At 63.4% G+C, this 57,519-nt stretch carries 47 protein-coding genes and 2 pseudogenes (2 of these 49 cut by a window edge); 32 read left to right on the top strand and 17 right to left on the bottom strand.

The annotated features are described in order from the left end of the window. The 4 genes in view from NIBR502773_RS27005 to NIBR502773_RS26990 are tightly spaced (at most 17 nt apart) and all read left to right on the top strand, a layout consistent with a single transcriptional unit that may run on beyond the window. Nucleotides 1-971, top strand: partial view of an ABC transporter substrate-binding protein gene (locus tag NIBR502773_RS27005; RefSeq protein ID WP_027603596.1) — the 3' portion only. It extends 55 nt beyond the left edge of the window; 971 of the gene's 1,026 nt are visible here — the last part of the coding sequence; the start codon falls outside the window, past its left edge; the stop codon is at nucleotides 969-971. Continuing rightward, nucleotides 968-1,885, top strand: a complete 918-nt coding sequence (locus NIBR502773_RS27000) for an ABC transporter permease (RefSeq protein ID WP_065946543.1) — start codon at nucleotides 968-970, stop codon at nucleotides 1,883-1,885. Before NIBR502773_RS27005 ends, NIBR502773_RS27000 begins: the two co-directional genes overlap by 4 nt. A gap of 6 nt (nucleotides 1,886-1,891) precedes the next feature. After that, a complete protein-coding gene (locus NIBR502773_RS26995) occupies nucleotides 1,892-2,701 on the top strand; it encodes an ABC transporter permease (protein WP_010567348.1) in 810 nt (269 codons plus the stop codon). Between the two features lie 17 nt (nucleotides 2,702-2,718). Further along, nucleotides 2,719-3,873, top strand: coding sequence for an ABC transporter ATP-binding protein (locus NIBR502773_RS26990; protein ID WP_141157385.1), 1,155 nt, complete (start codon nucleotides 2,719-2,721; stop codon nucleotides 3,871-3,873). A 111-nt stretch (nucleotides 3,874-3,984) separates the two neighbouring features. On the opposite strand, the gene NIBR502773_RS26985 is transcribed toward NIBR502773_RS26990, so the two are convergent. Genes NIBR502773_RS26985 through NIBR502773_RS26975 form a run of 3 tightly spaced genes read right to left on the bottom strand, consistent with a single transcriptional unit; the run spans nucleotide 3,985 to nucleotide 6,400 of the window. Continuing rightward, the gene (locus NIBR502773_RS26985; protein WP_065926400.1) at nucleotides 3,985-4,725 is read right to left on the bottom strand and encodes a PAS domain-containing protein; all 741 of its coding nucleotides are present in this window, start codon (nucleotides 4,723-4,725) and stop codon (nucleotides 3,985-3,987) included. Further along, on the bottom strand, nucleotides 4,726-5,385 hold the full coding sequence (locus tag NIBR502773_RS26980) for a response regulator (RefSeq protein ID WP_115489050.1): 660 nt from the start codon (nucleotides 5,383-5,385) through the stop codon (nucleotides 4,726-4,728). After that, nucleotides 5,354-6,400: an ATP-binding protein gene (locus NIBR502773_RS26975; protein ID WP_141157881.1), complete on the bottom strand. Its 1,047-nt coding sequence runs from the start codon at nucleotides 6,398-6,400 to the stop codon at nucleotides 5,354-5,356. The genes NIBR502773_RS26980 and NIBR502773_RS26975 overlap by 32 nt, the downstream gene beginning before the upstream one ends. 249 nt (nucleotides 6,401-6,649) lie before the next feature. Here NIBR502773_RS26975 and NIBR502773_RS26970 point away from each other — a divergent pair, with 249 nt between their 5' ends. The 9 genes and pseudogenes from NIBR502773_RS26970 to NIBR502773_RS26930 all read left to right on the top strand — a co-directional run bounded on the left by NIBR502773_RS26970 (nucleotide 6,650) and on the right by NIBR502773_RS26930 (nucleotide 17,567). After that, entirely contained in the window at nucleotides 6,650-7,093 is a 444-nt protein-coding gene (locus NIBR502773_RS26970; RefSeq protein ID WP_141157384.1) for a dimethylamine monooxygenase subunit DmmA family protein, read from the top strand. Further along, on the top strand, nucleotides 7,090-8,019 hold the full coding sequence (locus NIBR502773_RS26965; RefSeq protein ID WP_141157383.1) for a PDR/VanB family oxidoreductase: 930 nt from the start codon (nucleotides 7,090-7,092) through the stop codon (nucleotides 8,017-8,019). The genes NIBR502773_RS26970 and NIBR502773_RS26965 overlap by 4 nt, the downstream gene beginning before the upstream one ends. 11 nt (nucleotides 8,020-8,030) lie before the next feature. After that, nucleotides 8,031-9,047 (top strand): DUF3445 domain-containing protein, encoded by a 1,017-nt coding sequence (locus NIBR502773_RS26960; protein WP_053139522.1) that lies wholly within the window; start codon nucleotides 8,031-8,033, stop codon nucleotides 9,045-9,047. 30 nt (nucleotides 9,048-9,077) lie between these two features. Then, complete coding sequence (locus NIBR502773_RS26955) at nucleotides 9,078-10,208, top strand: aminomethyltransferase family protein (protein WP_141157382.1); 1,131 nt, start codon at nucleotides 9,078-9,080, stop codon at nucleotides 10,206-10,208. 30 nt (nucleotides 10,209-10,238) lie between these two features. After that, nucleotides 10,239-11,105, top strand: coding sequence for a formyltetrahydrofolate deformylase (gene purU / locus NIBR502773_RS26950; RefSeq protein WP_065939724.1), 867 nt, complete (start codon nucleotides 10,239-10,241; stop codon nucleotides 11,103-11,105). 20 nt (nucleotides 11,106-11,125) lie between these two features. Then, on the top strand, nucleotides 11,126-12,493 hold the full coding sequence (locus NIBR502773_RS26945) for an NAD(P)-binding domain-containing protein (protein WP_141157381.1): 1,368 nt from the start codon (nucleotides 11,126-11,128) through the stop codon (nucleotides 12,491-12,493). A 2-nt stretch (nucleotides 12,494-12,495) separates the two neighbouring features. Next, a pseudogene (locus tag NIBR502773_RS26940) lies at nucleotides 12,496-14,804 on the top strand (DUF1989 domain-containing protein). Between the two features lie 74 nt (nucleotides 14,805-14,878). Next, nucleotides 14,879-16,558 (top strand): APC family permease, encoded by a 1,680-nt coding sequence (locus tag NIBR502773_RS26935; RefSeq protein ID WP_141157380.1) that lies wholly within the window; start codon nucleotides 14,879-14,881, stop codon nucleotides 16,556-16,558. Between the two features lie 16 nt (nucleotides 16,559-16,574). Next, nucleotides 16,575-17,567: a bifunctional 5,10-methylenetetrahydrofolate dehydrogenase/5,10-methenyltetrahydrofolate cyclohydrolase gene (locus tag NIBR502773_RS26930; protein WP_141157379.1), complete on the top strand. Its 993-nt coding sequence runs from the start codon at nucleotides 16,575-16,577 to the stop codon at nucleotides 17,565-17,567. Nucleotides 17,568-18,154: 587 nt separating this feature from the next. Here the strand turns inward: NIBR502773_RS26930 and NIBR502773_RS26925 are convergent. From NIBR502773_RS26925 to glnT, 5 genes are all read right to left on the bottom strand, one after another. Then, nucleotides 18,155-19,480: an ammonium transporter gene (locus tag NIBR502773_RS26925; protein ID WP_043205169.1), complete on the bottom strand. Its 1,326-nt coding sequence runs from the start codon at nucleotides 19,478-19,480 to the stop codon at nucleotides 18,155-18,157. Nucleotides 19,481-19,617: 137 nt separating this feature from the next. Further along, nucleotides 19,618-20,940 (bottom strand): FMN-binding glutamate synthase family protein, encoded by a 1,323-nt coding sequence (locus NIBR502773_RS26915; RefSeq protein WP_027603581.1) that lies wholly within the window; start codon nucleotides 20,938-20,940, stop codon nucleotides 19,618-19,620. A 14-nt stretch (nucleotides 20,941-20,954) separates the two neighbouring features. Next, entirely contained in the window at nucleotides 20,955-21,629 is a 675-nt protein-coding gene (locus NIBR502773_RS26910; protein ID WP_027603580.1) for a protein glxC, read from the bottom strand. A gap of 11 nt (nucleotides 21,630-21,640) precedes the next feature. Beyond that, nucleotides 21,641-22,546 carry a glutamine amidotransferase family protein gene (locus tag NIBR502773_RS26905; RefSeq protein ID WP_065925860.1) on the bottom strand — a complete coding sequence of 302 codons (906 nt, stop codon included), beginning with the start codon at nucleotides 22,544-22,546 and terminating at the stop codon, nucleotides 21,641-21,643. 22 nt (nucleotides 22,547-22,568) lie between these two features. Then, nucleotides 22,569-23,903: a type III glutamate--ammonia ligase gene (gene glnT / locus NIBR502773_RS26900; RefSeq protein WP_115489013.1), complete on the bottom strand. Its 1,335-nt coding sequence runs from the start codon at nucleotides 23,901-23,903 to the stop codon at nucleotides 22,569-22,571. Nucleotides 23,904-24,185: 282 nt separating this feature from the next. On the opposite strand from glnT, the gene NIBR502773_RS26895 reads away from it, so the two are divergent. The 7 genes from NIBR502773_RS26895 (at nucleotide 24,186) to NIBR502773_RS26865 (ending at nucleotide 31,898) form a co-directional block, all read left to right on the top strand. Then, nucleotides 24,186-24,785: a helix-turn-helix domain-containing protein gene (locus tag NIBR502773_RS26895; RefSeq protein ID WP_053139883.1), complete on the top strand. Its 600-nt coding sequence runs from the start codon at nucleotides 24,186-24,188 to the stop codon at nucleotides 24,783-24,785. Between the two features lie 344 nt (nucleotides 24,786-25,129). Further along, nucleotides 25,130-25,996 (top strand): formyltetrahydrofolate deformylase, encoded by an 867-nt coding sequence (gene purU, locus NIBR502773_RS26890; protein WP_027603576.1) that lies wholly within the window; start codon nucleotides 25,130-25,132, stop codon nucleotides 25,994-25,996. Beyond that, nucleotides 25,993-26,898: a bifunctional methylenetetrahydrofolate dehydrogenase/methenyltetrahydrofolate cyclohydrolase FolD gene (gene folD, locus NIBR502773_RS26885; RefSeq protein WP_115489015.1), complete on the top strand. Its 906-nt coding sequence runs from the start codon at nucleotides 25,993-25,995 to the stop codon at nucleotides 26,896-26,898. The genes purU (NIBR502773_RS26890) and folD overlap by 4 nt, the downstream gene beginning before the upstream one ends. Further along, a complete protein-coding gene (locus NIBR502773_RS26880; RefSeq protein WP_141157377.1) occupies nucleotides 26,880-28,121 on the top strand; it encodes an FAD-dependent oxidoreductase in 1,242 nt (413 codons plus the stop codon). The genes folD and NIBR502773_RS26880 overlap by 19 nt, the downstream gene beginning before the upstream one ends. Before the next feature lie 13 nt (nucleotides 28,122-28,134). After that, nucleotides 28,135-28,434, top strand: coding sequence for a sarcosine oxidase subunit delta (locus tag NIBR502773_RS26875; protein WP_027603573.1), 300 nt, complete (start codon nucleotides 28,135-28,137; stop codon nucleotides 28,432-28,434). Continuing rightward, the gene (locus tag NIBR502773_RS26870; RefSeq protein WP_141157376.1) at nucleotides 28,431-31,328 is read left to right on the top strand and encodes a 2Fe-2S iron-sulfur cluster-binding protein; all 2,898 of its coding nucleotides are present in this window, start codon (nucleotides 28,431-28,433) and stop codon (nucleotides 31,326-31,328) included. Before NIBR502773_RS26875 ends, NIBR502773_RS26870 begins: the two co-directional genes overlap by 4 nt. Before the next feature lie 3 nt (nucleotides 31,329-31,331). Continuing rightward, entirely contained in the window at nucleotides 31,332-31,898 is a 567-nt protein-coding gene (locus NIBR502773_RS26865; protein ID WP_065947956.1) for a sarcosine oxidase subunit gamma, read from the top strand. Here NIBR502773_RS26865 and NIBR502773_RS26860 read toward each other — a convergent pair. Beyond that, on the bottom strand, nucleotides 31,886-33,292 hold the full coding sequence (locus NIBR502773_RS26860) for a cytosine permease (protein WP_141157375.1): 1,407 nt from the start codon (nucleotides 33,290-33,292) through the stop codon (nucleotides 31,886-31,888). The two genes, NIBR502773_RS26865 and NIBR502773_RS26860, sit on opposite strands and share 13 nt — an antisense overlap. Before the next feature lie 322 nt (nucleotides 33,293-33,614). On the opposite strand from NIBR502773_RS26860, the gene NIBR502773_RS26855 reads away from it, so the two are divergent. Both NIBR502773_RS26855 and NIBR502773_RS26850 read left to right on the top strand, forming a co-directional pair. Next, nucleotides 33,615-34,100 carry a flavin reductase family protein gene (locus NIBR502773_RS26855; RefSeq protein WP_092359108.1) on the top strand — a complete coding sequence of 162 codons (486 nt, stop codon included), beginning with the start codon at nucleotides 33,615-33,617 and terminating at the stop codon, nucleotides 34,098-34,100. 194 nt (nucleotides 34,101-34,294) lie between these two features. Beyond that, the gene (locus NIBR502773_RS26850) at nucleotides 34,295-35,338 is read left to right on the top strand and encodes an LLM class flavin-dependent oxidoreductase (protein ID WP_092488280.1); all 1,044 of its coding nucleotides are present in this window, start codon (nucleotides 34,295-34,297) and stop codon (nucleotides 35,336-35,338) included. Between the two features lie 28 nt (nucleotides 35,339-35,366). Here the strand turns inward: NIBR502773_RS26850 and NIBR502773_RS26845 are convergent, their stop codons facing one another. Both NIBR502773_RS26845 and NIBR502773_RS26840 read right to left on the bottom strand, forming a co-directional pair. Then, the gene (locus tag NIBR502773_RS26845) at nucleotides 35,367-36,587 is read right to left on the bottom strand and encodes an MFS transporter (protein ID WP_141157374.1); all 1,221 of its coding nucleotides are present in this window, start codon (nucleotides 36,585-36,587) and stop codon (nucleotides 35,367-35,369) included. Beyond that, nucleotides 36,584-37,258: an RraA family protein gene (locus NIBR502773_RS26840; RefSeq protein ID WP_141157373.1), complete on the bottom strand. Its 675-nt coding sequence runs from the start codon at nucleotides 37,256-37,258 to the stop codon at nucleotides 36,584-36,586. Before NIBR502773_RS26840 ends, NIBR502773_RS26845 begins: the two co-directional genes overlap by 4 nt. 313 nt (nucleotides 37,259-37,571) lie before the next feature. Here NIBR502773_RS26840 and NIBR502773_RS26835 point away from each other — a divergent pair, with 313 nt between their 5' ends. From NIBR502773_RS26835 to NIBR502773_RS26815, 5 genes are all read left to right on the top strand, one after another. Then, nucleotides 37,572-38,549: a hydroxyacid dehydrogenase gene (locus NIBR502773_RS26835; protein ID WP_141157372.1), complete on the top strand. Its 978-nt coding sequence runs from the start codon at nucleotides 37,572-37,574 to the stop codon at nucleotides 38,547-38,549. An 82-nt stretch (nucleotides 38,550-38,631) separates the two neighbouring features. Then, nucleotides 38,632-39,957, top strand: a complete 1,326-nt coding sequence (locus NIBR502773_RS26830; protein ID WP_027603564.1) for an MFS transporter — start codon at nucleotides 38,632-38,634, stop codon at nucleotides 39,955-39,957. A 98-nt stretch (nucleotides 39,958-40,055) separates the two neighbouring features. Next, nucleotides 40,056-40,802, top strand: a complete 747-nt coding sequence (locus NIBR502773_RS26825; protein ID WP_027603563.1) for an IclR family transcriptional regulator — start codon at nucleotides 40,056-40,058, stop codon at nucleotides 40,800-40,802. Nucleotides 40,803-41,011: 209 nt separating this feature from the next. After that, nucleotides 41,012-43,420, top strand: a complete 2,409-nt coding sequence (locus NIBR502773_RS26820) for a glucose/quinate/shikimate family membrane-bound PQQ-dependent dehydrogenase (protein ID WP_141157371.1) — start codon at nucleotides 41,012-41,014, stop codon at nucleotides 43,418-43,420. A 54-nt stretch (nucleotides 43,421-43,474) separates the two neighbouring features. Continuing rightward, nucleotides 43,475-44,740 (top strand): carbohydrate porin, encoded by a 1,266-nt coding sequence (locus tag NIBR502773_RS26815; protein WP_141157370.1) that lies wholly within the window; start codon nucleotides 43,475-43,477, stop codon nucleotides 44,738-44,740. A 74-nt stretch (nucleotides 44,741-44,814) separates the two neighbouring features. Here NIBR502773_RS26815 and NIBR502773_RS26810 read toward each other — a convergent pair whose 3' ends face one another. After that, complete coding sequence (locus tag NIBR502773_RS26810; protein ID WP_141157369.1) at nucleotides 44,815-45,984, bottom strand: XylR family transcriptional regulator; 1,170 nt, start codon at nucleotides 45,982-45,984, stop codon at nucleotides 44,815-44,817. A gap of 139 nt (nucleotides 45,985-46,123) precedes the next feature. On the opposite strand from NIBR502773_RS26810, the gene xylA reads away from it, so the two are divergent. From xylA to NIBR502773_RS26785, 4 genes are all read left to right on the top strand, one after another. Continuing rightward, nucleotides 46,124-47,440: a xylose isomerase gene (xylA, locus tag NIBR502773_RS26800; protein ID WP_092359118.1), complete on the top strand. Its 1,317-nt coding sequence runs from the start codon at nucleotides 46,124-46,126 to the stop codon at nucleotides 47,438-47,440. A gap of 418 nt (nucleotides 47,441-47,858) precedes the next feature. Then, complete coding sequence (xylF, locus tag NIBR502773_RS26795; protein ID WP_141157367.1) at nucleotides 47,859-48,860, top strand: D-xylose ABC transporter substrate-binding protein; 1,002 nt, start codon at nucleotides 47,859-47,861, stop codon at nucleotides 48,858-48,860. Between the two features lie 5 nt (nucleotides 48,861-48,865). Next, on the top strand, nucleotides 48,866-50,410 hold the full coding sequence (xylG, locus tag NIBR502773_RS26790; RefSeq protein WP_141157366.1) for a D-xylose ABC transporter ATP-binding protein: 1,545 nt from the start codon (nucleotides 48,866-48,868) through the stop codon (nucleotides 50,408-50,410). Next, entirely contained in the window at nucleotides 50,411-51,547 is a 1,137-nt protein-coding gene (locus NIBR502773_RS26785; RefSeq protein WP_141157365.1) for a sugar ABC transporter permease, read from the top strand. 5 nt (nucleotides 51,548-51,552) lie between these two features. Here the strand turns inward: NIBR502773_RS26785 and soxR are convergent, their stop codons facing one another. Next, a complete protein-coding gene (gene soxR, locus NIBR502773_RS26780) occupies nucleotides 51,553-52,005 on the bottom strand; it encodes a redox-sensitive transcriptional activator SoxR (protein WP_141157364.1) in 453 nt (150 codons plus the stop codon). A gap of 88 nt (nucleotides 52,006-52,093) precedes the next feature. Here soxR and NIBR502773_RS26775 point away from each other — a divergent pair, with 88 nt between their 5' ends. Then, on the top strand, nucleotides 52,094-53,512 hold the full coding sequence (locus NIBR502773_RS26775; protein ID WP_065939701.1) for an MFS transporter: 1,419 nt from the start codon (nucleotides 52,094-52,096) through the stop codon (nucleotides 53,510-53,512). A gap of 73 nt (nucleotides 53,513-53,585) precedes the next feature. On the opposite strand, the gene NIBR502773_RS26770 is transcribed toward NIBR502773_RS26775, so the two are convergent. The 4 genes and pseudogenes from NIBR502773_RS26770 to NIBR502773_RS26760 all read right to left on the bottom strand — a co-directional run. Next, on the bottom strand, nucleotides 53,586-54,506 hold the full coding sequence (locus tag NIBR502773_RS26770) for a substrate-binding domain-containing protein (RefSeq protein ID WP_141157363.1): 921 nt from the start codon (nucleotides 54,504-54,506) through the stop codon (nucleotides 53,586-53,588). Nucleotides 54,507-54,523: 17 nt separating this feature from the next. Then, entirely contained in the window at nucleotides 54,524-55,228 is a 705-nt protein-coding gene (locus NIBR502773_RS31455; RefSeq protein WP_373682400.1) for a methyl-accepting chemotaxis protein, read from the bottom strand. A gap of 201 nt (nucleotides 55,229-55,429) precedes the next feature. Beyond that, nucleotides 55,430-55,801, bottom strand: a pseudogene (locus NIBR502773_RS31450) (methyl-accepting chemotaxis protein); the annotation flags it as partial. Between the two features lie 920 nt (nucleotides 55,802-56,721). Continuing rightward, on the bottom strand, nucleotides 56,722-57,519 hold the 3' portion of the coding sequence (locus tag NIBR502773_RS26760; RefSeq protein WP_141157361.1) for a glycoside hydrolase family 68 protein. The gene runs 453 nt beyond the window's last position; 798 of the gene's 1,251 nt are visible here — the last part of the coding sequence; its start codon lies beyond the right edge, outside the window; its stop codon occupies nucleotides 56,722-56,724.

Genomic DNA, 57,519 nt, shown 5'->3' with positions numbered 1-57,519 from the left:
CCACTCACGCGGCCATGGCGGCCGAAAGCGTCAATTTCGTGAGCTGGGGCGGTAGCACCCAGGATGCGCAGAAGCAGGCCTGGGCCGACCCGTTCAGCAAGGCCAGCGGCATTACCGTGGTCCAGGATGGCCCCACCGACTACGGCAAACTCAAGGCCATGGTCGAAAGCGGCAACGTGCAGTGGGACGTGGTGGATGTCGAGGCCGACTTTGCCTTGCGCGCCGCCGCCGAAGGCCTGCTCGAACCCCTCGACTTCTCGGTGATCCAGCGCGACAAGATCGACCCGCGCTTCGTCTCCGACCATGGCGTGGGCTCGTTCTTCTTCTCCTTCGTGCTCGGCTACAACGAAGGCAAGCTCGGCGCCGGCAAGCCCCAGGACTGGACCGCGCTATTCGACACCAAAACCTACCCCGGCAAACGCGCCCTCTACAAATGGCCAAGCCCCGGTGTGCTCGAACTGGCGCTGCTGGCCGACGGCGTCCCGGCCGACAAGCTCTACCCCCTGGACCTGGACCGCGCCTTCAAGAAACTCGACACCATCAAGAAAGACATCGTCTGGTGGGGCGGCGGTGCGCAGTCGCAACAGTTGCTGGCGTCCGGCGAAGTCAGCATGGGCCAGTTCTGGAACGGTCGCATCCACGCCCTGCAGGAAGACGGCGCGCCCGTGGGCGTGAGCTGGAAGCAGAACCTGGTCATGGCCGATATCCTCGTCGTGCCTAAAGGTTCGAAAAACAAAGCGGCTGCAATGAAGTTCCTCGCCAACGCCAGCAGCGCCAAGGGCCAGGCGGATTTCTCCAACCTGACCGCCTATGCGCCGGTGAACATCGACAGCGTGCAGCGCCTGGATTCGGTGCTCGCGCCGAACCTGCCGACCGCCTACGTCAAGGACCAGATCACCCTCGATTTCGCCTACTGGGCCAAGAACGGTCCGGCCATTGCGACACGGTGGAATGAATGGCTAGTCAAATGAAAATGACGGCAACCACACCGACCGGGAGCGCCCTCGGCGCTGCCGGTGCGGTTTCGCCCAAGGCCGGGGCGCCGTCCCTGGCACAGCGCTGGCGGGGCTCGAGCAACCTGATCCCGGCCCTGCTGTTCCTCGGCCTGTTCTTCCTGGCGCCGTTGATCGGCCTGCTGCTGCGCGGCGTGCTGGAGCCGGTGCCGGGCCTGGGCAACTATGAACAGCTGTTCGCCAACTCGGCCTATGCACGGGTGCTGCTCAACACCTTTTCGGTGGCGGGCCTGGTGACCCTGTTCAGCCTGCTGCTGGGCTTTCCGCTGGCCTGGGCGATCACCCTGGTGCCGCGCGGCTGGGGACGCTGGATCCTGAATATTGTGCTGCTGTCGATGTGGACCAGCCTGCTCGCCCGCACTTACTCCTGGCTGGTCTTGCTGCAAGCCTCCGGGGTGATCAACAAGGCGCTGATGGCCATGGGCATCATCGATGTGCCCCTGGAGATGGTGCATAACCTCACCGGCGTGGTGATCGGCATGAGCTACATCATGATCCCGTTCATCGTGCTGCCATTGCAGGCGACCATGCAGGCCATCGACCCGATGATCCTGCAGGCCGGCTCGATCTGCGGCGCGAGCCCGTGGACCAACTTCTTGCGCGTGTTCCTGCCGCTGTGCCGGCCGGGGTTGTTCTCCGGCGGCCTGATGGTGTTCGTGATGTCCCTCGGTTACTACGTCACCCCGGCGCTGCTCGGCGGTGCGCAGAACATGATGCTGCCCGAGTTCATCATCCAGCAGGTGCAATCGTTCCTCAATTGGGGCCTAGCCAGTGCCGGCGCCGCGTTGCTGATCTTCATCACCCTGGTGCTGTTCTACTTCTACCTGAAGCTTCAGCCGGAATCCCCGGTTGGCGCCAGCAACGCGAGGTAAGCCGTCATGCTCCTGACCCCCAATGCCATGAGCCGCAGGATGCGCTTGGGCCTCTACACCACCACCGGGTTGATCGGCCTGTTCCTGCTGCTGCCGATCGTGTTCATCGTGCTGCTGTCGTTCGGCTCGTCGCAATGGCTGGTGTTCCCGCCGCCGGGCTGGACGCTGAAATGGTACGGCCAGTTCTTCTCCAACGCCGACTGGATGAACGCGGCCATGGCCAGCCTCAAGGTGGCCGTGCTGACCACCGTATTCGCCGTCGCCCTCGGCCTGCCCACCGCCTTTGCCCTGGTGCGCGGGCGCTTCCCCGGCCGTGAATTGCTCTACGGCCTGTTCACCCTGCCAATGATCGTGCCGCTGGTGATCATCGCCGTGGCGGTGTACGCGCTGTTCCTGAAGCTTGGCTACACCGGCACGATGTTCGCCTTTGTGGTCAGCCATGTGATCGTGGCGCTGCCGTTCACCATCATCTCGATCATCAACTCGCTGAAACTGTTCGACCAGTCGATCGAAGACGCGGCGGTGATCTGCGGCGCCTCGCGGTTGCAGGCAGTGTTCAAGGTGACCTTTCCGGCGATTCGTCCGGGGATGGTCGCCGGTGCGCTGTTCGCCTTCCTGGTCTCGTGGGACGAAGTGGTGCTCAGCGTGATGATGGCCAGCCCGACCCTGCAAACCCTTCCCGTAAAAATGTGGACCACCCTGCGCCAGGACCTGACGCCTGTGATCGCCGTCGCGTCGACGCTGCTGATCGGCCTCTCGGTGCTGGTCATGGTGATTGCCGCCGCCGTTCGCCGGCGTACCGAAACCCGCGCTTGAGCGCCGAGGAGAAGAACATGAGTGCAGTGATCAACGATGTCGCGCAGAGCCATGGCCAACCCCTGGTCAGCCTGCGCAACCTGAACAAGCACTACGGCGAATTCGCTGCCGTGGACAACATCTCGCTGGACATCCAGGACGGCGAATTCCTCACCTTCCTCGGCTCCAGCGGCTCGGGCAAAAGCACCACGCTGTCGATGCTTGCCGGCTTCGAAACGCCAAGCAGCGGCGAGATCCTGGTCAGCGGCCAATCGCTGGTCAACGTACCGCCGCACAAGCGCGACATCGGCATGGTGTTCCAGCGTTACTCACTGTTCCCGCATTTGTCGGTGCGCGACAACATCGCCTTCCCCCTGGCGATTCGCAAACTGGCCAGCGCCGAACGCGACAAGCGCGTCGACGCCATGCTCAAGCTGGTGCAGTTGGAACAGTTCGCCCATCGCCGCCCTTCGCAATTGTCCGGCGGCCAACAGCAACGGGTCGCCATCGCCCGCGCGCTGGTGTACGAGCCACGCATCCTGTTGATGGACGAACCCCTCGGCGCCCTCGACAAGAAGTTGCGCGAAGACCTGCAGGACGAACTGCGCCAACTGCACCGGCGCCTGGGCATCACCATCGTCTACGTGACCCACGACCAGGAAGAAGCCATGCGCCTGTCCCAGCGCATCGCGATTTTCAGCCACGGCAAGATCGTCGGCCTGGGCAGCGGCTTCGACCTCTACCAGAACCCGCCGAACGCGTTCGTGGCGTCGTTCCTCGGCAACTCCAACTTCCTCAAGCTCAAGGCCCAGGGCAATGCCGTGGCGGCGTTCGAAGGCCAATCCGTGTCGATCCGCCTGACCAGCGGGTTGCACACCGAGCAGGAGGTGCTGCTGATGGTACGCCCGGAAAAAGCCCTGGCGCTGAGTGTCAAACAGGCCGCTGAGCAACCGTTGGCGGCGGGCTGGAATGAAGTGTCGGCGATTGTGGGTGAGGTGCTGTTCCTCGGCGAAAGCCAGACCTGCACAGTGAAAACCCTCGGCGGCACATCGATGACGGTCAAGGCGCTGTCCGCTGCGGGCATGCCGCTCAAGGCCGGCGACCCGGTGCGTGTGCGCTGGGCGACGGCGGATGCGTGTGTGTATACGGAGTGGACGGAGAGTGATCTGAACAAGGCCGCAGGCGCGCATTGAATCCCATGTGGGAGGGGGCGTGCCCGATAGCGTTGTGTCAGTTAAAGATGCATTCACTGACACGCCCTCATCGGGGCAAGCCCCCTCCCACATTTGAAGTGCGTTTATCCGTCAACTCTTGCGCTCGAAAATCGCCCCCTCGATCCCCAACACCTCACGGGTATCCGCATAAATCCCCACGCCCTTCTCCCACACATGCTTGATCGAGCGGTCGGCGCAGCGAATCCGGTAATTGAGCTCGAACGGCTCCTGCCGTGACAACGCATATTGCACCTCGCGCCACACATAGTCGGCATCCTGCGCCAGGATCAGGCTGTTGTAGGTGAACTCATGGTTGTCCACCAGGCGTTCGGCGGGGTAGCCGGTGAGTTGCAGGCAGCCGGCGCTGACGAATTCCATGGTCCAGTCGCGGTTGTTGCGGCCGCGATAGATCAGGCCCGGCATGCTGTCGAGCAAGCTCATGCTGCTGCGCTGGCTGGCCTGCCAGGCGATTTCGCGGCGCTTGTGGGCAGTAACGTCCCCGGCCACCAAATAGAAGCCTTGGGGGCCGCGCTTGAGGCTGATCTCGAACCAGCGCAGTTCGCCACTGGGGTGCACAAAGCGCAGGCGCTGGTTGAATGAGGTGTCGGGGCGGCGGCGCAGTTCATTCAGGGCCTGGCGCCATAGCGGGCGGTCTTCCTGGTGCACGTAGTCCATCAGGTTACGCTCCGCGCCCGGCGCGCCCATCAACTCGGCCCAGGCCAGGTTGAAGTGGGCGATCTGGCCGTTGTCGCGCAGTTGCAATAAGGCGGCGGGAAAGCAATCCATCAGGTCAATCGGCGGCGGCGCAAACGCTTCGGGGCTGTCCCTCATCTAGTGGCGCTCCTCGTGTTTCATCAAGGCACCGCTGTGCACCCAGGCCGCCAGTTCCAGGCGCGAATGCAGGCCGAGCTTCTGCAACAGGCTGCGCACGTAGATTTTCACCGTGCCGTCGCTGATCCCCAGTTCCCTGCCGATCTGTTTGTTACTCATGCCGGCGGCGATCAGCGCCAGGGTCTGGCCTTCGCGCTCGGTGAGGTTTTCGCTGCCCGCAGCTTCACACGCTTGCCTGGGCTCGGCCTGGTCGGCGAGCAAGGCAATCAGGCTCGAGTCCAGCACGATCGCGCCCTTGTGGCAGTTGCGCATATACGCCAGCAACGCATCCGGCTCGGTTTCCTTGAGCACATAACCGCTGGCACCCAGGCGCAAGGCCGTGAGCAACTCGGCGCGGTCCATGGAGGCGGTGAGCACCACCACCTGGCAATCCAGGCGCAACTGGCGCAGTTCATCCAGCACCTGCAAACCGCTGAGGCCGGGCATGTGCAAATCCAGCAGCACCTGTTGCGGCGTCAGGCTCACGGCCAGGTTGATGCCCTCGCGGCCGCTGGCCGCCTGCCCCACCACTTCGAAGTCGCCGCTGGCATCGAACAACTGCGCCAGGCCCTTGCGAAACAACGGGTGATCATCGATCAGTAATAAGGTCGTGCAGTCCATCGAGACTCCCCTGTGGCAGATCGTGGTGGCGACGCAGGCCAAGGTGCACGCGCACCCCGTGCGGGCGGATCGCTTCTATGCTCAGCCGTGCGCCGATGCTGGCGGCGCGCTCGCGGATAATCGCCAGGCCGAAATGGTTGTGCTCGTCGCAGGCCGGGATCAAGCCGATGCCATCGTCTTCCACCGACACCGAGGCGTCGCCGTCCTGGGTCTGGCGCAGTTCGATGCGCACGTGGCGCGCGTGGGAATGCCGCACCGCATTGGCCAGGGCCTCGCGAATGATCTGCAGGATCTGCAATTCGGTTTCCGGGCTCAGGGCGTCGTCGGCCAGGCGATTGTCGAGTTCGAAGACGATGATGCAGCGCCGCGAAAATTCCGCGACGGAGTCGGCCAGGGCCTGGCGCAGCGAGCGCCCGTCCATGGTCAGGCGCGCACTGGTGATCAGCTCGCGCACCTGGCGTTGCAGTTGGCTCAGGCCGGTGCACAGGTCCTGCAGTGCCGGCTCGCCCAGTTGCGACTGCAAGCCATGGGCCTGGAACGACAGGTAACCCAACTGCTGCGCCACCGAATCGTGCAGCTCACGGGCCAGGGCACCGTGGCGGGAGGTCGCCTGTTTGCGCTGCTGTTCACGGGTTTGACTGCGCAGGCGCACGCTCACACCTACCGCCTGCGCCGCCTCTTCCAGTAACTGGCGCCAACTGGCACCGGCGCGCCGGGGGGTGTCGAGCAGCAATGCGCCCTTTTCACCCTCGGGCAAGGCGCACACCAGACGGTGCACGCCCCGTTGCCGGCACGGTCCGCAGGCTTGGGGGGCGTCCGTCACGCTGGCGTCGCGCCAGGGGCAATGCGCGACCGCCTGGCAGCCGTCGACCCACCCTCGTCGCGTCGGGCCCAGGTCTTCGCCGCCGAGGATCAGGTTGAGCCTGGCAGGCGGCAGCAGTGCGTCGAAACGGTCCAGGAAACCCGACAAGGCACCGTCAGCGTGCAGGGGCAACCCGGCCAACAACCTGCGCACGCTGCGCGCCTGTTCGGGGCGCACAGGCCCCAACCAGAGCGGCCAGCCTTTTGGTCGTGTCAGCACTCTTCGATAACTCCCCGTCCGGTTGCGCTGCGTGGTCGAAAGGCCCAGCAACTTCCATGCCCCGAATGGCCGGCGCGCAAGGCTTATCTCCAAAGGCATAGCCCTTTTTCCAGATTGAGAAGATTTTCCCCATAGGAAAGTATCTCTCCCAACAGGAAACAAAACTCACCGTGGAGAGCCCCCATGACCCACACCCGCAGCCGCCCCATCGTGGTGATGCAATCAGCCGCCGCCAGCGCAGGGTTCATCAGCGAACTGCACATGCCCCTGCTGTTGAACGGCGAACACCCCGACTTTGCGCGGCGCCTGCAACAGGCGCTGGCCAGCGCCACCGTGGGCTGCCGGCTCTACCTGCTGGGCGACGAAGCCTTTATCTGGCGTGTGCACGGCGAGGCGCGTGCCGCGGGTATGGAAGAGGACGAGATCGACATGACCTGCATCCCCGGCCTGCGCCAGGTGTATTGCGCACACTGTGGCCTGACCCAGGCGGCCGGGCCGGAGCCGCTGTTGAACTGCATCGGCTGCCACGTCGGGCTGGAGGTCCGCACGCATTTTTCCCGGCGCCTGGGGGCTTATCTCGGCGTGTGCATCAACCCCGACCAGCCCTACGCGGGGTTCCAGCCATGAGCGCGGCCCTCAAGGTCCAGGTCAGCGCCGCACGCATGCTCACGCCGGTGGTGCGCGAATTCACCCTGACGCCCGCCACGGGCAGCCTGCCCGGCTTCTCGCCCGGCAGCCATGTGCAGGTGCACCTGCCGCTGGCCGAGGGCACGGTGCGCAATGCCTATTCACTCACCAGCGACCCGGCGCAGCCCCAGCACTACCGCATCGCCGTGCGCCTGCAAGACGCCTCGCGCGGTGGCTCGCAGTACCTGCACAGGCAGGTGCAGGTCGGCGACACCTTGCAGATTTCACCACCGGCCAATCTGTTCGCACCCCATGGCACCGCGCGCCTGCATATCCTCATCGCCGCCGGGATCGGGATCACGCCGTTCATGGCCTATATCGCCGCGATGGAACAACAGCAGGCCGACTTCGAACTGCATTACCTGTTCCGCCGGGGCCTCAGCGACGCCTATCTAGACGAGCTGCAACAGCGCCTCGGCCCGCGCCTGCACACCTACGACCGACGCCCGGATCTGGACCGGATCCTCGGCAACCGGCCGCTGGGCAGCCACGTCTACACCTGCGGTCCGCAGCCCTTGCTCGAGGCGGTTGAGCAACACGCTGCACGCCTCGGTTGGCCGAGCAGGCGTGTGCATTCGGAAGCCTTCAAGGGCGCACAACCCGGCCAGCCATTCGACTTGCACCTGCTGCGCAGCGGCCGACGCCTGCGGGTCGAGGCCGAGCAAAGCCTGCTCGAAGCCCTGGAACACGCCGGATTACAGGTGCCCAACCTGTGCCGTGGCGGGGTCTGCGGCCAGTGCATCACGCGCCACCAGGGCGGCGCCATCGAACACCGCGACAGCTTCCTCAGTCCGGCCGAGCAGGCCGACTTTCTGATGCCCTGCGTCTCGCGCGGCAGCGGCCCCTGCGTTTCGCTGGACCTATAGGAGTGAGTGCCATGCCCCTGCAAACGAGCCCCGTGCTGAGCTATCGCGACGATTTCAGCTTTCGCAACAGCCCGGCCGCGATCCGGCGTTTCCCCTTTCCCTTTATCGAGGACAGCTACCTGTACTCGGTAAACATCGAACCGGCCATCTCTCGCGACCCCGGCTCGATCTATGAGCACGCCTTCGACATCGACGAGCACTACCGCTCGGAAATGGCCGAGCGCGCCCTGGTGCTGGACAAGGACCCACGCCGCTACCTGGTGATGCCCCACATGCAAGTGGCGGCCTGGGATGCGCTGCAGATGATCATGGAACACCTGGCCGCCGACTACCCGCAGTCATTCAGCCTGACGCAAAACGGCGAGCGCTGGCAGTGGCGCAACCACCTGCTGGACATCGACCAGGCCTTCATCTTCGGCGATGCCACCAGCCTGCCCTGCGCGCCGCTGGAGTACATCGGCCGCCAGGTGCAGGGGGATTTCGCCCTGCTCGATCAGCGCGACGGCGACCTGTACATGGACGCCGGCCTGGTCACCAGTCCGGCCGACTGGTCGCTGGCGTTCGACGCCGGCATGAGTTTCAAGCAATGGCACGCACCGGTGCCCATGGCCCATCAGATGGGCGTGTTCGAACGGGCGCTGAAGTACCTGCTCAACCTGCAGGTCGGCCAGCCGGTACGGCGCTTGAACTGGACCCTGACCATCAACCCGCGCCTGGATTCGTCACCGGAAACCTTCCATGAATGGGGCGCCGATCGCGGCCGGATCACCGCGCAGAACGTCGGCCAGCAGGTGCACCTGCGGGTCGAGCTACAAGTGATGGCGCGCCTGCCGCGCAGCCACGCGGTGATGTTCAGCATCCGCACCTACCTGATCAGCCTGGACGAGCTGGTCACGCAACCCGGCTGGGGCTGTCGCCTGCACCGCGTGCTGCGCGACCTGCCCGACCCCATCGCCGACTACAAGGGCATGACCCGCTACCGCCATACGCTGGTCGAGTGGCTGAGCCAGTTCGACCCACAGGCCTGACGCCCCTTCTTCTACGACAAGGAACCTCACATGACCCACTCATGGCGTATTTCTGCATTGGCCGACCGGCACCGCGCCCTCGGCTCCCACCTCGAAGACTGGAACGGCATGGGCACTGCCTGGACCTACAGCAGTGACCTCGCCGACCACCACCAGGCGATCCGCACCCGCGCCGGCCTGATGGACGTGTCCGGCCTGAAAAAAGTCCATTACGTGGGCCCCCACGCCGAGAGCCTGTTGCAGTGGGCTACCACCCGCGACATCGCCAAGCTCTACCCCGGCAAATCGGTGTATGCCTCGATGCTCGATGAGGACGGCAAGTTCGTCGATGACTGCATCGTCTACCGCACCGGCCCCAACGCGTTCATGGTGGTGCATGGCGCCGGCACCGGGCATGAAATGCTCGTGCGCTCGGCCCAGGGCCGGCAAGTGGCGGTGCTGTTCGATGACGACCTGCACGACCTGTCGCTGCAAGGTCCGCTGGCGGTGGATTTCCTCGCCGAACACGTGCCCGGCATCCGCCAACTGGCGTACTTCCACCACCTGCAAACCCGCCTGTTCGACCGCCCGGTGATGATCTCGCGCACCGGCTACACCGGCGAACGTGGCTATGAGATTTTCTGCAAGGCCGCCGATGCGCCGTTCCTGTGGGACAGCATCCTCGAACAAGGCGCGAGCCTGGGGATCATTCCCTGCGCCTTCACCGCCCTGGACTGGCTGCGGGTGGAAAGCTCGCTGATGTTTTTCCCCTACGACAACTCGCAGATGTACCCCTTCGCCGACCAGAAGGCCGGCGACACCCTTTGGGAAATGGGCCTGGATTTCACTGTTTCACCTGGCAAGAACGCCTTCCGTGGCGCCGAAGAACACTTGCGCCTGCGCGGCCAGGAGCGCTTCAAGATCACCGGCGTGCTGCTTGAGGGCGTCCGCGCCGCCGAGGCCGGCGACACCGTGTGGCAGGGCAACCAGCAAGTCGGCGTGATCACCTGCGGCATGTATTCGCGCCTGAGCAAACGCTCGATGGCCATCGCGCGCATGAGCGTCGCCTGTTCCGAACCCGGTATTGCCTTGCAGATTCGCGGCAGCCTCGAGGCCAGCGCCAGCACCCACGCCCTGCCCTTCGACGACCCGCAAAAAACCAAGCGCACGGCCAAGGGCTGAGCCTTCCTTCACTGAATTCAGGAGCTTTCGATGGACGCCTCCCGCGAACATTACATCCTCAAGATCACCTGCCCGGCGGCGTCCGGGATCGTCGCCGCGATCAGCGCGTGCCTGGCCCAACAGCAGTGCTACATCAGCGAGCTGGCGCAGTTCGACGATGAGTTCACCGGGCAGTTTTTCATGCGCGCGGTGTTCCGTTTCAACACCGGCGTGAGCGGCGACATCGGCGCCCTGCGCAAAGGCCTCGGCGACCTGGCCGGTGGTTTCGACATGCACTGGCAGTTGTTCAGCTCACGCCAACCGACCCGCGTACTGCTGATGGTCAGCAAGTTCGACCACTGCCTCACCGACCTGCTCTACCGCCACCGCAAGGGCGAGATGGACATGCACATCACCGCCGTGGTCTCCAACCACCTGGACCTGCGAGCGATGGCCGAGCGCGAAGGCATCCGCTTCATCTACCTGCCGATCACCCAGGACACCAAGGCCGGCCAGGAAGCCGAGCTGATGCGCATCGTCGAAGACACCCAGACCGACCTGGTGGTGCTCGCGCGCTACATGCAGATCCTGTCCGACGGGCTGTGCCAGCAACTGTCGGGCCGGGCGATCAATATCCATCACTCGTTCCTCCCAGGGTTCAAGGGCGCCAAGCCCTACCACCAGGCCTATGACCGTGGCGTCAAGCTGATCGGCGCCACCGCCCACTACGTCACCAGCGACCTGGATGAAGGCCCGATCATCGAGCAGGAAATCCAGCGCGTCGACCATACCCACCTGCCCGACTCGCTGGTCGCTATCGGCCGTGACACCGAAACCGTGGCCCTTTCCAAAGCCCTGAAATACCACCTGGAACACCGGGTGTTCATCAACCAGGACAAGACAGTGATCTTTCGCTGAAACCTTCAGGAGGCACGCTCATGACCCTACGTGTTGCAATCATCGGTGCCGGCCCATGCGGCCTGGCGCAACTTCGCGCGTTCCAGTCGGCCCGCGACAAAGGCGCCGCCATCCCTGAGCTGGTGTGCTTCGAAAAACAGCAGGACTGGGGCGGCATGTGGAACTACACCTGGCGCACCGGCCTCGACGAGAACGGCGAGCCGGTGCACGGCAGCATGTACCGCTACCTGTGGTCCAACGGCCCCAAGGAATGCCTGGAGTTCGCCGACTATACCTTCGAAGAGCATTTCGGCCGGCCCATCGGTTCCTACCCGCCGCGTGAAGTGCTGTGGGACTACATCAAGGGCCGCGTGGAAAAGGCCGGCGTGCGCGACTACATCCGCTTCAACAATGTGGTGCGCCAAGTCACCTTCGACGAACAGAGCCAGCGCTTCACCCTCTACGCCCACGACTACACCAGCGACACCTTGACCTGCGAAACATTCGACTACGTGATCAACGCCTGCGGCCACTTCTCCACGCCCAAGGTGCCGTACTTCGAAGGCTTCGAACAGTTCGCCGGGCGCATCCTGCATGCCCACGATTTCCGCGAGGCGCTGGAGTTCAAGGACAAGGACCTGCTGATCGTCGGCAGCAGCTATTCGGCCGAGGACATCGGCTCGCAATGCTACAAATACGGCGCGCGCAGCATCACCAGTTGCTACCGCAGCGCGCCCATGGGCTATGCCTGGCCGGATACCTGGGAAGAAAAACCGCTGCTCCAGCGCCTGGAAAACAACCGCGCGTACTTTGTCGATGGCAGCAGCAAGCACATCGACGCGGTGATCCTGTGCACCGGCTACAAGCACCACTTCCCGTTCCTGCCCGATGAACTGAGCCTCAAGACCGACAACCGCCTGTGGCCGATGAACCTCTACAAGGGCGTGTTCTGGGAACCCAACCCCCGCCTGATCTACCTCGGCATGCAGGACCAGTGGTACTCCTTCAACATGTTCGACGCCCAGGCCTGGTATGCCCGCGATGTGATCCTCGGGCGCATTCAGTTGCCCGGCCACGCCGACATGGTCGCCGACAGCCAAGCGTGGCACGCACGGGAACAGGCCCTGGAAACCAACCAGCAGATGTTCGAGTACCAGGGCGCCTATATCCAGCAACTGGTGGACGCCACCGACTACCCGAATTTCGACATCGCCGCCGTCAACGAAACCTTCCTGCACTGGAAGCACGACAAGGCGGAAAACATCATGGGCTATCGCGACAAGTCCTATCGCTCGCTGATGACCGGCACCCAGTCGCCGCCGCACCACACGCCGTGGTTGCAGGCCCTGGATGACTCGATGGCGGCGTACCTGGGCGAGCCCGCGACCCCCATCAAGTCGGTCGGCTGATGATGAATGCACCCCGTGTTTCCCATCCCCGCGAACCCGGGCTGTTTGCCCGCGCGCCGAACCTGGAACGCTACCGTGTGGCCGCCGGCGGCGTGACCCTGGTCGACTTGCAGCCCGGCGACGGCCTGCAAGTGATCGACGTCGAAGGCCGGCAAACCTGCGCACTGCTGGCCCTCGACACCGGCGGCCGCAGCGCCCTGGCGAGCTGGGGCCTGAGCGGATCGACGGCGTGCAGCGTGCCTGGGCGTATCGGCCAGGCGCTCCAGCGGCGCGGCATCGATGCACAGGCCTTGCCGCTGGCGGCCTCGCTATGGGACGCCGACAGCCCGCCCGGCCACAGCCGGCAGTTTGTCGCCGAGGACGCGCTGCTGGTGATCGTCGCTGCCCTCGCCGAGGCCACCGCCGTCGACCGGCAATACCGGCCCAGCGAGCTGCGTCTGATCGTGACGCGGGCCAATCCGTCGCCGCTGCTGCTGCCGGCCCTGCCCGAGCCGTTGGGCGATGTACTCGACGAATTCACCCTGCGCGCGGGCACCGCCCACAGCTACACCGTCGCCAAAGGGCAGTACATCCAGGTGCTGGACGTCGCGGGCCGCCAGTGTTCGGACTTCGTCGCCCTCGACCGGCGCGCCCTGGATCGCGGCGTCGAGCTGGACCTGGACCAGACCGTCACGCGCACCCTGAACGGCAGCGCCTACCCCGCACCGGGGCTGTTCTCGAAGTTTTTCGACCGCCATATGCAACCGATGCTGGAGGTGGTGCAAGACACCGTCGGGCGCCACGATTCATTCGCCCTGGCCTGCGCGGCGCGCTACTACGAAACCCATGGCTATTTCGGGCACGACAACTGCAGCGACAACCTCAGCCGCGTCCTCGCCCCCATGGCGTACAGGCGCGCAACGGCTGGCCGGCGATCAATTTCTTCTTCAACACCGGTATCGATGCGCACCAGCAGATGACCCTGGATGAACCCTGGTCACGGCCCGGCGATTATGTGCTGCTGCGGGCCATGACCGACCTGCTGTGTGGCAGTACCTCGTGCCCGGATGACATTGACCCGGCCAATGGCTGGAACCCGACCGACATCCATGTCCGCATCTACAGCGAGAAGGAGCGTTTTTCCATCGCCATGAGCACTCGAACCACGGCGGATGCCGACCCGATCCTCACCCGTGAGTCCGCGTTTCACTCACGTACCCGCGCCCTCACCGGCAGCTTCACCGACTACCGCAATTGGTGGCTGCCGCTGCGCTACGACGGTTACGGCGTCACCGAGGAATACCTCGGCTGCCGCGAACGGGTGGCGGTGATGGACCTGACCGCCCTGCGCAAATTCGAAATCATCGGCCCCGATGCCGAAGCCCTGTTGCAGTACTGCCTGACCCGCGACATACGGCGCCTGGCGGTGGGCCAGGTGGTGTATTCGGCGATGTGCCACGCCCACGGCGGCATGCTCGACGACGGTACCCTGCTGCGCCTGGGCCCGGACAACTTCCGCTGGATCTGCGGCGAAGACTATGCCGGCGTGTGGTTGCGCGAGCAGGCACAGAAACTGGGCATGAAGGTGTGGGTCAAGTCCGCCAGCGAGCAGATTCACAACCTGGCGGTGCAGGGGCCGCTGAGTCGTGAGCTGCTCAAGCAGATGGTCTGGACCCCGCCCACGCAACCGAGTGTGGAAACCCTCGGCTGGTTTCGCTTCCTGGTCGGTCGGCTGGACGGTTTCGACGGCTGCCCGTTGATGATTTCGCGCACCGGCTACACCGGCGAACTGGGCTTTGAGGTGTGGTGCCAGCCCGAAGACGCCGAACGGGTCTGGGACCGCATCTGGCAACTCGGCCAACCCTTGGGCCTGGTGCCCCTGGGCCTGGAAGCCCTGGACCTGCTGCGCATCGAAGCCGGGCTGATTTTCGCCGGGTACGAGTTCAGCGACCAGACCGATCCGTTCGAGGCCGGTATCGGTTTCAGCGTGCCGCTCAAGAGCAAGACCGACGACTTTATCGGGCGTGACGCCCTGCTGCGGCGCAGTGCCCATCCCAGCCACAAGCTCGTTGGCCTGCACCTGAGCGGCAACGAGACCGCCCACCATGGCGACCCGGTGTACCAGGGCCGGGCCCAGGTCGGGGTGATCACCAGTGCCTGCCGGTCACCGCTGCTGGCCAGCAATATCGCACTGTGCCGGGTCGACGTGAGCTGCGCCGAGCCCGGCACTGAACTTGAGATTGGCAAAGTCGATGGCCTGCAGAAGCGCATCAGCGCCACGGTCAGCGCAGCGATTTTCTACGACCCGGACAAAAGCCGGGTGCGCAGCTGATCGTCCCGAAACGTGTGTGCCACCCCATTTTGACTGCCCCAACCTAACCGCTATTCAGACATGGGAATACGAAGATGGAAGCGACGACGTTCGAGGCTGTACCGCAGGCTGCCGGCTCGGTGGGCAGCCTGCACCGCAAGATCGACTGGCGCGGGGCCTTCTGGGTCGCCAGTGGCGTGCCCGCGCTGGTGTTGTTCTCCATCGGTGCGATCGCCGCCACGGTGGGCAAACCGGCATGGATCGTGTGGATCGTGTCGATCCTGTTCGGGTTTATCCAGGCCTTCACCTACGCCGAGATCGCCGGGCTGTTCCCGCACAAATCCGGCGGCGCCTCGGTGTACGGCGCGGTGGCCTGGGTGCGCTACAGCAAGCTGATCGCACCGGTGTCGGTGTGGTGCAACTGGCTGGCCTGGTCGCCGGTGCTGTCCATCGGTTCGGGGCTGGCGGCGGGGTATATCCTCACGGCGCTGTTTCCCGCCGATGCATTGATCAACACCTGGCAATTGACCCTGCTGGACCTCGGCTGGGTGAAGAGCGGTCTGTCGTTGCGCATCAACGCGACGTTCGCCATTGGTTTGTTGATTTTGCTCACGGTGTTTGCCGTGCAGCACGGCGGCATCCTGCGGTCGGCGCGCCTGACCCTGGTGCTCGGCGTCACCTCGTTGATTCCGCTGCTGCTGGTGGGCGTGGTGCCGTTGTTCACCGGGGATGCGACCCAGGCCAACTTCCTGCCGCTGTACCCCCTGGCCCATGACGCGGCCGGGCAAGTCATCGATGGGCCGTGGGATATGTCCGGCTGGTCACTGATGGCCGGTGGGCTGTTCATGGCGGCGTGGTCCACCTACGGCTTTGAAACGGCGGTGTGCTACACCCGTGAGTTCAAGGACCCCAAGCGTGACACCTTCAAGGCAATCTTCTACGCCGGCCTGCTGTGCATCCTGGTATTCACCCTGGTGCCGCTGGCGTTTCAAGGCAGCCTCGGGCTGGGGCAACTGGTGACCCCGGCGGTGCTTGACGCCAGCGGCGCGATTATTACACCGGCGGTGTACAGCGGCCTGCTCTCGCCCGCGATCTACAGCGGCATGGGCGTTGGCCAGGTGTTGGCCGACAGCATCGGCGGCGGCAAGGTGGTGGCCAATATCGTGCTGATCATGCTGGTGCTGGCGACGTTGCTGGCGATCATGACCTCGATGTCCGGTTCGTCGCGCACCCTGTACCAGGCCTCGGTGGATGGCTGGCTGCCCAAGTACCTGGGGCGCACCAACGAACATGGCGCGCCGACAGCGGCAATGTGGACCGACCTGTCGTTCAACCTGCTGCTGTTGCTGATGTCGGACTACGTGTTCGTACTTGCGGCGTCCAACGTCAGCTACATCATCTTCAACTTCCTCAACCTCAATGCCGGCTGGATCCACCGCCTGGACCGCCCCGACTGGGTGCGCCCGTACAAAGCCCCCACCGTGCTGCTGGCGGCCGGCGCCGTGCTGAGCTTCGTCAACCTGGCCTGCATGGGCCTGGGCGCGGACATCTGGGGCGCAGGCACGCTGGTCACCGGCCTGCTGTTGGCGCTGCTGATCCTGCCGGTGTTCTGCTACCGCCACTATGTACAGGACAAGGGCCGCTTCCCCGCCGCCATGCTCACCGACCTGTATATCCAGGCCGATGACGGCCAGCGCCGCGCCGGCTGGCTGCCCTATGCCACGCTGGTCGCCGGTGTGCTGGTGGTGTATGCCTGCCATCAACTGGTAGCCTGAGCCTTCTGGCCTGCCTATGGCTGAAGGATTCTTATCCCTCAGCGCCTTATTTCCCCAGACAACGGTGACGCTTTTGACCAGCTCTCTCCCCACGCCTGCCTGCGATATCGACGGCAAGGCCATCTCTGCCCAGGTGCTCGACGAGGTTCGCGAAGAGGTCCTGCTGCTAGCCTCGCAGCAAATCTACCCGGCCCTGGCGGTATTGCTGGTGGGCGATGACCCGGCCAGCCACGTCTACGTGCGCAATAAGCTGCTGCGGGCCAAGGAAGTCGGAATTCGCTCCCTGGAATACCGGCTGCCGGAGGATGCCAGCCAGACGCAGGTGCTCGACCTGCTTGCCCAGCTGAATACCGATGCGACGGTCAACGGCATCCTGGTGCAGTTGCCGCTGCCGGCGCATATCGACGAGGCGGCGGTGATCCACGCGATCGACCCGATCAAGGACGTGGATGGCTTCCACCGCGAAAACGTCGGTGGCCTGGTGCAAGGCATCGAAGTGCTCACGCCCTGCACGCCCAGCGGCTGCATGCGCCTGCTGCACGAAACCTGCGGCGACTTGAGCGGCTTGCACGCGGTGGTGATCGGGCGTTCGAACATTGTCGGCAAACCCATGGCAACCCTGCTGCTGCAGGCCAACTGCTCGGTCAGCGTGGTGCACTCGCACAGCATCGATGCACCGGCGCTGTGCCGTTTGGCCGACATCGTCGTCGCCGCCGTAGGCCGGCCGCAGTTGATCGATGCCAGTTGGCTCAAGCCCGGCGCAGTGGTCATTGATGTGGGGATCAACCGCATCACCACCGAGGCCGGCACACGGTTGGTGGGAGATGTGGACTATGCCAGCGCACGCACTGTGGCCAGCGCGATCACGCCGGTGCCCGGCGGTGTGGGACCGATGACGATTGCCTACCTGCTGAAGAACACCCTGGTGGCGAGCCAGCTGCAACGCAGCAAGGCAAATGCGGGAGGGGACTCGCCCCCGATGGCCGTGGCTCAGCTACAACCAAGCTGACTGACTGACCGCTGTCGGCGCATAGGTATCCACAACGCTAACCACGATGCGAAGCGAGCCGCTCTTGCTCTTGCTCTTGCTCTTGCTCTTGCTCTTGCTCTTGCTCTTGCTCTTGCTCTTGATCTTGATCTTGATCTCAGGCGCCCCGTTAACCACGCTGGCCGGAATCCGATAGTGATGTGGGGGGTAAACCGGCAGGGATGCCGGTTTAGCCGCCCCGCGCCATGGATGGCGCGTGGCGGCGGCCCCCTACATCACTGTCGGATTACGGGCACACCGAGCCTGGGCGAGGTGCCAAGTGGTGGGGCAAGAGCCCTTTGCTTACTTTGGGGCTTTTCCAAAGTGAGCCGCCGTAAGGGCGGAACCAATAGCCGCCTTTACCGCAGCAACGGATATGTACTCGATCTGATCCAACATCCTGGTCGGCTGTCAGGCCGCCATCGGGGGCAAGCCCCCTCCCACATTTTAGTCGCGGGGCATCAGTTGGATAGCCGTCGGCTGCTGATCCGTCACGGGAGCAAGCTCCCTCACCACAAATACAGTGCTCACTCTTGACTGACTGGCAAACAGTGTGAGCCGCATGAGCTTCAGTGGTTGTAGGCCCGCTCATTATGCTCGGCCAGATCCAGCCCCATCTCCTCCACCGACTCATGGGCACGCAAGCCAACCAGGGCATTGACCACCTTGAGGATGATCCAACTGATCACGAAGCAGTACACCGTGGTCAGCAGCACCCCCTTGAGCTGGGCAACCACCTGCCCGCCCATGGTCACACCTTCCACCAGGCCCCCCATGGACGGTACGCAGAACACACCGGTCAACACCGCGCCGATCATGCCGCCGATGCCGTGCAGGCCGAACACGTCGAGGCTGTCGTCGTAGCCAAAACGGCGCTTCAACACCGTCACGCTCAAGTAGCAGAACACCCCGCACAACAAGCCGATGGCCAACGCACCGCCGACGCCCACGTAGGCACACGCCGGGGTGATCCCCACCAGGCCGGCCAACGCGCCGCTGGCCAGGCCGAGGGCACTGGGCTTGCCGACCTTGAACCACTCGGTGAACATCCAGCCCAGGATCCCGGCGCAGGCGCCCAACTGAGTGTTGAGCATGACGATGCCCGAGGTGCCGCTGAGGCCGCCACCGGAGCCGATATTGAAGCCGAACCAGCCGACCCAGAGCATCGCCGCACCGGCCATGGTCAGGCTGAGGTTATGCGCCGGCATCGGCGTGTTCTGGTAGCCCTTGCGCTTGCCGAGGATCAGGCACGCGGCCAGCGCGGCCACACCGGCGTTGATGTGCACGGCGGTGCCGCCGGCAAAGTCGAGCACGCCCCAGTTATGCATCAAGGCCCCCGAACCGCCCCAGACCATATGCGCCACCGGGGCATAGACCAGGGTGAACCAGATGGCCATGAACAGCAGCGCCGCCGAGAACTTCATACGTTCGGCAAAGGCGCCGGCGATCAGGGCCGGGGTGATGATGGCGAAGGTCATCTGGAAGGTCACGAACACCCCTTCCGGAATATCCCCCACCAGGCTCTCCGGGGTCATGCCCGCCAGGAAGGCGCGGCTCAGGCCGCCGACAAAACTGTTGAAGGTCACCTGCCCTTCGACCATGCCGGTGGTGTCGACCACCATGCTGTAGCCGTAGATCACCCACAGCACGCCCACCAGGCCGGCAATGCCGAAGCACTGGGTGAACAGCGAAAGCATGTTTTTCGCACGGACCAGGCCCCCGTAGAACAACGCGAGCCCCGGCAAGCACATGAACAGCACCAGCACGGCGGCGGTGACCATCCAGGCGGTGCTGCCGGTGTTCAAGGTGGGTGCATCAGCGGCGTACGCCAAGGGTGCAAAGGCACCGGCCACTAATAAACCGAAGAGGGATTTGCCAAGAAGACGATTGACCATGTTCAAAGCTCCTGCAACAGAAGTGTGTAGGAGCGAGCTTGCTCGCGAAAAACGTCCAGGCAACGCGTTCATCCAGGGTGCCAGCGTTATCGTTGACGCTCTTCGCGAGCACGCTCGCGCCTACAGGGGGGGTAAACTCAATAACCGGAACCCGGCACCCAACTGGTCCCCGCCAGCGGCACCCGCGCCATGGCGGCCGATTCCACCGTCAGCGCCACCAGGTCCTCGGGGTCGAGGTTGTGCAGGTGCGACTTGCCGCACGCACGGGCCATGGTCTGCGCTTCCAGCACCATCACCCGCAGGTAGTTGGCCAACCGCCGCCCGCCTTCCACCGGGTCGAGGCGCTTGGACAGCTCCGGGTCCTGGGTGGTAATGCCGGCCGGGTCGCGGCCGTTCTGCCAGTCGTCATAGAAGCCGGCGGCCGAGCCGATCTTTTTCAGTTCCGCGTCCAGCCGTGGGTGGTTGTCGCCCAGGGCAATCAGCGCCGCCGTGCCGATGGCGACCGCATCCGCGCCCATCGCCATGGCCTTGGCCACATCGGCACCGTTGCGGATCCCGCCCGAGACGATCAACTGGACCTTGCGGTGCATGCCCATCTCTTGCAAAGCCTGTACCGCTTGCGGGATGGCCGACAAAATCGGGATGCCCACATGCTCGATAAACACTTCCTGGGTCGCGGCAGTCCCGCCTTGCATGCCGTCGAGCACGATCACATCGGCACCGGCCTTGACCGCCAGCTTCACGTCGTAATACGGCCGGCTCGCACCGATCTTCACGTAGATCGGTTTTTCCCAATCGGTGATTTCGCGCAGCTCGGCAATCTTGATTGCCAGGTCATCGGGGCCGGTCCAGTCCGGGTGGCGGCAGGCGCTGCGCTGGTCCACGCCGATCGGCAAGGTGCGCATCCCGGCCACACGCTCGGTGACTTTCATGCCGAGCAACATGCCGCCGCCGCCGGGCTTGGCGCCCTGGCCGAGGACGATTTCGATGGCATCGGCCTTGCGCAAATCATCCGGGTTCATGCCGTAGCGTGATGGCAGGTACTGATACACCAGGTGCTGGGACTGGCCGCGCTCTTCAGGGGTCATGCCGCCGTCACCGGTGGTGGTGCTGGTGCCGGCGATGGTCGCGCCACGGCCCAGGGCTTCCTTGGCGTTGGCCGACAACGCACCGAAGCTCATGCCGGCGATGGTCACCGGGATCTTCAGGTGGATCGGCTTCTTGGCGAAGCGGTTGCCGAGGATCACATCGGTGCCGCACTTCTCGCGATAGCCTTCCAGCGGATAGCGCGACACGCTGGCGCCGAGCAGCAGCAAGTCATCGAAGTGCGGCAGCTTGCGCTTGGTGCCGCCACCGCGAATGTCGTAGATGCCGGTTTCGGCGGCACGCTGGATTTCCTGGATGGTCAGGCGGTCGAAGGTGGCCGACTCGCGCAGGACCGGAGGGGTTTGTTCAGTCATGGTGAAGCTCCTGATCAGTACGCGGAGGCGTTATCGACTTTGAAGTTGTAGAGTTGACGGGCCGAGCCGTAGCGCTTGAAATCCGCCGCCTGGTGGGCGAAGCCGGCGCGGTCGAGCAGTTCCTGCAACTCTTGCAGGTGCTCGCTGCGCATCTCTTTTTCAACGCAGTCCGAGCCCAGGGACTCCACCGTGCCTTTCACGTAGATATGGGTTTCGTAGAGCGAATCCCCCAGCGCATCGCCGGCGTCGCCGCACACCACCAGGCGCCCGGCCTGGCCCATGAAGCAGCTCATATGGCCAATGCTGCCGCCGACGACGATGTCGATGCCCTTCATGGAAATCCCGCAACGCGCGCCCGCATCGCCCTCAATCACCAGCAAACCGCCATGGGCCGTGGCCCCGGCGGCCTGGGACGCGCTGCCTTTGACGCGCACCGAGCCGGACATCATGTTCTCGGCGCAGCCCACGCCGACATTGCCGTGCACGGTAATCGAGGCCTGCTGGTTCATGCCCGCGCAGTAGTAGCCGGCGTGGCCCTCGATATCGATGGACACGGCCTGGTTCACCCCTACCGCAAGGTTGTGCTTGCCGTTGGAATGGGTCACGCGCCACTCGTTGTCGATGGCCTGGGCGTGCAGCGCCTGGTTGAGGTCACGCACGGTGGCGGTGGAAAGATCGATGGTTTTCATGTGTGCGCTCCTTAAGCTGACGGGCGTTCCCAGATGTACAACGTGGCCGGTGCCGGCTCCCAGATCCGCGCGTTTTCGATGCCCGGCAGGCTCGACAGCGCCTGGTACTCGGAGGCCATGGCGACGTAGTCGTCGGTCTCGGCCAAGATCGCCGGCTTGCACGCAATCGGGTCGCGGATCACCGCAAAGCCGTTGCGCGTGCCGATGGCAAAGGTGAAGAAGCCGTCGAGGTCTTCCAGGGAATGGTCCAGCGCCTCTTTGAGCGAGTCGCCCTGTTGCAGGCGCCAGGTCAGGTAGCCGGCGGCGACTTCGGTGTCGTTGTCGGTTTCGAAGTGGATGCCTTCGCGCTTGAGTTCCTGGCGCAGGCGGAAGTGGTTCGACAGCGAGCCGTTGTGCACCAGGCACAGGTCGGCGCCGGTGGAGAACGGGTGGCTGCCTTCCATGGTCACCGCGCTTTCGGTGGCCATGCGCGTGTGGCCGATGATGTGGCTGCCCTGCATGTTTGCCAGGCCGAAGCGCTGGGAAATTTCCTGGGGCAGGCCCATGCCCTTGAGGATCTCGATGCTCTGCCCGGCGCTCATGATGCGCACGCTCGGCGCCAGTTCGGCCAGGGCCAGGCGCACCGGGGTTTCGTCGGCGTGGATCTTCAATACGGCGGCGCTGGCGTTCTGGAACCAATCCAGGGAACAGCCGAGGCGCCCTTCCAGCTCGCCCATCAAGCCTTTCCAGTCGAAGGCTTCGGTGGTGGCTTGCAGGGTCAGCTTGACCCAGCCATCGGCGACTTCATCGCCGTAGATGGCAAAACCGGCGCTGTCCGGGCCACGGTCGGTCATGGCTTGCAGCATGGGTTCAAACAGCTGGCCGAGCTGGGGTTCCAGCTGCGGATTCTTCAGGTACAGGCCTACGATTCCACACATAACAAGTCTCCGTCACACGGTGTCAGAAAAATTCGGTATAGCGCTGGATTTCCCAGTCGCTCACATGGCGGCTGTACTCCACCCACTCCATGCGCTTGAGCTTGATGAACTCGCCCACGATCTGCGGGCCGAGCATTTCGGCGAACAGCGCGTCGGCTTCCAGCGCGTCGCAGGCCTCCTTGAGGGATTGCGGCAGGGTCTTGATGCCGCGCTCGGCGATCTGCTCGAGGCTCAGGCTGTAGAGGTTTTCGTTGCAGACGTGGTCGATTTCCAGCTGGCGATCGATACCGTCCAGGCCCGCGGCGATGATCGCGGCGCTGACCAGGTAGGGGTTGCAGCCGGCATCCGGCAGGCGGAACTCCAGGCGGCCATACGGCACGCGCACCATGGCCGAGCGGTTGTTGGCGCCAAACGCAATAAAGGCCGGGGCCCAGGTGGCGCCGGACAACGAGTTGCCGACCACCAGGCGCTTGTAGGAGTTGACCGTGGGCGCGGCGAACGCACACAGCGCCGGGCCATGGGCGAGCAAGCCGGCGGCGAAGTGATAGGCGAGTGTCGACAGGCCCATGCCGCTCGGATCGCTGGCGTCATGGAACAGGTTTTTGTTCTCGGCGCTGCTGATCGACAGGTGAAAGTGCATGCCGTTGCCGGCGCGTTTCGGATCGGGCTTGGGCATGAAGGAGCAGATCATGCCCAGGTCATTGGCGATCTCGCCGGCGGCCATGCGGAAGAAGGTGAAACGGTCGGCGGAGGTCAGGGCGTCGCTGTAGGTGTAATTGATCTCGAACTGGCCGTTGGCGTCCTCGTGGTCGATTTGATAGACCTCGAAATCCACCGCCTGCAAGGCTTCGGTCAGCCGCTCGAGGAACACCCGCGAACGCGACAGGCCCTTGTAGTCGTAGCAAGGCTTGTCGAGGTTGTCGCTGGGGTCCACCAGTTGCAGCTTGCCGTGTTCGTCGCGGCGCATCAGGTTGAACTCGGGCTCCAGGCCGGTGTTCAGCGTCCAGCCCTTGTCCTGCAGGCGCTGCACTTGTTGCTGCAGCACGTAGCGGCTGTCGTAGGGATGGGGCTTGCCGTCGACATGCCCGACGCACACCACGCGCCCATAACCCGGCTGCCAGGGTACCGGGGTCAAGGTCGACAGATCGCCGCGCGCCATGAAGTCCGGGCCATGGGGCTCCATGCCCATGCCACTGATGGCAAACCCGGCAAACCCCGCGCCCTCTTCGGCCACGGTCTTGAGCCCGCAGATGGGCACCGACTTGGTCTTGGCCGCACCGTGTATATCCACAAACTGCGCAAGCACGTATTTGATCCCGTGCTTGTCGATGATGCGCTGGGTTTCTGCTGGCAACATTGCGTGTCACTCCTCGCGAAAGGCAAAACCGTGTGGGTGGGCCTAGGCTGTCTTTTTATTCCTAAAAAGAAAGTTAGTTTCCCTACAGGAATGCAATACCCTTGCCAGAATCGCGATCGACACATCGAAGTGGGTGGAGCTGCGCTTTTGTGCTGTATATATGGGAAAATTCTTTTCCCCGCAGGAATACGCACAGCGGGGTGGCCTTCAAGCGCCAGACCTTGCACTTTCCCAGTGCGAAAATAATATTACTGAACGGAAACCGTGCAGGAGCCGATGATCATGTCCACCGAAACCGCCCCGCGCCTCAAGCTCGAGCAATACCTGGGGCTGCAGATCAAACGCCAGCGCCAGGCCCAGGACCTGAAGCTGTCCGACGTGGCGAAGATTGCCGATATCAGCCAGGGCATGTTGAGCAAGATCGAGAACGCCCAGGTCTCCACCAGCCTCGATACCTTGAGCCGCCTGTGCGATGTACTCGGGCTGCCGCTGTCGAAGTTATTCAGCGAATACGACCAGCAGGATGGCAGCGCCTTGCTGGTCAAGGCCGACCAGGGCATGGAAGTGGTGCGCCGGGGGACGGAGAAGGGGCATACCTATCACCTGCTCAACCACACGCGCGGTCCGAAGAAGAGCTTCGAGGCGTACATGGTCAGCATGGATGACGCCAGCGAGGAGTTCCCGACCTTTGCCCATCCGGGGACGGAGTTTCTGCATTTGCTGGAGGGGGAGTTGATTTACCGGCATGGCAACCAGCTGTATCGGATGGAGGCCGGGGACAGCTTGACGTTTGAAGGCGAGATTCCACACGGGCCGGAGCAGTTGGTACAGGTGCCGATTCGGTTGTTGTCGATCATGAACTACGGCAACGACAAGGAATAATCCGAACTCGCGATACACCTGAAGCACAGAGATTCAACTGTGGGAGGGGGCTTGCTCCCGATAAGGGAATGTCAGTGAATGCATTTGTCATTGACCCACCCTTATCGGGAGCAAGCCCCCTCCCACATTTTTGACTGAATTCGATGCCGTCCTGCCCGCTAAAAATTTCCCCTCAGTTAAAAAACTTTCCCAAAACCCCTAGACGCCCTGCCCCCATTCCCCTATAAAGCCATCTCAGGAATATTTTATTCCCCACAAGAAAACGCGCTCAAGGAATGAGCCTGCTGTCCTCAGACATTTTTTCGCTATGCGATGAGCTGCCGCCATCATCCCGAGGACGTGTCATGCAACACGAAAAAAACCATTTCATCATCAAGGTGACGTGCCCCGCCGTGTCCGGCATCGTCGCTGCCGTCACCACTTACCTGGCGGACAAGGCGTGCTACATCGGGGAAATGGCGCAGTTCGACGATGACTTCAGCGGCCGCTTTTTCATGCGTGCCGTGTTCCGTTTCAACGATGGCCACACAGGCGACCTGCAAGCGATCAGAGACGGTTTCGCCGATGTCGCCCAGGCCTTCGACATGCAGTGGGAGCTGTACGACACCCGCGAGCCGATGCGCGTGATGCTGATGGTAAGCAAGTTCGACCACTGCCTCACCGACCTGCTCTACCGCTACCACAAGGGCGAGATGGACATGACCATCACCGCCATCGTCTCCAACCACCTCGACCTGCGGCCGATGGCCGAGCGCGAGGGCATTCGCTTTATCTACCTGCCGGTGTCCAGGGACAACAAGGCCGCGCAGGAAGCCGAACTGATGAAGATCGTCGACGACACCCGCACCGAGCTGGTGGTGTTGGCGCGCTACATGCAGATCCTCTCCGACGACCTGTGCCGGCAACTGTCGGGGCGGGCGATCAATATCCACCATTCGTTCCTGCCCGGTTTCAAGGGTGCCAAGCCCTATCACCAGGCGTATCAACGCGGCGTGAAGTTGATCGGTGCCACCGCGCACTATGTGACCAGCGACCTGGATGAGGGCCCGATCATCGAGCAGGAAGTGCAGCGCGTCGACCACGTGTACAAGCCCGACGACCTCGTCGCCATCGGCCGCGACACCGAAACCGTGGCCCTGTCCAAGGCGGTCAAGTACCACTTGGAGCACCGGGTCTTCCTCAATCAGGACAGAACGGTGGTGTTCCGGTGAGCGCGCATAAACTGATCGACGGCAAAGCCGCCGCGGCGCGCGTGCTGCTGCAAGTGCGCGAGGACGTGGCGCGGCTGCATGGGCAGGCTATTCAACCGGCGCTGGCGGTGATCCTGGTGGGCAGCGACCCGGCCAGCCAGGTCTATGTGCGCAACAAGATCCTGCGCGCCGAAGAGGTGGGCATCCGCTCCGTGGAGCATCGCCTGCCCGGCGATACCAGCACCGAACACTTGTTGATCCTGATCGGCCAATTGAATGCCGACCCAACGATCCACGGCATCCTCCTGCAATTGCCGTTGCCGGCGCAGATGGACGAACTGCGCGCCCTGGAGGCCATCGCGCCGGACAAGGACGTCGACGGGTTTCACAGCCAGAACGTCGGCGGCCTCAGCCAGGGCCGCGCAGTGCTCACGCCATGTACCCCAAGCGGTTGCCTGTATCTGTTGGAGCAAACCTGCGGCGACCTGCGTGGCAAACACGCGGTGGTGATCGGCCGTTCGAACATCGTCGGCAAGCCCATGGCCGCGCTGCTGCTCAAGGCGGATTGCTCGGTGACCGTGCTGCATTCGCGCAGCCACGACGCCCAGGCCCTGTGTCGCCAGGCCGATATCGTGATCGCCGCCGTGGGCCGCGCCCGCTTGATTGACGCGAGCTGGTTGAAGCCCGGCGCGGTGGTGATCGATGTCGGCATCAACCGCATCGACGACGACGGCCGCAGCCGCCTGGTGGGTGATGTCGACTTCGACAGCGCCCTGCCCCATGTCGCCGCCATCACCCCGGTGCCCGGCGGTGTCGGGCCGATGACCATTGCCTTCCTGATGAAAAACACCGTGGCCGCCGCCCTGGCGCAACACCACGCCCTACGCAGCCAATCGGAGGCCGTATGCCATTCAATCTATTGAAATACGGGCTGAGTTCGGAGTACCCGGTGGAGGTGGACCTGCCACCGCCCAAGGAACTCAAGTCGAGTTACGACGTGGTGATCATCGGCGCCGGTGGCCATGGCCTGGCGACGGCCTACTACCTGGCCAAGTACCACGGCATCACCAACATAGCGGTGCTGGAAAAGGCCTACCTGGGCGGCGGCAATACCGCGCGCAATACGGCGGTGATCCGCTCCAACTACCTCACCAGCGAAGGCGTTCGTTTCTATGCCGAGTCGGTGAAGCTGTTCCAGTCGCTGTCCAACGAATTCGATTTCAACATCATGTACTCCGAGCGCGGCCAACTGACCCTGGCCCACACCGACGCCACCGTGCGTTCGTTCCGCCAGCGCGCCGAGGTCAACAAGCACTTCGGCGGGCGTACCGAGATGATCGATCGCCAGCAGATCCGCGAGCTGGTGCCCAGCCTCAACCTCGACCCCGGCCACTTGCCGGTGATTGCCGGGCTCTGGCATATCGACGGCGCCACCGCACGCCACGATGCCGTGGCCTGGGGCTACGCCAAGCAGGCGGCCAAGCGCGGCGTGGAAATCCATCAACTCACCGAAGTGCAGGACCTGATCATCGAAAACGGCGCCATCACCGCAGTGAAGACCAATCGCGGCACCATCCGATGCGGCTGCGCGGTGCAGGCGATTGCCGGGCACAGCTCGCTGCTGATGGCCAAGGCCGGTATCCGTTCGCCGATCCAGACCTTCCCGTTGCAGGCCATGGTCACCCAGCCGTTCAAGCCGTTCCTCGACCCGTTGGTGAGTTCCTCGGCCCTGCACTGCTACGTGCAGCAAACCAGCCGGGGCGAAGTGGTGTTCGGTGGCGGTTCCGACCCGTACCCGCTGTTCAACACGCGCTCGACCCTGGACCTCAAGGAAAGCCTGTTGGCCCATGCCATCGAGATGTTCCCGTTCCTGGCCAACGCCAAGTTGATGCGCCAGTGGGCCGGGATCACCGACATGACCCCCGACTACAGCCCGATCATGGGCCTGTCGCCGCTGAAGAATTACTACCTCGACGCCGGCTGGGGCACCTGGGGCTTCAAGGCCACGCCGATCTGCGGCAAGACCATGGCCGAGCTGGTCGCCAGCGGCGGCAAGGTGCCGGACTTGATCAAGCCTTTCGGCCTCGAGCGCTTTTCGACCTTCCAGCAAGTCAACGAAATGGGCGCCACAGCGGCCAGCCACTGACGGAGAGCAGACGATGAAAATCATGATTTGCCCGCTCAACGGGCCGCGCAATATCAGCGAGTTCACCTACGGCGGTGAATTCAAACCGATGCCCGATCCGGTGACCTGCAGCGATGCCGAATGGGCCGACTACGTGTTCAACACCGACAACCTCGCCGGTGTGGTGCGCGAATGGTGGATGCACACGCCGTCCAGTTACTGGTTCCTCGCCGAGCGCCACACGGTCACCGACGAGATCCTGCGCACCTTCGATCCGCGCGAAGTGTTCACTACCCGCGTCGACTTCACCACCGCCAAGGAGATCGCCGGATGAACCGCCTCCCCGCCCCCATGGGCTTGCTGATCCAGCGTGACCAGCCACTCGATTTCAGTTTCGACGGCCTGCCCTACCAAGGTTTGCAGGGCGACAGCATCGCCAGCGCGCTGCTCGCCAACGGGCGCTTCCTGATGTCGCGTTCGTTCAAGTACCACCGCCCACGCGGCCCATTGACCATGGCCGGCCATGACGCCAACAGCCTGGTGCAACTGCCCCGCGAACCCAACGTATTGGCCGATGCCCACGCGCTGTCCGCCGGCCTGGCGGTGACGGCGCAGAACGTCAACGGCTCGCTGGACAACGACAAGGACGCCTACCTGGGCAAGTTCTCCAGGTTCATGCCGGTTGGGTTCTACTACCGTTCGTTCTACAAGCCCAAGGGCATGTGGAAAGTCTGGGAGCCGATCATCCGCAAAAAGGCCGGCCTGGGCGTGCTCGACCTGACGTTCCAACCCGAGTACTACGACAAGGCCTACCTGTTCACCGACCTCGCCGTGATCGGCGCCGGCCCCGCTGGCTTGCAGGCCGCGCTGACCGCCGCGAATGCCGGGGCCAAGGTGCTGCTGATCGAGCAGCAGCCTATTCTTGGCGGGTCGCTGACCTACGCGCGCTTCGATATCGCCGGCACCCGTGCCGACACCCTGCGCCGCGAATTGCTCGGTGCGGTGCAGCAACACGCGAATATCCAGGTGCTCACCGACGCCACCTGCAATGCCTGGTTCACTGACAACTACCTGCCGGTGATCCAGGGCAAGCGCCTGTACAAAGTGCGCGCACAACAGTGCCTGGTGTGCAGCGGTTCGTTCGACCAACCGGTGGTCTTCCGCAACAACGACCTGCCGGGGGTGATGCTCACCAGCGCCGCGCAACGCCTGATGAAGCTCTATGCAGTCAAGCCCGGCAAGCGCGCGGTAGTGCTCACCGGCAACGATGACGGCTACCTCGCCGCCCTCGACCTGCATGACCAGGGCGTGGACGTGGCCGCCGTGATCGACCTGCGTAATGCCCCGGCGGACAAAGCCCTGCCGGGCGCGCTGGCCCAGCGCAAGATCCCGTGCCTGAGCAACAGCACCGTGTTCGAGGCCCTGCATGAAAAAGGCCTGCGCCATGTGAAGGGCGTCGACGTGCGCCAGATCACCGGCCAGGGCCAGGTCAGCACCAGCGGGCACGTGATCGACTGCGACCTGCTGTGCATGTCGGCCGGCTATATGCCGGTCTATCAATTGCTATGCCAGGCCGGTGGCAAGCTGGCCTATGACGACTCGCGGGCGGAGTTCAGCCTCAGTGGCCTGCCGCGCAACCTGGGCGTGGCCGGTTCCGTACACGGTCGGCATCAACTGGACAATGTGCTGGCGGATGGGACCAACGCCGCCGCCGACAGCCTGCGCGCCCTCGGTTTGAACAGCCCGAGCCCGCCTGCAGCGTTGCGCAGCGAAGCCCAGGTCAACTTCCACTGGCCGATCTTCCCGCACCCCAAGGGCAAGGATTTCGTCGACTTCGACGAAGACCTGCAAGTGGCGGACATCGTCAACGCCACCCGCATCGGCTACCGCGATGTGCAGTTGGTCAAGCGTTACTCCACGGTCGGCATGGGCCCGTCCCAGGGACGCCACTCGGCGCTGCCGACCGCACGGCTGGTGGCCTGGGCGACCCAGCGCACGATCAGCGAAACCGGGGTCACCACCGCACGGCCGCCGTTCGTGGCGGAGAAACTTGCGCATGTCGCCGGGCGGGCCTTCGACCCTTACCGCCAAACGCCGATGCACGCGCGCCATGTGCAAGCCGGGGCGAAGATGATGCCCGCCGGTATCTGGCAGCGCCCGGCCTATTACGGCAAGCCCCAGGACCGCGAAGCGTGCATGCAGGCCGAAGCGCTGCACGTGCGTAACAAGGTCGGGCTGATCGATGTGTCCACACTCGGTGGCCTGGACGTGCGCGGCCCGGACGCCGCCGAATTGCTCAACCGTATGTACACCTTCGCGTTCCTCAAGCAGCCGGTGGGCCGTTCGCGTTATGCGCTGATGACCAACGAACACGGCGTGGTGATCGACGACGGCGTGTGCGCGCGGCTGGCCGACAAGCATTTCTACGTCACCGCCACCACCAGCGGCGTCGACCGCATCTACCAGCAGATGCTCAAGTGGAACGCACAGTGGCGCCTGGACGTGGACGTGACCAACGTCACGGCAGCGATCTGTGCGGTGAACGTGGCCGGGCCGGATTCGCGCAAGGTGCTGGAGCAGGTGTGCAACGACCTCGACCTCAGTGCCGAAGGCTTCCCCTACCTGGGCGTGCGCCAGGGCACGGTGGCCGGGATCAAGGCACGCCTGCTGCGGGTGGGGTTCGTCGGCGAACTGGGCTATGAAATCCACGTACCGGCACGCCACGGCCTGGCGTTGTGGGACGCGTTGATGACGGCCGGCAAGGCCTTTGACATTCGCCCCTTCGGCGTCGAAACCCAACGCCTGCTGCGCCTGGAAAAAGGCCACGTGATCATCAGCCAGGACACCGATGGCATGACTCACCCGGCAGAAATCGACATGGGCTGGGCGGTCAGCCGCAACAAGCCGTTCTTCGTCGGTCGCCGCTCGGTGGACATCCTCGAAGCCCAGCCGCTGAAACGCAAACTGGTGGGCTTCAGCCTGCCCAAGGGCAGCGTGCAACCGCTGGAAGGCCACCTGGTGCTCAACGGCGCGGACATCAGCGGCAACGTCACCTCCTGCGAATACTCCACCAGCCTGGGCCGCATCATCGGCCTGGCCTACGCCGGGATCGACCAGAGCACACCGGGGCAGCGCATTCCGATTCGCGTCGAGGGCGGCATCGTCGTCCAGGCCGAGGTGGTGCAACTGCCGTTCTTCGACCCCACCCACCAACGCCAGGAGGGTTAAGCCATGACCAGTCTGAAAGCCCACGAATTGTTCACGCCGCCCTGCCAGCTGCAGGACCAGACCGACCTGCCCCGGGTCGGCTTTCGCGGCGCACAAAGCGCCGAGTACCTCACGGCGCGCGGCTTCACGTTGCCGGGCGCGCCCAACCAAGCCAGCGCACAAGCGGACGGCAGCTGGGTGGCGCGCCTGTCGCAGAACGAATACCTGGTGCTGGGCAGTCCGCAGGATCAGGGGCAGCGCATCGCCGATGAAGAAGCGCGTTGGGAACTGGACCACCGCGCCAATTACCTGCTGCCGCGCCAGGACAGCCATGCCTGTGTGCGGCTCAGCGGGGGCGTGATTGCGCGGGTGATGGCGAAGCTGTGCGGGGTTGACTTGAGCGACCCGGCGTTCAAGCCCGGGATGGTGGCGCAGACGTCAGTGGCGCGGGTCAATGCGATTGTCATCCACACAGGGAGCGTGGAGCTGCCGGCGTTTCATATCCTCTGGGATCGCGCCTCGAAGGAATACTTCGAGGGCGCGTTGCGGGATGCGTTGGAGGAGTTCGGCGGAGTGGCTCAGTCGGTGTAGCCCAACCGCGCCGCCCTGATCTTCTGGGTGTGTTGACGTGTCGCCAGGCAGTAATACAACGGGCACGTCACCACCAGTCCCACCAGCCACGACAGGTCCGCGCCTTCCACCAGGTTGGCCCACGGCCCCACATACAGCGACGTATTGGCAAACGGCAGTTGCACGATGATGCCGATGAAGTACGCCACGATCGCATGCAGGTTGAAACGCCCATACACCCCGCCATCCGCCCGGAAGATCGAGGCAATGTCATAGACCCCGCGCTTGATGATGTAGAAGTCGATCAGGTTGATCGACGCCCACGGCACCAGCACCAGCAACAGCGCGAGGATCAGGCCGATAAATTGCGAGATGAAGTCCGCCGAGGCGCCCAACGCGACCACGCAGCAACCGGCCAGGACCACGCCCGACAGCAGCACGCGCACCTTGATGCTCGGGGTCCAGTGGCTGGCGAAGGTCTGCACCGAGGTGATGATCGACAGCACCGCGCCGTACAGATTCAGGGCGTTGTGGCTGATGATATTGAGCAGGAACAGCACCATCAGGATCGGCCCCAGCCAGCCGGTGGCTTGCTTGACCGCGACCATGGCCTCGGTGCCTTCGGGCGTGGCCAGTGCGGCTACCAGGCCAAAGGCGAAGGACAGGATGGTGCCGAGGGTGGCGCCCAGGTAGGTCGCAATGAACGGCCGGGTGATGCCGATATCCGCCGGCAGGTAGCGAGAGTAGTCGCTGGTGTAGGGCGAAAAACTGATCTGCCAGATCACCCCCAGCGACACGGTGGCCAACCAGCCAGCGGCGTTGAAGCCGCCACGGGTCAGGAAATCTGCCGGCAAGTCATGGGCGAAGATGTAGATAAAACCGGCCAGCAACGCGCTGCCCATCACCCAGGTGCCGATGCGGTTGAGGCTATGGATAAAGCGGTAGCCGATCACGCCGATGGCAGTGGCGCTGAGGGCGCCGATCAGGATGCTCGCCGGCACCGGCACCGACGGCACGATGCCGACGATGGACTTGCCAGCCAGGACGATATTGGAGATGAAAAAGCCGATGTAGATCAGTGCGGCGAAGAACACGATCAGCAGCGCGCCGTAACGGCCGAACTGGCCACGGCTCTGCACCATCTGCGGGATGCCCATGCGCGGGCCCTGGGCCGATGCGAGGGCAATCACGATGCCGCCGAGCAGATGCCCGAGGGCAATCGCCAGCAGCCCCCACGCCAGATTGAGATGGAACACCTGGGCCACCATGGCACCGGTGACGATCGGCAGCGGTGCGATGTTGGTGCTGAACCATAAGGTGAACAGGTCGCGGGCCTTTCCATGGCGCTCTGCGAGGGGGACGTAATCGACCGTGTGATGCTCGATCAGGGGGTCTTGCCGGGACATCTGGGGCATGGAAATGAACTCGCGTTTGTCTGATCTTATAGTTGTTTGACGCCAAACCGGGGGAGCTTTCTGGCCGCCCCTCAGATGAACACCATATTATGGTATTCCAACATTTTCACAAGACTGATCCGTCGTTTCAGCGCCCATCTGATCCGCAAGTGTGCCACAGCGTAACCTGCTGTTTCCTGCCATGGTGCCCGTATTTATTGGCTATAAGCCCCAGCCTTGACGTTCATCGGGCAACTGAAAAAGCGGTTGCATGGATTGTATTACGGTATACCATCAGACCTACAAACTCATAAGAACCGCTTTACCCGCAGAGGACCGTCCCATGATCGATGCCGCTATCTACAAACAAGTGATGGGTTCGTTTCCGTCCGGGGTCACCGTGATCACCACGCTGGATGACGACGGGCAAATCGTCGGGCTGACCGCCAGTGCCTTCAGCTCGTTGTCCATGGACCCGGCCCTGGTGCTGTTCTGCCCCAACTACAGCTCCGACTCGTACCCGGTGTTGATCAAGAACAAACGCTTTGCCATTCATGTGCTTTCCGGGGGGCAGCAAACCGAAGCCTATGCCTTTGCGCGCAAGGGCAAAGACAAGGCCCAGGGCATCGAGTGGACCCTCAGTGAGCTGGGCAACCCGATCCTGGCGAATGCCACGGCGGTGATCGAGTGCGAGTTGTGGCGCGAATACGAAGGCGGCGATCACGCGATCATGGTCGGTGCAGTGAAGAACCTGATCGTGCCCCGGCAGAACGCCGGGCCACTGGTGTACTGCCACGGCAAGATGGGCGCCCTGCCGCTGCCGGCCTGAGCCCCTCCCACAGTTTGATTGCGGGTGTCAGCCCGGTAACCGGTTGAGAGAAAAATTTTGCGGACATTCCGTATTATGGTATACCAACAATCAATCCGCCGAACCGCCGTCATCACTGGCAGGCTTCACATTGGCGAGAGCACTTAAGGGCCCGCAGTCGACAGGCCGATCACAATAGATCCGAGGTAAGCGTCATGAAGTTTTCCCTGTTCGTACACATGGAACGTTGGGACGAAAGTGTCAGCCACCGTCAGTTGTTCGAAGACCTGACTGAACTGACCCTGATGGCGGAGGCTGGCGGTTTCAGCACCGTATGGATTGGCGAACACCACGCCATGGAATACACCATCTCGCCAAGCCCGATGCCGCTGCTGGCTTACCTCGCGGCCAAGACCACCACCATTCGCCTGGGCGCCGGCACCATCATCGCGCCGTTCTGGCATCCGTTGCGGGTGGCGGGCGAATGCGCGTTGCTCGACGTGATCAGCAACGGGCGCATGGAAGTCGGCCTGGCCCGTGGCGCTTACCAGGTGGAGTTCGACCGCATGGCCGGCGGCATGCCCGCCTCCAGCGGCGGCCAGGCGCTGCGCGAGATGGTGCCGGTGGTGCGTGCGTTGTGGAAAGGCGACTACGCCCACGACGGCGACATCTGGAAATTCCCCACCTCCACCAGCGTGCCCAAGCCGATCCAGCAGCCTAATCCACCGATGTGGATTGCCGCCCGCGACCCGGACTCGCACAACTTCGCAGTCGCCAACGGCTGCAACGTGATGGTCACGCCGCTGATGAAAGGCGACGAGGAAGTCCTCGACCTGAAAAACAAATTCCAGGCCGCCCTCGACAACAACCCCGGCGTACCGCGCCCGCAACTGATGGTGCTGCGTCACACCCACGTGCATGCCGCCGATGATCCGGACGGCTGGAAAGTCGGGGCCAAGGCGATCTCGAAGTTCTATCGCACCTTCGATGCCTGGTTCGGTAATAAAGAGGTGCCGGTGAATGGCTTCCTGGCACCGAGCCCGGAAGAAAAATTCGCCGCCCGCCCGGAGTTCGAACTGGACAGCCTGCACAAGACCGCGATGATCGGCACCGCCGAAGAAATCATCCCGCGCATCCGCTACTACCAGGAACTGGGCGTGGATGAGTTCAGCTTCTGGTGCGACAACAGCCTGCCCCATGCCGAGAAGAAGAAGTCGTTGGCGTTGTTTATCGAGCAGGTGGTGCCGGCGTTTCGTTGAGAGGCACGCGGCGCAGGCGTGGTTGCTGTCAACCACGCCTGCGGCTGATGTACCCACTGACACCCTGATAAACCCCCAGCAACAGCCCCGCCAGCAGCAATGTCCATTGCACGCTCAGCGCCGCCGCCAGCAGGCCGGCCAACAATCCGCCGATGGCTTCAAAGCCGAAACGCATGGCGATATAGAACGCAATCACCCGGCCGCGCAACGCTTCCGGCGCCGCGCTTTGCAGGGTCATATTGCTGCTGACATTGCTCACCGTGATGCCGAAGCCCAGCCCGGCAAGCGCCGCCAGGGTGAACCACAGCGGCGGGTTGGCCGCCACCGCGCACAGCGACACCGCACAGACCAGCGTGCCGAGCACGATAATGTGGCCCAGGTTCGAAACACTGCCGGCAAACGCCAGGAAGATCGTGGCCACAAACGCACCGGCACCGGCTGCGCCCCACAGCCAGCCGAGGGTTTGCGCATCGCCGCTGAACGCATGCTTGGCCAGGATCGGCAGCAGTACGGTGTAGCAGGACGCCAACAGGTTGACCATCACCACGCTGACCAGCAGCCGTCGAATCGCCAGGGTGGTCCACAGGTAGCGCAGACCTTCGCGGAAAATCTCCCCGGTAGACCCTTTGGCCCTCGCCTGCGCTCGGCTTTGCACCCTGCCCAGGCCGATCAGCAACATACCGAACGCGATGGAGGTGAGCACAAAGCAACCGGCCTCGCCGCTCCAGTTGATCAGCAAGCCGGCCAACGGCGGGCCGATAAAGCGTGCGGCATTGATCAGCATCGCGTTGAGCACAAGGGCGTTGGGCAGGTCTTTGGGCTCGTCGACAAAGCTCGCGATCAAGGCTTGGCGCAGCGGCGTTTCCAGGGCGTTGAGCAGACCCAGCAGAAGCGCCATGGCGATGATCACTTCACGGCCCATCCACTGCTGCCAGGTCAGCACGGCCAGGGCCAACGATTGCAGGGCCAGGGCGGCCTGCACCGCCATCAACAGGCGGCGCTTGTCATGGCGGTCGGACCAGGCGCCCGCCAGCGGTCCCACCAGCAGCTGAGGCAACAGCGTCAGAAACGCAATCGCCCCCAGCAACACGGCCGAGCCCGTCAAGTGATAGGCGAGCCAGGACAGCGCGACCTGTTGCACCCACTTGCCCAGGGTGGAAAGGCCCTGGCCGACAAAGTAGATCTGGAAATTTCGATAGCGCAGCGCGCGCGCAGGCGCCGGCCAGCGGGAGGGGGAAGCAGGATTCAAATAAACTCGCAGCCCTTTTGTGTGAGCGATTTCAGGACCCAGGTGCGGTCGTTCTCGCCCAGCGCGATCTGTTCAAGCTGCTTCTGTTCAGCGGCATGCTTGGCGTAGGCGCGATCATACACCTCGCCGACCTGGTCGAAGGGCACGCAGAGCAAGCCATCTTCGTCACCGATCACCAGATCGCCCGGTTCGATCACCATGCCCGCCAATGCAATCGGTACGTTCACCTCGCCCGGGCCGTCCTTGTACGGGCCGCGATGGGTGATGCCGGCGGCAAACACCGGGAAATCACCGGCACCGATACTCGCAGCATCGCGAATGGCGCCATTGATCACAATGCCGACCACGCCTTTCTTGATCGCGTACGCCACCATCAATTCGCCGATCAGTGCGTTGCTCAGGTCGCCGCCGGCGTCGACCACAATCACGTCGCCAGGCTGGGCGATATCCAGGGCGTAATGCAGCATCAGGTTGTCCCCAGGCCGCGCTTTGACGGTCAGCGCCGGCCCCACCAGCACGCCCTGGTGGTGCATCGGTTGCAGGGCGGCGCCACCGGCGGTCATGCGGTTCATCGAATCGCTGATATTGGCGACGGGCATTGTCCGGTAACGCTCGACCCACTCGGCAGCGACTTTACGTTGCTGCTTGAGCACTCTGAATCCGATGGACATGGGGCATTCCTCTTGTGGTTTTTATTAAGCGTGAAAATTCATAAAATGAAATGGCATTTCGAAATTAACACTGCAATTTAAAACTGACAAGACTCACCCACAGCGGCTTCGGCACATGAAAAACGGTTTAAGGCTGAACAAAACCCTTAATTCTTTGAATAACACGGGGTTGCACGCATGCACTCAACCGTTTCGCGCAAATCAACAAAAATTATTTATTGCAACGCCATTTCATTATGCTAGGTTTCGAGCACTGTTGAGCGACATCACGAACCGCCAACTGCACACAGATAAGAAAACCAAGGTGCGCCAAATGACCCGAACTCTCCTGCTGACCGGCCCGCAATTAACTGCCGAAGCCATGGCCCACGCCGCCGCCCATGGCGTGCGCGTAATCCCTACCACCCCGTATGCCCCGGCCGACGAACTCACCGCGATCATTGCCCGCGAACAGCCGGACGCAATCATCGTGCGCCAGGGCAAACTGACCCGGGACATGATCAATGCATCGCCCGCGCTGAAGATCATCGCCAAGCACGGCGTGGGCTACGACACCATCGACATCGCGGCCGCCGCTGAACGCGGCATCCCCGTCACCATCGCCCTGGGCGCCAATGCGCAATCGGTGGCTGAGCATGCCCTGGCGCTGATGTTCAGCGTCGCGCGCCAGACTGCCCTGCTCGATGCGCGCATGCGTGACGGCCATTGGGACAAAGCGACCGCCGTGGGCATCGAACTGTCCGGCAAGACCCTGGGCCTGGTGGGCCTGGGCGCTATCGGGCGAATCCTGATGGAACTGGTAACGCCGCTGCGCATGACCATCAAGGTATTTGATCCCTACTTGAGCAACCTGCCCGACCTGCCGAATGTCGAGCGCGCCGAGGACTTCGATGTCTTGCTGGCGAGCTGCGATATCATCAGCCTGCATTGCCCGCTGACCGAGCAGAACCGCAACCTTTTCGGCGCGGCGCAGTTCAAGCGCATGCGCCCAGGCAGCCTGTTGATCAACACCGCACGCGGCGAACTGATCGATACCGAAGCGCTGGTGCAGGCGCTGAGCACCGGCCAGATCGCCGGCGCCGGCCTCGACACCTTCAACCCCGAACCGCCACCCACCGACTCAGCGCTGTGGGGCCTGCCGACCCTGGTCGCCACCCCCCACGTAGGCGCCAACACTGCCGAGGCGCGCGATCGCGTGGGCCTGCTGGCCGTGCAACAGATCATCGACTTCTGGGACGGCAGCGCACCGGAGCCGCGCGCGGTGGTCAACCGCCACCTGTTCGCACACTGATTGAACGCCCATCGCCCGACCGTCACCCAAGGAAGGTCGAGCTCATTACGCTTCTCCAAAAAAAACAAAATGGGAGAGAGTCATGCCTATCAGTTCTACCGACATCAGCGCGATCGAGCGCTCAACCATGCGCAAGGTGGCGTGGCGACTCCTGCCGTTCCTGATCCTTTGCTACCTGCTGGCAATCATTGATCGCGGCAATATCGGCATGGCATCCCTGCAGATGAACCAGGACCTGGGCCTTACACCGGCGATCTTCGGCTTTGCCAGCAGCCTGTTCTTCGTGTCGTATTTCCTGGTGGAAGTGCCAAGCAACCTGGCGCTGCAACGTTTCGGCGCACGGGTGTGGATTGCGCGGATCATGATCACCTGGGGACTGATTTCCGCCGGCACCGCGTTTGTGACCGGAGCCAATTCGCTGTACGTGATGCGCTTTTTGCTGGGTGCGGCCGAAGCCGGCTTCTTCCCGGGCGTGCTGCTGTACCTCACCTACTGGCTGCCAGCGGCATACCGTGGACGCATGGTCGCTATCTTCATGGTCGCCATTCCCGGCGCCAACTTCATTGGTTCGCCGCTGTCCGGCCTGTTGCTGAGCCTGGACGGCTGGTTCGGCATGCGCGGCTGGCACTGGCTGTTCATCATCGAGGGCATCCCCGCCGTACTGCTGGGCATCGCCTGCCTGTTCGTACTCACCGACCGCCCCGAACAGGCCAAGTGGCTGAGCAACGAGCAACGCAGCTGGCTCACCGGCCGCCTGGACGAAGAGCGCAGCCGCAAGACCGCCATCGGGCATATCTCGCTGTGGAAACTGCTGCGCCACAAGCACATTTGGGTACTGGCACTGATCTACTCCGGGGCGTCGGCGGCTGGCAGCACCATGAGCGTGTGGGCGCCGCAATTGCTCAAGACGTTTGACCTGAACAACCTGGAAATCGGCCTGGTCAATGCCATTCCCTACGGACTGGCTTCGGTGCTGATGATTCTGTGGGGACGCAGCTCCGACAAGAGCGGTGAACGCCGCTGGCACACCGCGATGACCTTGCTGCTGATCACCGCCGGTTTGCTGCTCGCACTGGTCACCTCCTCGCTGGTGGCGACGGTGTTCATGCTGTCCATGGTGTTGATCGGGGCGTACTCAATGAAGGGGCCGTTCTGGGCGCTGGTTTCGACCTGGCTCTCGTCCTCCACTGCCGCCGCCGGTCTGGCCGCCGTGGGCGCGATGGCCAATCTGATTGGTGGCGGCATCATGGTGAATGTGTACGGCACCATTCACCACGCCACCGGCAGTTACGCCCTGGCCCTGTTGCCGCTGGCGGCGCTGTGTGCCGCCGGTGCCGTGATGGTGCTGCTGATGGGGCGCAGGCAGATGCGGGATTTGAGCGGCACAGGCGAACTGATCGCCCGGTAACGCGCTGAAATCGCTGTACGCTCAATCGCTTGGCATTGCTCCCTGCGGGCAATGCCAGTATTTTGCAGCGTACCCGCCCCCCCTTCAAGGAGCCCCCCATGGTAAAAACACGCCCACGCCCCGCCGTCACCGGAGTTGCTTCGGCTGATCGGGTGCTGACCGTGCTCACCGCCTTCAAGATGGGGGACACGGCCCTGGAACTGGCCGAGCTGGCCGCGCGCACCGGGCTGATCAAGAGCACCATCATGCGCCTGATGGTGTCACTGGAAGACCACGGCCTGATCACTCGCCTGGCGGACGGTCGCTACCAGCTGGCGACCGAGATCATGCGCTTGAACACGGTGTACCAGGACGGCCTCGACCTTGAGCGCCATATCACCCCGCTGCTGCATCGCCTGACCCAGGAAACCGGCGAAACAGCTTCATTCTATGTGCGCCACGGCGCCTACCGAATGTGCCTCTACCGGGTCAACTCCCCGCATCACCTGCGCTTGCACCTGCAACCGGGCGACACCCGCCCCATGGACGGTGCAGCCGGTGCCGAAGCGTTACGCACGCCGTATTCGCTGGCGGCGAAGATGATCAAGCCGTTGTTTTCCCATGGCGCCACCGACCCCCACGCCGCGTCGATGGCATTGCCGATCTTCGGCCCAGGGGAAAACCTGATCGGTGCCCTGGTGCTGTCCGGCCCGGCCAGTCGCCTGACCGCCGAGCAGGCGCAGACATTGCACCCCCTGTTCCAACAGGCCGCCGTCGAGTTGACGCGCAGCCTGGGGGGCGACGCACTGGAGGACGGGGAAACTGCGCAGAAAAAACCTCGCGGCAAAAAACCAGCCGAGGCGTAAAACCAAACCCACCCCGTATGTGGCAACCCGCTTACGCGCTGCCACATATTGCCCAAGGCGTGCCTACACTTCAGCGACACGCGCGACATTTAGCCCCAGCCCATCATCGCAGCACCTGTAATAGTCTATTGCAGGACTCTAATGTACTAACCAGTTAATTATCTTGCTAAAATCGCGTCTTTGCCCTCTCTCACTCGAGTCCTTTCGACATGAAACGAGCATCGCGCGCCACTGGCGTCTCTAGATTCCTCCTCCTGGGCCTGGGCGTAATCATCGCCCTGCTCGGCCTCGCGCTGGCCGTTGGCGGCGCCAAATTGGTGAGCCTTGGCGGTTCCTGGTACTTCCTGGTCGGCGGCGTGGCCATGGCGGTTTCCGGCCTGCTCATTGCCCGGCAAAAAACCGCAGGTGCATGGCTGTTCGCGGCTTTCCTGATCGGCACGGCCATCTGGGCGGTGGCGGATGTGGGCCTGGTGTTCTGGCCGCTGTTCTCGCGGCTGTTCATGTTCGCGGCCATCGGCCTGGTGGTGGCGCTGGTGTATCCGCTGCTGGCCGGCCGGCCCGCGCGCGGTGCCTATGGCGTTGCCGCCGTGCTGGCGGTGGGCGTGGCGGTGGCGGCGGGCAATATGTTTGTCGCCCATCCCAGCGTCGCGCCGACCGGTGCAGGCCCAGGCATCACGCCCGTGGCCGCGGCCGACGCGCAGAAGGACTGGGCCCACTACGGCAACACCGAAGGGGGCAGCCGCTTCGCCGCGCTGGACCAGATCAACCGCGACACTGTCGACAAGCTCAAGGTGGCCTGGACGTATCACACCGGTGACGTGGCCCTCAGCGACGGCAACGGCGCCGAAGACCAGCTCACGCCCCTGCAGATCGGCAACAAGGTGTTTATCTGCACGCCCCACAACAACCTGATCGCCCTCGACGCCGACACCGGCAAAGAGCTGTGGAAGAACGAAGTCAACGCCAAGTCGGCGGTGTGGCAGCGTTGCCGGGGCATGGCGTATTTCGACGCCACCGCGCCGATTGCCCAGCCGACCCAGCCCAACAGCTCGCCGATCATCGCCGCCAGCGTTCCCGCCGGTGCGCAGTGCCAGCGCCGCTTGCTGACCAACACCATCGATGCGCGCCTGATCGCCGTGGATGCCGACACCGGCAAATTCTGCGAAGACTTCGGCACCCACGGCCAGGTGGACCTGAAAGCCGGCCTGGGCAATGTGCCGGACAGCTACTACCAGCTGTCTTCCGCGCCGTTGATCGCCGGGACTACCGTGGTGGTGGGCGGCCGCGTCGCGGATAACGTCCAAACCGACATGCCCGGCGGTGTGATCCGTGGCTTCGATGTGATCAGCGGGCAAATGCGCTGGGCCTTCGACCCGGGCAACCCTGAAGACAAACAAGCACCAGCCGCCGGCAGCACCTATGTGCGCAGCACGCCCAACAGCTGGGCACCGATGTCCTACGACCCGTTGATGAACACGGTCTTCCTGCCGATGGGCAGCTCGTCCACCGATATCTACGGCGTGGAACGCACCCCGCTCAACCATAAATACGGCGCGTCCGTGCTGGCGCTGGATGCCTCGACCGGGGCTGAAAAGTGGGTGTACCAGACCGTCCACAACGACCTGTGGGACTTCGACCTGCCGATGCAACCGAGCCTGATCGACTTCACCCCACCGGGCAGCGACAAGGCGGTACCGGCGGTGGTGATCGGCACCAAGGCCGGGCAGATCTATGTACTCGACCGCGCCACCGGCACGCCGCTGACCGAGGTCAAGGAAGTACCGGTCAAGGCCGCCAACATTCCGAACGAGCCTTATTCGCCGACCCAGCCCAAGTCCGTGGGCATGCCGCAGATCGGCGCGCAAACCCTGAGCGAGTCGGACATGTGGGGCGCTACCCCGTACGACCAGTTGCTGTGCCGCATCGACTTCAAGGGCATGCGCTACGACGGCCTCTACACCGCGCCGGGCACGGATAAATCCCTGAGCTTCCCGGGTTCCCTGGGCGGCATGAACTGGGGCAGTATTTCCACCGACCCGGTGCATGGCTTTATCTTCGTCAACGACATGCGCCTGGGCCTGTGGATCCAGATGCAGCCCTCGCAGAACAAGGCCCAGGCCGCTTCCGGTGGCGAAGCGCTGAACACCGGCATGGGCGCGGTCCCGCTCAAGGGCACGCCGTATGCGGTGAACAAAAACCGCTTCCTGTCGGTGGCCGGCATCCCGTGCCAGGCGCCGCCGTTCGGCACCCTCACCGCCATCGACATGAAGACCCAGAAAGTCGCGTGGCAAGTGCCGGTGGGCACCGTTGAAGACACCGGCCCCCTGGGCATCCGCATGCACCTGCCGATCAAGATCGGCCTGCCGACCCTCGGCGGCACGCTGTCGACCCAGGGCGGCCTGATCTTTATCGCCGGCACCCAGGACTTCTACCTGCGCGCTTTCAACAGCGGCAACGGCGATGAAATCTGGAAGGCCCGCCTGCCCGTCGGCAGCCAGGGTGGCCCGATGACCTACGTGTCGCCGAAAACCGGCAAGCAGTACATCGTCGTCACCGCCGGCGGTGCGCGCCAGTCAACCGACCGTGGCGACTACGTGATCGCCTACGCCCTGCCATAACCCCCTCCTGGCGCGGTGCCCCTGCACCGCGCCTTCTGCTTTGGAAGACTCCGCATGACCCCCTCTTCTCATCTTTCCCTTGGGCGTCTGTTGCTCGGCCTGGCCCTGGGTGCCGCCCTGCCCGCTCAAGCCGACGACACCACCCTGACCGGCGACTGGGGCGGCCTGCGCCGCGAGCTCGACGAGCAAGGCATCCGCTTTACCGGCGACTACAGCGGCGAGACCGCCTATAACGCCCACGGCGGCCAGCACCGTTCGGCGCGCTACTCGCAAAACCTCAAGCTGGGCGTGCAGTTCGACCTGGGCAAACTCTACGGTTTCAACAATGGCGACCGCATCCAACTGACCCTCAACGACCGCCGCGGCAACAGCGCCTCCGAAGACCTGGTGGGCAACCGCCTGCCGATCCAGGAAAACTACGGCGGCCTCTACACCCGTCTCACCGAGCTGAGCTACGAGCGCACGTTGTTCACCCCGGCGCTGAACCTCAAGCTTGGCTATATGGCCATGGGCAATGACCTCGGCGGACTGGACAGCGGCATCCTGTGCACCTTCATGAACGCCGGGTTCTGCGGGCATCCGCTGAACATGTCCGGCGGCAGCGGCTGGACCAACTACCCGAACGCACGCCTGGGCGCCCGGGTGAAATACGACTTGTCACCTGCCTGGCAACTGCGCGTGGCCGCCTTCAATGTCGACCCCGACAGCAATGGCGATTCCAGCCGCGCCTGGAAGCTGAGCCCCAAGCACACCACCGGCACCGTGGTGCCGATCGAGTTGGTGTACAAACACGCAGGCCCCCTGCCGGGTGAATACAAACTGGGCTATTACTACGACAGCTCCGACGTCAAGCGCATCGGCAGTGATGACAAGGTCAGCGGTCGCGGCGGCCACTACCTGCTGATCGACCAGGCCGTATGGGCTTCCGACGCATCCGCCGGTCGCAGCCTGCATGCCTTCGGCCAATACTCCGCTGCCAGCGAAGCGGCCTCGCCGTTCAGCAAGTGGTACGGCGCAGGCGTGGTGTTGTACAAACCCTTCGAAGGCCGGCCGCGCGACACCCTGTCCCTGGGATACGGCCGCGCCGTGCCCAACCCGCGCAGCCGTGACGTGCAGGAACTGGCCGCCTTCAACGCCGGCTCGACCTACCCCAACCTCGACAACGCCGAACAACTGGTCGAGCTCAGTTACGGCTACCAGGCCACGCCGTGGCTGAACCTGCGCCCGGATGTGCAATACATCATCGAGCCGGGGGCGTTTTCGGGGGATAACATCGACAATGCGCTGGTGCTGGGATTGCAGGTTAAGGCAACGTTCTGACTCGCCCGCGCGCAAACTCCAGGCCAGCAACAAAACCCAGCTGCCGTCAAAGCCTCCTTGCTGGGGTAACTCTTTTAGCCCTGCTGATACTCGCGGGGCGTACAACCAAACTCGCGGCGAAACACCGTATGCAGGTACTGCGCCGACTTGAACCCGCACTTGGCGGCAATATCGGCAATTGCCAGTTCGTGGCTTTCCAGGCCCTTGGCGGCGGCGGCGAGTTTGAAGCGCAGGATCTCGTCATGCACGCTGCAGCCGCGCACCTTGCGAAAGTGCGCTTCCAGGGATGAACGCGACACGCCGACATAGGCCGCCACCTGCGCGGTCTTGATGCCCTGGCAGGCGTACTGGCGGATAAACAGCAGCGCCTGCATCACGTACGGATTACCCAAGGGTTGATGCAGGCTGGAAGCCTGAACGTTGATGGCATCCGGCGGCACCAGGACCTGCGTGCCCACGCACGGTTTGCCGTGCAGCATCTGGTGCAGCAAGGCGGCGGCCGTGCGCCCCATGGTTTCCGTGCCCTGGATCACCGAACTCAGCGGCACCCGCGTGAGGGTGCGGGTCAGGGGGTCGTTGTCGATGCCGATCAACGCCACTTGTTCCGGCACGGCGATGCCCGCAGTCAGGCAGGCTTGCAGCAGTTGTCGGGCACGGGCATCGGTGACGGCGATGATGCCGATGGGCTTGGGCAGGCTGTGCAGCCAGGCAATCTGCTGTTCCACCGCGCTGTCCCACAACGGCGCGCTGGTGCCCAGGCCGCGATACACCTCGACGTGCAGACCATCCCGTTGCAGCAGGCGGCGAAAGGCTTTTTCACGCTCCTGGGCCCAGCGATTGGCCTGGGCCTCGGGCAGGCTGAAGCAGGCAAATCGGGTCAGGCCGGCTTCGATCAAGTGTTCGTAAGCCAACTTCATCAATGCGTGGTTATCGGTCGCCACATAGGGAATGCCCTTGGGATAGGCGCGCGCGTCTTCATAGGAGCCACCCACCGCCACCACCGGCAACGTGCTGTCGGCCAACGCTTCGCCGATCAGCGGGTCGTCGAAGTCGGCAATGATGCCGTCGCCCTGCCAGCGCTCGATGCCTTTGAGCCGGCATAGAAAGTCCTCTTCCAGGAACAAGTCCCAAGACGCGCGGGTGCTGCTCAAGTAATTGCCAATACCGGCGATGATGCCGCGGTCATAGATTTTGCTGCCGTTGAAAAGCAAGGCGATACGGTGCACGGGCGGTAGGGTTTTCATTGTTTTTGTCCTCGGGCCTGTGGCAACAGCCTAGCCCTCGCCGGTCAAAATCGCACCACCCCTTGGTGATTTTCATAATCAGCGGGCCCGGTGCCGTTGCTAGTATCCAGACACCGCCAAGAACAATAAGGAAAACGCCATGCCGTACTTCCCCGGTGTCGACAAGGTTCGCTTCGAAGGTCCCAGCAGCGATGCCCCCCTCGCCTTTCGCCATTACGACGCCAACAAGCTGATCCTCGGCAAACCGATGCGCGAGCACCTGCGCATGGCCGCGTGTTACTGGCACACCTTCGTGTGGCCCGGCGCCGATATGTTCGGCATGGGCACCTTCAAGCGCCCGTGGCAGCGCAGCGGCGAGCCGATGGACGTGGCCATCGGCAAGGCAGAGGCGGCATTCGAGTTTTTCTCCAAGCTGGGCATCGACTACTACAGTTTTCACGACACCGATGTGGCGCCGGAAGGCAGTTCGCTCAAGGAGTACCGCAACCACTTTGCGCAGATGGTCGACCATCTGGAGCGCCATCAGGAACAGACCGGCATCAAGTTGCTGTGGGGCACCGCCAACTGCTTCAGCAACCCGCGTTTTGCCGCCGGTGCCGCCAGTAACCCGGACCCGGAGGTGTTTGCCTACGCCGCTGCCCAGGTGTTCAGCGCGATGAACGCCACGCTGCGACTCAAGGGCGCCAATTACGTGCTGTGGGGCGGCCGTGAAGGTTATGAAACCCTGCTCAACACCGACCTCAAGCGCGAGCGCGAACAGCTCGGGCGTTTTATGCGCATGGTGGTAGAGCACAAGCACAAGATCGGCTTCAAGGGCGACCTGCTGATCGAACCCAAGCCCCAGGAGCCGACCAAGCACCAGTACGATTACGACAGCGCCACGGTGTTCGGCTTTTTGCATGAGTACGGCCTGGAGCATGAGATCAAGGTGAATATCGAGGCCAACCACGCCACCCTGGCCGGGCACAGTTTCCATCACGAGATCGCCACCGCCGTGTCCCTGGGCATCTTCGGCAGCATCGACGCCAACCGGGGCGACCCGCAGAACGGCTGGGACACCGACCAATTCCCCAACAGCGTCGAGGAGATGACCCTCGCCACCTATGAAATCCTCAAGGCCGGTGGCTTCAAGAATGGCGGCTACAATTTCGACTCCAAGGTACGCCGCCAGAGCCTGGACGAGGTCGACCTGTTCCACGGCCATGTCGCCGCCATGGATGTACTCGCCCTGGCGCTGGAACGCGCGGCGGCCATGGTGCAGAACGACCGGCTGCAGCAGTTCAAGGACCAGCGCTATGCCGGCTGGCAGCAGCCGCTGGGCCAGGCCGTGCTGGCGGGTGAGTTCAGCCTGGAGTCCCTGGCCGAACATGCGTTTACCCACCAACTGAACCCGCAGGCCGTGAGTGGTCGGCAGGAGATGCTGGAGGGAGTGGTCAACCGGTTTATTTATCGGTGACAGCGTGGTGAGCGGACTTGTTGTGATGAGCGGGGTTGGTGTGGTGAGAGGCTTATTGTGGTGAGGGGGGTTGTTGTGGTGAGCGGGCTTGCCCCGCGCTGGGGCGCGAAGCGGCCCCATTGCAGGCGATGTGTTTTTAGCTGACACACCGAGGTGCCTGGGTTTGGGGCTGCTTCGCAGCCCAGCGCGGGGCAAGCCCGCTCACCACAACAAGCCTGCTCACCACACCAAACCCATTCACCACAATAAGCCCGCTCACCACACTAAACCCATTCACCAAGACAAGCCCATTCACCACAAAAGTCCTGTTCACCACAAAAGCCCGGCTTGCCACAACACGCCGGTTAGCCACACCTACAGTGTTCGCCTAGAGTCTTCACCCAGTGTCTTTCCAACAACAATAAAAGGACGCACCACCATGAAGTCATTCAAACGTACCCTGCTCGCCACCGCCCTGGCCCTGCTCGCCCTGCCGGTGATGGCCGATTCCGCCCACCCGAAAATCGGTTTTTCCATCGACGACCTGCGCCTGGAACGCTGGTCCCGTGACCGTGACTACTTCGTCGCCGCCGCAGAAAAACTCGATGCCAAGGTCTTTGTGCAGTCCGCCGATGCCAACGAGCAGAAGCAGATTTCGCAGATCGAAAACCTGATCTCCCGGGGTGTCGATGTGATCGTGATCGTGCCGTTCAACGCCACTGTGCTGACCAACGCGGTCGCCGAAGCCAAGAAGGCCGGGATCAAGGTGGTGTCCTATGATCGCCTGATTCTCAACGCGGACATCGATGCCTACATCTCCTTCGATAACGAAAAAGTCGGTGAGATGCAGGCCAACGGCGTGCTGCAAGCGGCGCCCAAGGGCAACTATTTCCTGCTCGGCGGCGCGCCCACCGACAACAACGCCAAGGTACTGCGCGAAGGCCAGATGAAGGTGCTGCAACCGGCCATCGACAAGGGCGACATCAAGATTGTCGGCCAGCAGTGGGTCAAGGAATGGAACCCCACCGAAGCCCTGAGCATCGTCGAGAACGCCCTGACCCGCAACAGCAACAAGATCGACGCCATCGTCGCCTCCAACGACGCCACCGCCGGCGGTGCGATCCAGGCCCTGGCCGCGCAGAAACTGGCAGGCAAGGTGCCGATCTCCGGCCAGGACGCCGACCTCGCCGCCGTCAAGCGCGTGATCGACGGTACCCAGACCATGACCGTGTACAAGCCACTCAAGCTGATCGCCACCGAAGCCGCCAAGCTCTCGGTGCAACTGGCGCGTAACGAGAAGCCCACCTACAGCTCGCAGTACGACAATGGCAGCAAGAAAGTCGACACCATCCTGCTCACCCCGACCCCGCTGACCAAGGCCAATATCGACCTGTTGGAGAAGGACGGGTTCTATACCAAAGAGCAGATCGGCGGGCAGTGATCGCCATGGCCGACTACCTGCTGCAAATGAACGGCATCGTCAAAACCTTTGGCGGTGTCCACGCGCTGAACGGCATCGACATCAAGGTGCGGCCAGGGGAATGCGTCGGCCTGTGCGGCGAGAACGGCGCCGGTAAATCCACCCTGATGAAGGTGCTGTCGGCGGTCTACCCCCATGGCACCTGGGAGGGGGAAATCCTCTGGGACGGGCAACCGCTCAGGGCCCAGTCCATCAGCGAAACCGAGGCCGCCGGCATCGTCATCATTCACCAGGAACTGACCCTGGTGCCTGACCTGTCGGTGGCCGAGAACATCTTCATGGGCCACGAGCTGACGTTGCCCGGCGGGCGTATGAACTACCCGGCGATGCTGCACCGCGCCGAAGCGTTGATGCGCGAGCTCAAGGTGCCGGACATGAACGTGGCGCTGCCGGTGTCGCAGTACGGCGGCGGCTACCAGCAACTGGTGGAAATCGCCAAGGCCCTGAACAAACAGGCGCGCCTGCTGATTCTCGACGAGCCCTCCTCGGCCCTGACCCGCTCGGAAATCGAAGTGCTGCTGGACATCATCCGCGGCCTCAAGGCCAAAGGCGTGGCCTGCGTGTACATCTCCCATAAGCTCGATGAAGTGGCGGCCGTGTGCGACACCATCACGGTGATTCGCGATGGCAAGCACATCGCGACCACGGCCATGGCCGACATGGACATCCCGCAGATCATCACGCAGATGGTCGGCCGCGAAATGAGTAACCTCTACCCCACCGAGCCCCATGCCATCGGCGAGGTGATTTTCGAAGTGCGCAATGTCACCTGCTATGACGTCGACAACCCCAGGCGCAAGCGCGTCGACGATATTTCCTTCGTGCTCAAGCGCGGCGAAATCCTCGGCATAGCCGGGCTGGTGGGCGCCGGGCGCACGGAGCTGGTGTCGGCGTTGTTCGGCGCCTACCCCGGCCGCTACAGCGCCGAGGTGTGGCTCGACGGCCAGGTGATCGACACGCGCACGCCGCTCAAATCGATCCGCGCCGGACTGTGCATGGTGCCCGAGGACCGCAAGCGCCAGGGCATCATCCCTGACCTGGGCGTGGGCCAGAACATCACCCTGGCGGTGCTCGACACCTATGCCCACCTGACCCGCATCGACGCCGAGGCCGAACTGGGCAGCATCGACCAGCAGATCGCGCGCATGCACCTCAAGACCGCCAGCCCGTTCCTGCCGATCACCAGCCTGTCCGGCGGCAACCAGCAAAAGGCCGTGCTGGCGAAAATGCTGATGGCCAAGCCCAAGGTGCTGATCCTCGACGAGCCCACGCGCGGGGTGGATGTGGGCGCCAAGTATGAGATCTACAAACTGATGGGCGCGCTGGCGGCCGAAGGCGTGTCGATCATCATGGTTTCCTCGGAGCTGGCCGAAGTGCTCGGCGTGTCCAACCGCGTGCTGGTGATCGGCGACGGCCAGTTGCGTGGCGACTTCATCAACGAGGGGCTCACCCAGGAACAGGTGCTCGCCGCCGCGCTCAGCCAAAACAATAACAATCGGAAAACCGCGTAGATGAATCAGGTCAAACAGCTGTTCACTCGCTACAAAATGCTCGCCCTGGTGATCGCCGTGGCGTTTATCTGGCTGTTTTTCAGCTGGCAGACCGAGGGCGGCTTCCTCACCCCGCGCAACCTGTCCAACCTGCTGCGGCAGATGTCGATCACCGGCATCCTGGCGTGCGGCATGGTGCTGGTGATCATCAGCGGCGAGATCGATTTGTCGGTGGGTTCGTTGCTGGGACTGTTGGGCGGGCTCGCGGCGATCCTGGATGTGGTCTATCACATTCCGCTGCTGGCCAACCTCAGCCTGGTGGCGTTGTGCGGCTTGATGATCGGTTTGGCCAACGGCTACATGACCGCTTACCTGCGCATTCCGTCGTTTATCGTTGGCCTCGGCGGCATGCTCGCGTTTCGCGGGATTCTGCTGGGGATCACCGGCGGCACCACCATCGCGCCGGTGTCGCCGTCGCTGGTGTATGTGGGCCAGGGGTATTTGCCGCATTCGGTGGGGGTTGGCCTTGGGGTCTTGCTGTTTGCCCTGACCCTGTTTTTGACCTGGAAACAACGGCGCAACCGCGCGCTGCATGGCTTGGCGCCGCACGCCATGATGCGCGATGTGCTGCGCGTGGGGGTGATCGGCGCGGTGCTCGCCGGGTTTGTCACCACCCTCAACAGCTACGACGGCATCCCCGTACCGGTGCTGCTGTTGCTGGTGCTGCTCGGCGTGTTCAGCTACGTCACCAGCCAGACCGTGTTCGGCCGCCGCGTCTACGCGGTGGGCAGCAACATGGAAGCCACGCGGCTGTCGGGCATCAACGTGCAGGCGGTGAAACTGTGGATCTTCGGCATCATGGGCGTGATGTGTGCCCTCGCCGGTCTGGTCAATACCGCACGCTTGGCTGCCGGCTCACCGTCAGCAGGCAACATGGGTGAGCTCGACGCTATCGCGGCGTGCTTCATCGGCGGCACGTCGATGCGCGGCGGCTCGGGCACGGTGTATGGCGCGTTGCTCGGGGCATTGGTGATCACCAGCCTGGATAACGGCATGTCGATGCTGGACGTGGACAGTTACTGGCAGATGATTGTGAAGGGCAGCATCCTGGTGTTGGCGGTGTGGGTGGATGTGAGTACGCGCACGGGTCGGCGCTGACTGCCTCACTTTCCGAGCAATACGGCCCCATCCCCCAGCCGTCCCATCTGATCCCCCGGATTGCGCAACGGGCAATCATCCAGGGACAGGCATCCACAGCCGATACAGCCATCGAGTTGGTCGCGCAGTTGAGTGAGGCTGTTGATACGCTCACTCAACAGGTCGCGCCAGCGTGTGGAGAGTTGGGTCCAGTCCTTGGCCGTCAACGGCCGTCCTGAAGGCAGTTCGTCCAACGCGTCCTTGATAGTCGCCAACGGAATGCCCGCGCGCTGCGCGACCTTGATCACCGCAATCCGGCGCAGTACCTCACGCTGATAACGACGCTGATTGCCCGCGCTGCGTTGTGCGTGAATCAACCCCTTGGCTTCGTAGAAATGCACCGTGGCCACGGTCACGCCGCTGCGCCGGGCCAATTCGCCCACGCCGAGGGGGATGCGCACATCGATTTTCGCTTCCATCCGGCTCTTGACCTCATCTAAACATGAGGTTTTATAAAGGGTGTCGGCTTGCCTTGGCAAGCCTTCAGTCCTTTGAATCGGAGCCTGCATGGACACACCTCAACCCTCCCCCTCCAACTGGGCCGCGCTGTTGTCCGGAGCCAACGGCGTACGTTCGCTCGCACTGGCCGGCGGCGTGGTGCTGCATGCGATCAACGTGTACATCGCCACCACGATTCTGCCGTCGGTGGTCCAGGACATCGGCGGCATCGACTACTACGCATGGAACACCACGTTATTTGTCGCCGCCTCGATCCTCGGCTCGGCATTGTCGGCGCGCCTGCTCGGCAGCCTCGGGCCGCGTGCGGCGTACCTGGTCGCCAGCCTGGTGTTTGCCGGCGGGGCCTTGGCCTGTGCGTTTGCGCCGTCCATGCCGGTGATGCTCGTAGGGCGGTTGGTGCAGGGATTGGGCGGTGGGTTCTTGTTCGCGCTGTCCTACGCGATGATCCGCTTGGTGTTCGATGAAAGCCTGTGGCCGCGCGCGATGGCGTTGGTCTCGGGGATGTGGGGCGTGGCGACGCTGGTCGGCCCGGCGGTGGGCGGGGTGTTTGCCGAGCTGGGCATCTGGCGCGCGGCGTTCTGGTCGTTGATTCCGGTGGCCGGGTTGTTCGCGGTGCTGGCGGCGGCGGTACTGCCCAGGCGCAGCACCGAGAGCGCTGCGCCGACCCCGTTGCCACTCGCCCAACTGGTGCTGCTGACGGCGGCGGTACTGGCGGTGTCGGCCGGCAGTGTCTCGTCCACCCTGCCCCTGAACCTGCTGGGGCTGGCCGTGGCGGCGGTGTTTACCGCGCTGCTGATCGTCACGGAAAGCCGCGCCCGCCATCGACTGTTGCCCGCCGGAGCGTTTCGGATCACCACGGCGCTCGGCGCGCTGTACGCCACGATGTCACTGCTGGCGGTGGCGGTGACCAGTGGCGAAATCTTCGTGCCGTTGTTTCTTCAAGTCCTGCACCACCAGTCGCCGCTGGTGGCCGGTTATCTGGCGGCATTGATGGCGGCCGGCTGGACGCTGGGGTCAATCGCCAGCGCGGGCGTGACGGGCAGCAACATTCGACGGGCGATCCTGGCCGGGCCGATCCTGGGCGTGGTGGGCATGGTGGCGCTGGCCATCTTGATGCCCGTCGAAAGCAACGGCAGCGGGCAGACGCTCACACCGATCTGCCTGGCGCTTATCCTGATTGGGTTGGGCGTGGGGCTGGCATGGCCGCACTTGCTGACCCGGGTGTTCCAGGTGGCGCCGGCGGGTGAGCAGGACCTTGCCAGCGCGTCGATTACCACTGTGCAGCTGTTCGCTACCGCGTTTGGCGCGGCACTGGCGGGCATGGTCGCAAACGTCGCCGGCCTCAGTGAGCCCGGCGGCGTCGAAGGCACCGCAAGCGCTGCGGTGTGGCTGTTTGGGGTGTTTGCACTGGCGCCCGTGGTGGGTGTTCTGATTGCCAGGCGGGTGGTTCGCATGATCGGTCAGTAGCATGCCAAGCGCACCAATCCCCCTGCCTGAGCACATTTGACTGCATTCCAAGGTTGGATCGAGGTGCTCAGTGCTATTCAAACGCCTGGCGATTCTCGGGCGTGATCAACTTGAACGGCACCCAGACCACCGCCGACTCCAGCACCTCGCCGCGTACCAGGCGCAGTGCGGTGTCCACTGCGCCGCCGGCCTGGCCGGCGGCATCCTGGAACACGCTGACCGCCATCTTGCCCTCAGCCATCAACTTCAAGCCGTCCGGTGTGCCGTCGATGCCGCCGACCCAATAGTTCTTGGCCTGCTTGCCGGCCTTTTCCAGGCCCATGATCGCGCCGATCGCCATTTCATCGTTATTGGCCGCAATGATCGAGAAATCGACGCCCTGCTTGACCCAGTCAATAACAATCGTGGCGGCCTGGCTACGCTCCCAGTTGCCGACTTTTTTCTGTACGACTTTCATATCGGGGTATTTGGCGACGACTTTTTCCACGTCCTCGGTGCGCATCAAAGAGGACGCGTTGGCCGGGTCGCCCACCAGAATCACCACGTTGCCCTTGTAACCGGCGCGGCGCGCCAGCTCTTCCATCTGCAACGTACCCGACTCCAACTCGTTGGAGCCGACAAACGCGGTCTGCGCCGGCCACGTTTGCGGGTTCGGATTGCGGTTGACGAACACCAGCGGGATCTTTGCATCCGAGGCCAGCTGCATCATCTGCGCCGCACTTTTGCCGTCGACCATCGCGACGATGATCGCATCCACCTTGGAATTGACCAGGTTGCGGAATTGGCGCATCTGCAAATCGACGCTGTCCTGCCCGTTCTCCATAAAGATGTCGGCGTTCATGACGCTGGCCTGTTGCTGCACCCCGTTGCGCAGCAGGGTCTGGAAGTTATCGTCGTACTTTGCCATGCCCACACCCAGCAAGGGCGTGGCGGCCTGGGCCGGGCCCGGAATGAACAGCGTCGCCCCCAAGGCGAGGATTAACCATGCTTTCATGTTCTGACTCCCGCGGCTCAAACGCTGAAATGATGGAGCAGCTCGCGCTGCACCTTGGCCATGTCCGCCAGCTCGTGGCTGCTGATGGCGGACTGCTCGGCGCCGTCTGCCGTCTGCTGGGCCGAATCGTTGATCTGGATGACCATCCGACTGGTTTCCTGCACCGTGGCGCTCTGCTCCTCGGTGGCGGCGGCGATCTGGATATTCATGTCGCGGATACTGTCGACCGAGTCGCTCATCGACAGCAGCAAGTCACCCGCGCCCGAGGCCAGGGACACGCATTGGGTGGACTGCGCCTGGCTTTCGTTCATCACGTGCACCACCGAGTGAATCTTTTCCTGCATGAGCCCGATCATGTCCTGGATTTCGCTGGTCGAGGTCTGGGTACGGCTGGCCAGGGAGCGCACTTCATCGGCCACCACCGCAAAACCGCGTCCCTGCTCGCCGGCACGGGCCGCTTCGATCGCCGCATTCAGGGCGAGCAGGTTGGTCTGTTCGGCAATGGTGCGAATGGCGACAACAATGCCCTCGATATTCTGTCCGTACTTCTGCAACTCATCGGTCACTTGCGTGGCCTTGTTCACCTGGTCGGCCTGCTGGCGGATATTGACGATGGTCTCGGCCACACGCGCCTGCACCTTGTGCGTGAGCTCACTTGTATCGTCCACGGCCTGGCGGGTGTCCTGCGCACGCCGGGCCACCTCTTCGACCGTGCTTTCCATCTGCGTCATGGCCGAAGCCGCCGATTGCAAGCGGTCCTTCTGTTCATCCACCACCCGGGTGGTCTGCTCGCTGTTCAGGGCGTTGCTGCCCGCGGTAACGGCCAGCGCATCGGCAGAGCCGATCAATTCACGGAAGGTTTTGCGCAGGGCCGTGGTCAGTTCGTTCAGGTAACCGCCCAACTCACCGAACTCGTCTTTACGGCTGACATCGAAACTGACCCGCATGTCTCCCGCAGTAAGCGTCTTGAGGACTTCGCGAAACGCCGCCAGCGGACGCCGCAGGCTGAAGGCGACCCAGGTACCAATCGCCACCGCCGCAAGCACCGCCAGCACACACGCGATCAACAGCAAGCTGCGGCTCGTGCCGATGGTGGCATTGGCCGACTGGCTGGCCTGGTTGGCGACCTCCAGGGACTGGCTGCCGAACTCGCCAATCCTGTCCAGGGTGGCTTTCAGCGCCGCGTCAACCGCACTGCGTTGCTGCTGCACCTGCGCGGCCAGTTTTGCCTCCACCTGATAAGCCTGGAACAGGCCGTCAGGGGCGGTCAGGTCAGTCAGCAGGCGATTGACCATGACGCCGGCAATCCGCCCGACCCTGGGGTCAATCGCCGCCAGGGCCTGGGCCCGGGTGCTGATCACTTCGTCCTGGAGATTGAGCACACGCTGTAATTTATCAATGGCCGGCGTGACGGTATGAGACGCGAAGCCATCGTAGGATTTGTTGACTTCCAACAGCAGCTTTTCCGCCGCGGCCACCTGTTGCGGTTCGCCGACACTGCGTGCATGGGCAATGTAATCGCGCAGGTAGCTGGTCAGTTGTATCGCCTGCGCACTGCTGTAGCCTTGCAGTTGCCGGGTCAGCGCCAACTGCTGCACGTGTTGCACATGGGACGTCATCAACGCCTGCGCCTGCTCGGCGTAGGCCGCGACCTGTTGGCGCTGCTGCGCCAGGTTCGCGCGCAGCGCCTCATGCTCGCCCGTATAGGCAACGGTGCTGTCGAGCAATTGATTGAACTGGGCGATGCTCTCGGTGAACGGTCGCTTGCCGTCCTCGATCTGCTTGGGGTCGGTGCTGATCTGAAGGGCCAGCAACGCCTGGTTGGCGCGCAGGATATACACGTACAGCTCACTGGCGGCCCGGCTCAAGGGTGCCGACTCGCCGGTGATAATGTTCAAGCGACTGCTGATGGACTGGGTGTTCTGATAACTGATCCCCGCCATGACTAGCAGTAACAGCACCAACACCGCAAACCCGCCGATCACACGCTGCAATATGGTCATGGCCACCCCTTTTGATTTTTATTCGTTGACCTGAGCGATGACCAGGCGTGCATCTACGAGTTCGGGATCACTCGTGCTGCTAGTGCCTGTATCGGCCAGGTGGGCGAGGACTTGAGCCTTGAAGACAGGCTGAAATGCGGTCAAAAAAAAGTGGGAGGTGGCAAGCCCCCTCCCACCTACCTGATGAAATCAGGCTGGGTTTTGCACGGCGGTCACTGGCTCAACACCACATCCCGCATCGCCGGAATATAGCCATAGTCATAAGCCTCCTGCACAAACGAACGATCGCCCTTCAACACGATCCTGACCGTCGGCGCTTCGGTGCCGCCGATGCGGTAGTCATCGCCGGTGGTGGGCACGCTGTCGATAAACGACGTCACCAGGCCGTTGGGCATCACGCAGTGGGAATACGTCTGGAACGGCTGCGACGGCGGATTGCCGAGGACCAGCCCGGACGCGTTCATCGGCGTATAGGGCCCGAACAGATGATCGCTGACGAACCCATAGACGCCATCCGGCCCCGTCACGCCATCGGCATAGGTGAACTTGTGGCTGATGGTGAACAGGTAGTACTTGTTGTCCTGGAACACATAGTGCGGCCGTTCGGTCTGGTCGTTCACGCCAACGGCCGTGACCAGGGGCGGCAGGATTTCCCACTCGTCACCGTTGAGGTCCTTGGCCACGGCGATGCCGATACAGCCCACTTGGTAGCGGGCACCGCCCACGTCCTCGTGCCCCGGCGGCACCAGGCCCAGCTCGTTCGGGCCCACTTCGTGAGTCCCGCGCTCGCCGGCCACATTGCCTTCGAACACCATGTACAACTTGCCATCGACGGGATCGATAAAGGGGCTGGGATCGCGAAAGTTCCAGGTCGCATTCTGCGCTTCGGTCTGGTAGTAGGTGCCGTCGGCATCGAACAACGACTTGACCTGATCAAAGCCCTGGAGGGTGACACCGGTGTCGGACGTAATGACCTGACCCCGGACTTTGGCAATCGTGGCGCCCGGCGT

Origin of the sequence: Pseudomonas sp. NIBRBAC000502773 (assembly GCF_006517195.1) — a bacterium.
Lineage (GTDB): Bacteria > Pseudomonadota > Gammaproteobacteria > Pseudomonadales > Pseudomonadaceae > Aquipseudomonas > Aquipseudomonas marginalis.
This window is presented reverse-complemented; position numbering and strand designations above follow the sequence as displayed.

What these genes read in the sequence shown, in the direction of transcription:
- NIBR502773_RS26980 (WP_115489050.1), bottom strand. Translation starts at nt 5,385, where the DNA reads ATGGACTGCACGACCTTATTACTGATCGATGATCACCCGTTGTTTCGC.
- NIBR502773_RS26860 (WP_141157375.1), bottom strand. Translation starts at nt 33,292, where the DNA reads ATGCCCCAGATGTCCCGGCAAGACCCCCTGATCGAGCATCACACGGTC.
- NIBR502773_RS26985 (WP_065926400.1), bottom strand. Translation starts at nt 4,725, where the DNA reads ATGAGGGACAGCCCCGAAGCGTTTGCGCCGCCGCCGATTGACCTGATG.
- NIBR502773_RS26910 (WP_027603580.1), bottom strand. Translation starts at nt 21,629, where the DNA reads ATGAAAACCATCGATCTTTCCACCGCCACCGTGCGTGACCTCAACCAG.
- NIBR502773_RS26935 (WP_141157380.1), top strand. Translation starts at nt 14,879, where the DNA reads ATGGAAGCGACGACGTTCGAGGCTGTACCGCAGGCTGCCGGCTCGGTG.
- NIBR502773_RS26880 (WP_141157377.1), top strand. Translation starts at nt 26,880, where the DNA reads ATGCCATTCAATCTATTGAAATACGGGCTGAGTTCGGAGTACCCGGTG.
- NIBR502773_RS26965 (WP_141157383.1), top strand. Translation starts at nt 7,090, where the DNA reads ATGAGCGCGGCCCTCAAGGTCCAGGTCAGCGCCGCACGCATGCTCACG.
- NIBR502773_RS31455 (WP_373682400.1), bottom strand. Translation starts at nt 55,228, where the DNA reads ATGGAAAGCACGGTCGAAGAGGTGGCCCGGCGTGCGCAGGACACCCGC.
- NIBR502773_RS26820 (WP_141157371.1), top strand. Translation starts at nt 41,012, where the DNA reads ATGAAACGAGCATCGCGCGCCACTGGCGTCTCTAGATTCCTCCTCCTG.
- NIBR502773_RS26785 (WP_141157365.1), top strand. Translation starts at nt 50,411, where the DNA reads ATGAATCAGGTCAAACAGCTGTTCACTCGCTACAAAATGCTCGCCCTG.
- NIBR502773_RS26865 (WP_065947956.1), top strand. Translation starts at nt 31,332, where the DNA reads ATGACCAGTCTGAAAGCCCACGAATTGTTCACGCCGCCCTGCCAGCTG.
- soxR (WP_141157364.1), bottom strand. Translation starts at nt 52,005, where the DNA reads ATGGAAGCGAAAATCGATGTGCGCATCCCCCTCGGCGTGGGCGAATTG.
- NIBR502773_RS26990 (WP_141157385.1), top strand. Translation starts at nt 2,719, where the DNA reads ATGAGTGCAGTGATCAACGATGTCGCGCAGAGCCATGGCCAACCCCTG.
- NIBR502773_RS26955 (WP_141157382.1), top strand. Translation starts at nt 9,078, where the DNA reads ATGACCCACTCATGGCGTATTTCTGCATTGGCCGACCGGCACCGCGCC.
- NIBR502773_RS26835 (WP_141157372.1), top strand. Translation starts at nt 37,572, where the DNA reads ATGACCCGAACTCTCCTGCTGACCGGCCCGCAATTAACTGCCGAAGCC.
- NIBR502773_RS26815 (WP_141157370.1), top strand. Translation starts at nt 43,475, where the DNA reads ATGACCCCCTCTTCTCATCTTTCCCTTGGGCGTCTGTTGCTCGGCCTG.
- xylG (WP_141157366.1), top strand. Translation starts at nt 48,866, where the DNA reads ATGGCCGACTACCTGCTGCAAATGAACGGCATCGTCAAAACCTTTGGC.
- NIBR502773_RS26895 (WP_053139883.1), top strand. Translation starts at nt 24,186, where the DNA reads ATGTCCACCGAAACCGCCCCGCGCCTCAAGCTCGAGCAATACCTGGGG.
- NIBR502773_RS26855 (WP_092359108.1), top strand. Translation starts at nt 33,615, where the DNA reads ATGATCGATGCCGCTATCTACAAACAAGTGATGGGTTCGTTTCCGTCC.
- xylF (WP_141157367.1), top strand. Translation starts at nt 47,859, where the DNA reads ATGAAGTCATTCAAACGTACCCTGCTCGCCACCGCCCTGGCCCTGCTC.
- NIBR502773_RS26905 (WP_065925860.1), bottom strand. Translation starts at nt 22,546, where the DNA reads ATGTGTGGAATCGTAGGCCTGTACCTGAAGAATCCGCAGCTGGAACCC.
- NIBR502773_RS26810 (WP_141157369.1), bottom strand. Translation starts at nt 45,984, where the DNA reads ATGAAAACCCTACCGCCCGTGCACCGTATCGCCTTGCTTTTCAACGGC.
- NIBR502773_RS26915 (WP_027603581.1), bottom strand. Translation starts at nt 20,940, where the DNA reads ATGACTGAACAAACCCCTCCGGTCCTGCGCGAGTCGGCCACCTTCGAC.
- NIBR502773_RS26830 (WP_027603564.1), top strand. Translation starts at nt 38,632, where the DNA reads ATGCCTATCAGTTCTACCGACATCAGCGCGATCGAGCGCTCAACCATG.
- NIBR502773_RS26850 (WP_092488280.1), top strand. Translation starts at nt 34,295, where the DNA reads ATGAAGTTTTCCCTGTTCGTACACATGGAACGTTGGGACGAAAGTGTC.
- NIBR502773_RS26960 (WP_053139522.1), top strand. Translation starts at nt 8,031, where the DNA reads ATGCCCCTGCAAACGAGCCCCGTGCTGAGCTATCGCGACGATTTCAGC.
- NIBR502773_RS26870 (WP_141157376.1), top strand. Translation starts at nt 28,431, where the DNA reads ATGAACCGCCTCCCCGCCCCCATGGGCTTGCTGATCCAGCGTGACCAG.
- NIBR502773_RS26995 (WP_010567348.1), top strand. Translation starts at nt 1,892, where the DNA reads ATGCTCCTGACCCCCAATGCCATGAGCCGCAGGATGCGCTTGGGCCTC.
- NIBR502773_RS26775 (WP_065939701.1), top strand. Translation starts at nt 52,094, where the DNA reads ATGGACACACCTCAACCCTCCCCCTCCAACTGGGCCGCGCTGTTGTCC.
- NIBR502773_RS26840 (WP_141157373.1), bottom strand. Translation starts at nt 37,258, where the DNA reads ATGTCCATCGGATTCAGAGTGCTCAAGCAGCAACGTAAAGTCGCTGCC.
- NIBR502773_RS26825 (WP_027603563.1), top strand. Translation starts at nt 40,056, where the DNA reads ATGGTAAAAACACGCCCACGCCCCGCCGTCACCGGAGTTGCTTCGGCT.
- NIBR502773_RS26875 (WP_027603573.1), top strand. Translation starts at nt 28,135, where the DNA reads ATGAAAATCATGATTTGCCCGCTCAACGGGCCGCGCAATATCAGCGAG.
- purU (WP_065939724.1), top strand. Translation starts at nt 10,239, where the DNA reads ATGGACGCCTCCCGCGAACATTACATCCTCAAGATCACCTGCCCGGCG.
- purU (WP_027603576.1), top strand. Translation starts at nt 25,130, where the DNA reads ATGCAACACGAAAAAAACCATTTCATCATCAAGGTGACGTGCCCCGCC.
- NIBR502773_RS26945 (WP_141157381.1), top strand. Translation starts at nt 11,126, where the DNA reads ATGACCCTACGTGTTGCAATCATCGGTGCCGGCCCATGCGGCCTGGCG.
- NIBR502773_RS26970 (WP_141157384.1), top strand. Translation starts at nt 6,650, where the DNA reads ATGACCCACACCCGCAGCCGCCCCATCGTGGTGATGCAATCAGCCGCC.
- NIBR502773_RS27000 (WP_065946543.1), top strand. Translation starts at nt 968, where the DNA reads ATGAAAATGACGGCAACCACACCGACCGGGAGCGCCCTCGGCGCTGCC.
- NIBR502773_RS26930 (WP_141157379.1), top strand. Translation starts at nt 16,575, where the DNA reads ATGGCTGAAGGATTCTTATCCCTCAGCGCCTTATTTCCCCAGACAACG.
- NIBR502773_RS26925 (WP_043205169.1), bottom strand. Translation starts at nt 19,480, where the DNA reads ATGGTCAATCGTCTTCTTGGCAAATCCCTCTTCGGTTTATTAGTGGCC.
- glnT (WP_115489013.1), bottom strand. Translation starts at nt 23,903, where the DNA reads ATGTTGCCAGCAGAAACCCAGCGCATCATCGACAAGCACGGGATCAAA.
- NIBR502773_RS26770 (WP_141157363.1), bottom strand. Translation starts at nt 54,506, where the DNA reads ATGAAAGCATGGTTAATCCTCGCCTTGGGGGCGACGCTGTTCATTCCG.
- xylA (WP_092359118.1), top strand. Translation starts at nt 46,124, where the DNA reads ATGCCGTACTTCCCCGGTGTCGACAAGGTTCGCTTCGAAGGTCCCAGC.